General features: G+C 62.9%; 39 protein-coding genes. 26 read left to right on the top strand and 13 right to left on the bottom strand.

What is annotated here, in order from left to right; genetic code table 11:
- The first annotated feature begins 185 nt into the window (after nucleotides 1-185).
- From E8A46_RS05150 to E8A46_RS05135, 4 genes are read left to right on the top strand one after another with little or no spacing between them, the layout of a single operon-like run.
- Complete coding sequence (locus E8A46_RS05150) at nucleotides 186-1103, top strand: branched-chain amino acid ABC transporter permease (protein WP_291558332.1); 918 nt, start codon at nucleotides 186-188, stop codon at nucleotides 1101-1103.
- On the top strand, nucleotides 1100-2047 hold the full coding sequence (locus tag E8A46_RS05145; RefSeq protein WP_291558330.1) for a branched-chain amino acid ABC transporter permease: 948 nt from the start codon (nucleotides 1100-1102) through the stop codon (nucleotides 2045-2047). The genes E8A46_RS05150 and E8A46_RS05145 overlap by 4 nt, the downstream gene beginning before the upstream one ends.
- Nucleotides 2040-2807, top strand: a complete 768-nt coding sequence (locus E8A46_RS05140; RefSeq protein WP_291558328.1) for an ABC transporter ATP-binding protein — start codon at nucleotides 2040-2042, stop codon at nucleotides 2805-2807. Before E8A46_RS05145 ends, E8A46_RS05140 begins: the two co-directional genes overlap by 8 nt.
- On the top strand, nucleotides 2800-3519 hold the full coding sequence (locus E8A46_RS05135) for an ABC transporter ATP-binding protein (RefSeq protein WP_291558326.1): 720 nt from the start codon (nucleotides 2800-2802) through the stop codon (nucleotides 3517-3519). The genes E8A46_RS05140 and E8A46_RS05135 overlap by 8 nt, the downstream gene beginning before the upstream one ends.
- A gap of 25 nt (nucleotides 3520-3544) precedes the next feature.
- On the opposite strand, the gene E8A46_RS05130 is transcribed toward E8A46_RS05135, so the two are convergent.
- The 5 genes from E8A46_RS05130 to E8A46_RS05110 form a co-directional block, all read right to left on the bottom strand.
- Nucleotides 3545-3760 carry a hypothetical protein gene (locus E8A46_RS05130; RefSeq protein ID WP_291558325.1) on the bottom strand — a complete coding sequence of 72 codons (216 nt, stop codon included), beginning with the start codon at nucleotides 3758-3760 and terminating at the stop codon, nucleotides 3545-3547.
- 210 nt (nucleotides 3761-3970) lie between these two features.
- Nucleotides 3971-5407 (bottom strand): glutamine synthetase family protein, encoded by a 1437-nt coding sequence (locus E8A46_RS05125; RefSeq protein ID WP_291558323.1) that lies wholly within the window; start codon nucleotides 5405-5407, stop codon nucleotides 3971-3973.
- A gap of 150 nt (nucleotides 5408-5557) precedes the next feature.
- Nucleotides 5558-6916, bottom strand: a complete 1359-nt coding sequence (locus E8A46_RS05120) for an aromatic ring-hydroxylating dioxygenase subunit alpha (RefSeq protein WP_291558321.1) — start codon at nucleotides 6914-6916, stop codon at nucleotides 5558-5560.
- A 103-nt stretch (nucleotides 6917-7019) separates the two neighbouring features.
- Nucleotides 7020-7547, bottom strand: coding sequence for a hypothetical protein (locus E8A46_RS05115; RefSeq protein WP_291558319.1), 528 nt, complete (start codon nucleotides 7545-7547; stop codon nucleotides 7020-7022).
- A gap of 77 nt (nucleotides 7548-7624) precedes the next feature.
- The gene (locus tag E8A46_RS05110; protein WP_291558316.1) at nucleotides 7625-8521 is read right to left on the bottom strand and encodes a helix-turn-helix transcriptional regulator; all 897 of its coding nucleotides are present in this window, start codon (nucleotides 8519-8521) and stop codon (nucleotides 7625-7627) included.
- Between the two features lie 259 nt (nucleotides 8522-8780).
- Between E8A46_RS05110 and E8A46_RS05105 the strand changes: the two genes are divergently transcribed.
- The 5 genes from E8A46_RS05105 (at nucleotide 8781) to boxB (ending at nucleotide 15290) form a co-directional block, all read left to right on the top strand.
- On the top strand, nucleotides 8781-10325 hold the full coding sequence (locus E8A46_RS05105) for a benzoate-CoA ligase family protein (RefSeq protein ID WP_291558314.1): 1545 nt from the start codon (nucleotides 8781-8783) through the stop codon (nucleotides 10323-10325).
- A 207-nt stretch (nucleotides 10326-10532) separates the two neighbouring features.
- Complete coding sequence (locus tag E8A46_RS05100; protein WP_291558312.1) at nucleotides 10533-11351, top strand: alpha/beta hydrolase; 819 nt, start codon at nucleotides 10533-10535, stop codon at nucleotides 11349-11351.
- A gap of 24 nt (nucleotides 11352-11375) precedes the next feature.
- Nucleotides 11376-11900 carry a DUF309 domain-containing protein gene (locus E8A46_RS05095; protein WP_291558310.1) on the top strand — a complete coding sequence of 175 codons (525 nt, stop codon included), beginning with the start codon at nucleotides 11376-11378 and terminating at the stop codon, nucleotides 11898-11900.
- Nucleotides 11901-12006: 106 nt separating this feature from the next.
- A complete protein-coding gene (gene boxC, locus E8A46_RS05090; RefSeq protein WP_291558308.1) occupies nucleotides 12007-13695 on the top strand; it encodes a 2,3-epoxybenzoyl-CoA dihydrolase in 1689 nt (562 codons plus the stop codon).
- A 143-nt stretch (nucleotides 13696-13838) separates the two neighbouring features.
- A complete protein-coding gene (boxB, locus tag E8A46_RS05085; protein ID WP_291558307.1) occupies nucleotides 13839-15290 on the top strand; it encodes a benzoyl-CoA 2,3-epoxidase subunit BoxB in 1452 nt (483 codons plus the stop codon).
- Nucleotides 15291-15452: 162 nt separating this feature from the next.
- Here the strand turns inward: boxB and E8A46_RS05080 are convergent, their stop codons facing one another.
- Together E8A46_RS05080 and E8A46_RS05075 are read right to left on the bottom strand one after the other, a co-directional pair.
- Complete coding sequence (locus E8A46_RS05080; protein WP_291558305.1) at nucleotides 15453-16259, bottom strand: SDR family oxidoreductase; 807 nt, start codon at nucleotides 16257-16259, stop codon at nucleotides 15453-15455.
- Nucleotides 16260-16459: 200 nt separating this feature from the next.
- A complete protein-coding gene (locus E8A46_RS05075; RefSeq protein ID WP_291558303.1) occupies nucleotides 16460-17518 on the bottom strand; it encodes a polysaccharide deacetylase family protein in 1059 nt (352 codons plus the stop codon).
- A 318-nt stretch (nucleotides 17519-17836) separates the two neighbouring features.
- Between E8A46_RS05075 and E8A46_RS05070 the strand changes: the two genes are divergently transcribed.
- The 6 genes from E8A46_RS05070 to E8A46_RS05045 all read left to right on the top strand — a co-directional run bounded on the left by E8A46_RS05070 (nucleotide 17837) and on the right by E8A46_RS05045 (nucleotide 25977).
- The gene (locus tag E8A46_RS05070; protein ID WP_291558301.1) at nucleotides 17837-19234 is read left to right on the top strand and encodes an OmpA family protein; all 1398 of its coding nucleotides are present in this window, start codon (nucleotides 17837-17839) and stop codon (nucleotides 19232-19234) included.
- A gap of 2 nt (nucleotides 19235-19236) precedes the next feature.
- Nucleotides 19237-19533 (top strand): hypothetical protein, encoded by a 297-nt coding sequence (locus tag E8A46_RS05065; RefSeq protein ID WP_291558299.1) that lies wholly within the window; start codon nucleotides 19237-19239, stop codon nucleotides 19531-19533.
- A gap of 28 nt (nucleotides 19534-19561) precedes the next feature.
- Entirely contained in the window at nucleotides 19562-20083 is a 522-nt protein-coding gene (locus tag E8A46_RS05060) for a DinB family protein (protein WP_291558297.1), read from the top strand.
- A 254-nt stretch (nucleotides 20084-20337) separates the two neighbouring features.
- A complete protein-coding gene (locus E8A46_RS05055; protein WP_291558295.1) occupies nucleotides 20338-21393 on the top strand; it encodes a lysylphosphatidylglycerol synthase domain-containing protein in 1056 nt (351 codons plus the stop codon).
- A 34-nt stretch (nucleotides 21394-21427) separates the two neighbouring features.
- On the top strand, nucleotides 21428-22726 hold the full coding sequence (locus E8A46_RS05050; protein WP_291558293.1) for an ATP-binding protein: 1299 nt from the start codon (nucleotides 21428-21430) through the stop codon (nucleotides 22724-22726).
- Nucleotides 22727-22836: 110 nt separating this feature from the next.
- Nucleotides 22837-25977 carry an EAL domain-containing protein gene (locus E8A46_RS05045; protein ID WP_291558291.1) on the top strand — a complete coding sequence of 1047 codons (3141 nt, stop codon included), beginning with the start codon at nucleotides 22837-22839 and terminating at the stop codon, nucleotides 25975-25977.
- Between the two features lie 87 nt (nucleotides 25978-26064).
- Here E8A46_RS05045 and E8A46_RS05040 read toward each other — a convergent pair whose 3' ends face one another.
- Nucleotides 26065-26295, bottom strand: coding sequence for a hypothetical protein (locus tag E8A46_RS05040; protein ID WP_291558289.1), 231 nt, complete (start codon nucleotides 26293-26295; stop codon nucleotides 26065-26067).
- 441 nt (nucleotides 26296-26736) lie between these two features.
- Between E8A46_RS05040 and E8A46_RS05035 the strand changes: the two genes are divergently transcribed.
- The 7 genes from E8A46_RS05035 (at nucleotide 26737) to phoB (ending at nucleotide 34329) form a co-directional block, all read left to right on the top strand.
- Complete coding sequence (locus E8A46_RS05035) at nucleotides 26737-28704, top strand: HAMP domain-containing methyl-accepting chemotaxis protein (RefSeq protein ID WP_291558286.1); 1968 nt, start codon at nucleotides 26737-26739, stop codon at nucleotides 28702-28704.
- Nucleotides 28705-29055: 351 nt separating this feature from the next.
- A complete protein-coding gene (pstS, locus tag E8A46_RS05030) occupies nucleotides 29056-30102 on the top strand; it encodes a phosphate ABC transporter substrate-binding protein PstS (RefSeq protein WP_291558283.1) in 1047 nt (348 codons plus the stop codon).
- Nucleotides 30103-30220: 118 nt separating this feature from the next.
- Nucleotides 30221-31204, top strand: coding sequence for a phosphate ABC transporter permease subunit PstC (gene pstC, locus E8A46_RS05025; protein ID WP_291558334.1), 984 nt, complete (start codon nucleotides 30221-30223; stop codon nucleotides 31202-31204).
- Complete coding sequence (pstA, locus tag E8A46_RS05020; protein ID WP_291558280.1) at nucleotides 31204-32049, top strand: phosphate ABC transporter permease PstA; 846 nt, start codon at nucleotides 31204-31206, stop codon at nucleotides 32047-32049. Before pstC ends, pstA begins: the two co-directional genes overlap by 1 nt.
- Entirely contained in the window at nucleotides 32046-32864 is an 819-nt protein-coding gene (pstB, locus tag E8A46_RS05015) for a phosphate ABC transporter ATP-binding protein PstB (RefSeq protein ID WP_291558277.1), read from the top strand. The genes pstA and pstB overlap by 4 nt, the downstream gene beginning before the upstream one ends.
- A 24-nt stretch (nucleotides 32865-32888) precedes the next feature.
- The gene (phoU, locus tag E8A46_RS05010; RefSeq protein ID WP_291558274.1) at nucleotides 32889-33605 is read left to right on the top strand and encodes a phosphate signaling complex protein PhoU; all 717 of its coding nucleotides are present in this window, start codon (nucleotides 32889-32891) and stop codon (nucleotides 33603-33605) included.
- A gap of 22 nt (nucleotides 33606-33627) precedes the next feature.
- A complete protein-coding gene (gene phoB, locus E8A46_RS05005; RefSeq protein ID WP_213740010.1) occupies nucleotides 33628-34329 on the top strand; it encodes a phosphate regulon transcriptional regulator PhoB in 702 nt (233 codons plus the stop codon).
- 176 nt (nucleotides 34330-34505) lie between these two features.
- On the opposite strand, the gene E8A46_RS05000 is transcribed toward phoB, so the two are convergent.
- Nucleotides 34506-35015, bottom strand: a complete 510-nt coding sequence (locus E8A46_RS05000; protein WP_291558269.1) for a GcrA family cell cycle regulator — start codon at nucleotides 35013-35015, stop codon at nucleotides 34506-34508.
- 454 nt (nucleotides 35016-35469) lie between these two features.
- Between E8A46_RS05000 and E8A46_RS04995 the strand changes: the two genes are divergently transcribed.
- The 3 genes from E8A46_RS04995 to E8A46_RS04985 all read left to right on the top strand — a co-directional run bounded on the left by E8A46_RS04995 (nucleotide 35470) and on the right by E8A46_RS04985 (nucleotide 38840).
- A complete protein-coding gene (locus tag E8A46_RS04995; RefSeq protein ID WP_291558266.1) occupies nucleotides 35470-36681 on the top strand; it encodes an aspartate aminotransferase family protein in 1212 nt (403 codons plus the stop codon).
- Nucleotides 36678-37616, top strand: a complete 939-nt coding sequence (argF, locus tag E8A46_RS04990; protein WP_291558263.1) for an ornithine carbamoyltransferase — start codon at nucleotides 36678-36680, stop codon at nucleotides 37614-37616. The genes E8A46_RS04995 and argF overlap by 4 nt, the downstream gene beginning before the upstream one ends.
- Nucleotides 37617-37826: 210 nt before the next feature.
- A complete protein-coding gene (locus E8A46_RS04985) occupies nucleotides 37827-38840 on the top strand; it encodes an Hsp33 family molecular chaperone (RefSeq protein WP_291558261.1) in 1014 nt (337 codons plus the stop codon).
- Here the strand turns inward: E8A46_RS04985 and E8A46_RS04980 are convergent, their stop codons facing one another.
- The 3 genes from E8A46_RS04980 to E8A46_RS04970 all read right to left on the bottom strand — a co-directional run bounded on the left by E8A46_RS04980 (nucleotide 38841) and on the right by E8A46_RS04970 (nucleotide 42012).
- Entirely contained in the window at nucleotides 38841-39701 is an 861-nt protein-coding gene (locus tag E8A46_RS04980; RefSeq protein ID WP_291558258.1) for a sugar phosphate isomerase/epimerase, read from the bottom strand.
- 3 nt (nucleotides 39702-39704) lie between these two features.
- Nucleotides 39705-41054: an MFS transporter gene (locus E8A46_RS04975; protein WP_291558255.1), complete on the bottom strand. Its 1350-nt coding sequence runs from the start codon at nucleotides 41052-41054 to the stop codon at nucleotides 39705-39707.
- An 88-nt stretch (nucleotides 41055-41142) separates the two neighbouring features.
- On the bottom strand, nucleotides 41143-42012 hold the full coding sequence (locus E8A46_RS04970) for a phytanoyl-CoA dioxygenase family protein (protein WP_291558252.1): 870 nt from the start codon (nucleotides 42010-42012) through the stop codon (nucleotides 41143-41145).
- 202 nt (nucleotides 42013-42214) lie between these two features.
- Between E8A46_RS04970 and E8A46_RS04965 the strand changes: the two genes are divergently transcribed.
- A complete protein-coding gene (locus E8A46_RS04965) occupies nucleotides 42215-43213 on the top strand; it encodes a LacI family DNA-binding transcriptional regulator (RefSeq protein WP_291558249.1) in 999 nt (332 codons plus the stop codon).
- A gap of 125 nt (nucleotides 43214-43338) precedes the next feature.
- Here the strand turns inward: E8A46_RS04965 and E8A46_RS04960 are convergent, their stop codons facing one another.
- Entirely contained in the window at nucleotides 43339-44373 is a 1035-nt protein-coding gene (locus tag E8A46_RS04960) for a tripartite tricarboxylate transporter substrate binding protein (protein ID WP_291558246.1), read from the bottom strand.
- Nucleotides 44374-44942 lie beyond the last annotated feature (569 nt).

The following is a 44942-nucleotide window of genomic DNA, read 5'->3' as shown; positions in this document are numbered from 1 at the left end:
TTCAGTGATGATTTCAGAACGGTGGCTTCATCCTTCGCAACGCATCGCGGTACGATGCTCCCCACGGATGAGGTCCTGCAGATCCTCGTGGTGAGGAGCGCGGCGTAGCCCCGCGTCTCGAACCATGAGGCGCCTTGGATGCCCGATGATGATGTGTCTCAACCGAAAGGCGATCTAGAGTACCCATGCTGCTTGTCGTCGAACAATTCCTGAACGGGCTGCAGTTTGGCCTGCTGCTGTTTCTGCTGGCGGCGGGGTTGACGCTGGTGTTCGGCATCATGGACCTCGTCAACCTCGCGCACGGCTCGCTGTACATGATGGGCGCCTATTTCGCGGCGACCTTCGTCGCCTGGACCGGGAATTTCATCATCGGCGTGCTGCTGGCGCTTGGCGCGACGCTTGTGCTCGGCATCGTGCTGGAACTGGTGGCGCTGCGGCATCTCTATGGCCGCGATCATCTCGACCACGTGCTGGCGACGTTCGGCTTGATCCTGTTTTTCAACGACGCGGTGCGCTTGATCTGGGGCCCGGCCGGTCTGGCGCTGCCGCTGCCCGGCTGGCTCACGGTGCCGATCCAGATCGTGCCCGGCGTATTCTATCCCGCGTACCGGCTCGCGATCATCGTGGTTGCGCTCGCGGTCGCGCTGATGCTCTACATCGTCGTGATGCGAACCCGCATCGGCATGCTGATCCGCGCCGGCGCATCCAACCGGGAGATGATCGGGGCGCTCGGCATCAATATCAAGCTGCTCTACACGCTGGTATTCGGGCTTGGGGCAGCCCTTGCCGGTCTCGCCGGGCTGATGCAGGCGCCGATCCTGACGGTTCAGATCGGGATGGGCGAGAACATCCTCATTCTCGCCTTCGTCATCATCGTGATCGGCGGGATCGGCTCGATCCGCGGCGCGTTCGTGGCCGCGATCCTGGTCGGGATGATCGACACGCTCGGTCGGGCCTTCCTGCCCGATTTGCTGCGGCAGATCCTGAGTTCGGCCGCGGCCTCGACCGCGGCGCCCGCGCTCTCCTCGATGCTGATCTATCTGCTGATGGCGATTGTGCTGGTGGTCAGGCCAGAGGGGCTGTTTCCGGCCAACCGTCGATGACCGCTTCATTCAATTCCCGCAACGCGATCGCGGTGCTGATTATCGCCGGGCTTTTGTTGCTTCCGGTCTATTCCCAGCTCAGCGGCAACGTCTTCGTGCTGACGCTGTTCACCCGCATCGTCATCTTCGCGCTCGCCGCGGTCAGCCTCAATCTCATCATGGGCTATGGCGGGATGATGAGTTTTGGGCATGCCGCCTATCTCGGGATCGGCGGCTACGCTGTCGGCATTCTAGCCGCTGAGGGCATCGGCTCCGGTTTCGTTCAATGGCCAGTGGCGATTGCCTGCTCTGCGCTGTTCGCGCTGGTGATCGGGGCGCTGTCGTTACGGACCCGCGGCGTCTATTTCATCATGATTACGCTGGCGTTTGCCCAGATGGCCTATTACGTCGCCTCGGGACTGGCACGCTACGGCGGCGACGACGGGTTGACGATCTACAAGCGCAGCAATTTCGGCGGCCTGATCAACCTGTCGAGCCGCGTGCAGTTTTATTATCTCTGCCTCGGCTGCCTGTTCGGCGGAATCTATCTGGTGTCGCGCATCGTCAATTCGCGTTTCGGCCTGGTGGTTCAGGGGCTGCGCTCCAACGAGCAGCGCATGCAGGCGATCGGATTTCCGGTTAACCGGTACCGGCTGGTTTGCTTTGTCATCGCCGGCATGCTGTGCGGCCTCGCCGGTGCACTGCTCGCCAACAATACCGACTTCATCAGCCCGGCCGTGATGTACTGGACCCGCTCCGGCGATCTGATGGTGATGGTCATCCTCGGCGGCATGGGCTCGCTGTTCGGTCCGGTGCTGGGCGCGATCGTCTATCTGGTGCTGGAAGAATTCCTGTCGCAGGTCACGGAATACTGGGCGCTCATCATGGGCCCGCTGTTGTTGCTGATCGTGTTGTTCGGGCGCGGCGGCATCATGGGGCTGGTCGGGAGGCTTACCCGTGGCTGAACCATTGCTTCGCGTTGAAAATCTGGTGCGGCGGTTCGGCGGGATCGTCGCGACCGACAAGCTCTCGCTCGATGTCAGCCGCGGCGAATTGCACGCCATCATCGGGCCGAACGGCGCCGGCAAGACCACACTGATCAGCCAGTTGACGGGACAATTGCGTCCGAGCGCCGGCACCATCGGTTTTGCCGGTCAGGACATCACCCAACTGCCGGCGTGGCGGCGCAGCCAGCTCGGGCTGGCGCGCTCGTTCCAGATCACCTCACTGCTGCCGGACTTCACTGCTTCCGACAATGTCGCGCTGGCGGCGCAGGCCCGCGACGGTCACTCGTTTCGGTTCTGGGGCAATGCCCGCAAGGAAAAGCACCTCCGCGAGGCGGCGCGCTCCGCGCTCGCCAGGGTCAGGCTCGAACATCGCGCCGATGTCGTGGTGTCGAAATTGAGTCATGGCGAACAGCGCGAGCTTGAACTCGCGGTCGCGCTTGCGACGAAGCCGCAATTGCTGCTGCTCGACGAACCGATGGCTGGCCTTGGCGCCACGGAATCGGCGCGCATGGTGAAGCTGCTTTCGGAGCTGCGCCGGGAGGTCACCATCATCCTGGTCGAGCATGATATGGACGCGGTGTTCGCGCTGGCCGACCGCATCACTGTCCTGGTCTATGGACGTGTCATCGCCTCCGACGTGCCGGCGGCGATCCGCAGCAATGAAGAGGTCAGGCGCGCCTATCTCGGCGACCAGCACGTGGTGACCCGCCATGGCTGAAGCCGCGCCTTTGCTCGAAGTCGAGGGTATAGAGACCTGCTATGGCCTGAGCCAGGTGCTGTTCGGCCTATCGCTGCAGATTCTTCCGGGCGAGATGGTGGCCCTGATGGGCCGCAACGGCATGGGAAAAACCACGACTATCCGCTCCATCCTGGGATTGACGCCGGCGCGATCAGGCACGATCCGCTTCAGCGGACATGACGTGCGCGGGCTTGCCTCGTTTCGGATTGCGCAACTTGGCATTGGCCTCGTCCCCGAGGGCCGCCAGATTTTTCCAAACCTCACCGTGCGCGAAAATCTGGTCGCGGCCTCCGCCAACCGGCTGGGCAGCGCCGATCCGTGGACGCTGGACAAGATCCACGCGCTGTTCCCGCGGCTCGCCGAGCGCGGCAACAACATGGGTAACCAGCTTTCCGGCGGCGAGCAGCAGATGCTGGCGGTGGGGCGCGCGCTGATGACCAACCCGCGGCTATTGATCCTGGACGAGGCCACCGAGGGGCTGGCGCCGCTGATCCGCGAGGAAATCTGGAACTGCCTGTCGATGCTCAAGGCACGCGGCCAGTCGGTGCTGGTGATCGACAAGAACGTGGAAAATCTCACCCGCATTGCCGACCGGCACTACATCATCGAGCGGGGCAGGGCGGTGTGGAGCGGCACGTCGGCGCAGCTGATCGCCGAGCCCGATCTGCAGCATCGGTATCTGGGGATTTGACGGCGTTGGGCGAATCCCGACGAGCTTATCGGTCCGCAGCCGGAAGGTGCCGCATCGTGAATTCGATCTGACCGTCGGGAAGCTGTCGCCAGTTTTCGACCACAGCCATGTACCCGGCCTGCGGAAATCGACCGAGGATTTCGCGGGCTTTCAGGCGAGCTGCTTCAACAGGCAGCGTGAAGGTCTTCGGCTGCGGAGCGGCAAACATCCGGTCCGCCAAATCTCGGGGGCGTGCGAACATGTCTGACCTCGGTAAGGACTGATCCTCCTGATCTCACTAATCGCTCAACACCTGAACGTGAATTGGAGGCGCGGCCCGCGGTACACTTATCCCCGCTAGTCACCGCATGCTGCACCGCCCACGCGTGCTGTTCGCGAGGGCCGGAGCGCTTCTCTTCGCTATTGCGAAGGCGTCATTGGCACCGCCGCAGAATGACGGGAATCATAACTCTCAAAACATCTCGAAATATTCGCGCTGCTCCCAGTCCGACACTTCGGCCTGGAAGCGCTCGATCTCGGCGTTCTTGATGTGGGTGTAATAGTCGACAAAGCCGGCGCCGAGCGCGTCGCGGAAGAACTGGTCGTCCTTCAGCGCATCGACCGCTTCGCGCAGCGTCTTCGGCAGCAGCGCAGCCTGCGTCTCATACGGCGTGTCCGCGGAGGGGCCGGGATCGAGCGCGCGGTCGACGCCGTCAAGGCCCGACAGAATCTGCGAGGCCATGTACAGATAGGGGTTGGCGGCGGGCTCGCCGATGCGGTTTTCCAGCCTTGTCGCGGGATCGTCGGGCGCGCCGAGCACGCGCACCATCACGCCGCGATTATCCTTACCCCAGATCGCGCGGTCCGGCGCCAGCGAATAGGACCGATAGCGCTTGTAACCGTTGATGGTCGGAGTCGTGAACACGGCCGAAGCGCGAGCGTGCTGCAGCAGGCCTGCGAGATAATGACGGCCGAACGCGCTCAACACCTCGTTGCCACCCTTGTTCATGAACGCGTTCTCGCCGCCGGCGCGCGCGACGATCGATTGATGCAGATGCCAGCCGGACGCGAACGCGTTCGGCAGCTTGGGGCGGCACATGAAGGTCGCGTGATAGCCGTGGCGCTGGCAGATCTGCTTCACCGCGCTGCGGAACAGCACCATGGTGTCGGCGGGCTCAAGCCCCTTGGTCGGCTTGAACGTGAATTCGCACTGGCTCGGGCCGAACTCGACCTCGATCGATCGCAGCGGCAGGCCGAGCGCCAGGATATCTCGGCGCACGATCTCCAGCACCGGCTCCATCTGGTCATAGCGCTGTTCGGTCAGATATTGATAGCCGTGCGACAGCAGGCTGACGTCGGGAGGCTGGCCCGGTTGGCCGGCGTCCTCGGGCGACATTTTTGCATCTTCGAGTTTGAAGATGTGGAATTCAACCTCTAACCCGGCGACGAAATCGTAGCCGCGCTGCTCAAGCTTCGTGAGCACGGACTTGTAGAGATGGCGGGTTGCGAACGGCACCGGCCGCCCGTCGGCAAAATACACATCGCAGAGCAGCCAGCCGGTGGCGGGCGCCCATGGCAGCACGCGAAAGCTTGTGGGGTCCGGCACCATCAGCACATCGGCGGCGCCCTCCATCTCCCGCATCCCGAAACCGCCGCCGGAGGTGAAGACCGGAAATACCGTGCGATGCGCGGTATCCTTGGCGAACATCGTGGTGGTGATGGTGCAGCCGCTTTCCAATGAGGCCAGCGCCTCTCCCGCCACCAGCGTCTTGCCGCGCAGGATGCCGTGCTGATCGGGAAACGACAGCCGGATGACTTCGAGCTTCTGTTCCTCGACGATGCGCGCAAGACGAACTGCGGCTTCCTTCTGCTGGTCGGACCAGAGACCGTGACGCCTGACAAAACTCAACGCGTCACTCCCTCGGAGCTGCCGTCATTCCGGGATGGTGCGTCAGCACCAGACCCGGAATCTCGAGATTCCGGGTTCGATGCTGCGCATCGCCCCGGAATGACAGACGATGGATTGCTTCGCTGCGCTCGCAATGACGAAGAGATGCGATCACTTGACCGCTCTCAGATGAGGCATCTTGTCGGCGATCTCCTGCGGCACAGGTGCGGCCCACGGCGCGCCGCGGCGGCGCTTGACGTCGACTTCCATCCAAAAGGTTTCCCAACCCCGCGTCGGCCCGATACCATCCATCGCCGCCGGCCCCTGGATGCTCTTGGCATGCGCGGCGTCGAGGAACATGAACGGCTTCTGGCCGCCTGCGACCTTTTCGATTTCCTGCCGCAGCAGGCGGCGATACTGCACGATCGCCTTGTCGGCGGTGCCGAGGTGCTCGCGGGTGCGGTCCTGGATCGCACCCATCGATTCCACCGCCCACTGGTCGTGCACGTTGATGTCATTGCCCATGCCGGTATAGGTCGAACTCGCCTGCTCGTGCGGATCGAACCCGTAATCGTTGGCCTTGTTCTTGCGCGAGCGATAATCCGGCAGCTCGTAGAGTTCGAGGCGCTGGTCGCGCATCTTGTTCTTGTCGACCGGCGTCGAATAGGAGGTGAAGATCGCGTACCAGTAGCAGTTCTCGTCATCGATCGGCACGTGCCACTGCGTGATCGTCATCTCCGTGCTCATGGGGATGACGAAGCCATGCGGGAACAATTGATTGGTCACGCGCACATGGGTGCGCTCGTCGTCGATCTCGCGCAGCGCGACCAGCCGCAACCCGTATTCGGTGTGCTCGACATTGATGATGGGCCGGTCATATTCGCGCAGGATCTTTGTCATCGGCAAATCCGTGCCGGCCGACGCACCACGGAACTGGCGGCCGTACCCGCCTGAGGTATCCTCGTCCTCGAAGAAGCGATGCAGGAACGAAGCATGCGACGGGTCGATGCCGACCTCGAGCGCCTGCAGCCAGTTGCAGTTGATGTGGCCCTTGAAGGCGAAGGTGTGGCTGGCGGGCGCCACAAAACAATCGATCTCGGCAAAGGCCGGCGGCTCGCCCTCGCCGAGATACGCCCAGAGGATCCCGCTTCTTTCCACCACGGGATAGGCGCGCTGCCTGACGCCCTTGCAGAGTTGCGAATCCTTCGGCTCGGCCGGGGTTTCCAGGCATTGGCCCGAGGCGTCGAACAGCCAGCCATGGAAGGCGCAGCGCAGGCCGCCGTTTTCCAGCCGCCCGAACGCAAGGTCGGCGCCGCGATGCGCGCAGTGCCGCTCGATCAGGCCGTAATGTCCCGCTTCGTCGCGAAACAGCACCAGATCTTCGCCGAGCAATTTGACCGGTCGCACCGGCCGCGTCCCCCCCAGTTCGTCGACCAGCGCCGCCGGCTGCCAGTACATCCGCATCAATTTCCCGCACGCGTCTTTGGGTCCCGTGCGGGTGATCAGGTCGTTTTGTTCCTGGCTCATCATGGCGGTCGCGTCCTCTCGCGGTGGCGCGCTCAAAAGTTATTTGAAATCAAATTACTAGGCTGGCGGTTCAGGGCAAGCGGATTCCTTGCCGGCCGCTTGGGCGCTATAGGCCAAAGTGGCTGACGATCTCGCGCGCGGTCGCTTCCGCCGATCTCACTTCGGTATCCAGCCTGAGGCAGTCGGCCCGCGGCAGCGGCGAAAGGTTGTAAAGCTCGAGGTCTCTGAGCAGGGCTTCCGCCGACGTCATCTTCCGGCGCTCGACGCGGTCGGGATTGCCGATCCTGCGAATGGCCTCCTCGCGGGAGCAGTGCAGGAACACCGGCAGCAATTCGCCGCCGCGCCGTCGCATGATCGCTTCGAAATCCTCATATTGCGGGCGATCGTCCGGCTCCGCATAGCAGAAGGTGGTGACCACAAGCGAAACGCCGTGCGCCGCGGCGGCGTCGAGCGCCGCGCACCTGACGTTATGCACCAGCATCCAGAACCCGGGCGCGCCGAAGTCAAACACCGTGCGTGCCAGGTCGATCGCCGCATGATTGTCGAACAGCCGCCCCGGCACCGTTCCGAGCACGGCTTTGGCGACCGTCAGTTTGCCGGCCGCCGGCGCGCCATGCAGGAACAGCAGTTTCATGGCTGAGGAGTATCGCGAATAGCAAAAAAGCGCGAGGTGCAGAAATCAGGAAATCCGAAAATCAGCGGATCCCAGGCTCAGCCCCGCGCGAACATCCGCGACTCGTTTTGCAGCACCGGCGCCACCGCGTCGATCAGGCGTGCGGCTGCTGCATCCACGCTGAGCCCCGCGGTGTCGACCACGGCGGCGGCGCGGGCGTAGAGCGGCTCGCGGCTCTTCAGGATGGTGCGCAATTCCGCCATCGCCGAGCGGTCGTCGGCCATCGGGCGCAGATCGCCCTGGCGGCGCACCCGCGCCATATGTTCTTCCGGTTCGGCCTTCAGCCAGATCGTGTAGAACGAGGATAAAATCAGGTCGAAGGTCAAGGGCTCGGAGACGATGCCGCCGCCGGTGGCCAGCACCGTCAATTCCTTGCGCGCCAGCAATTGTCCGAGCGCGGCCTGCTCCATGCGCCGGAAACCTTCCTGGCCATAGAGCGCGATGATCTCGGCGACCGACAGGCCGTTCTGCGCCTCGATTTCCTTGTTGAGTTCGACGAAACTCCAGCCGATTTTTTTGGCGAGCATCTTGCCGAGCGTCGACTTGCCGGCGCCGCGCAAGCCGATCAGGGCGATGCCGGCAAACGATATGCCGCGCCGCGCCGCGCCGCCCTGACCGGCGAGAATATCCTTGGCCTGCGCGATCTGGTTCGGCGAGGCTTTCCGCAGGAGATCGCGGATCACGGCCCAGTCCGGCGCCGGCTCGGTGGCGGGGATGAGGTCCTCGAGATGCGCGCCCATCGCGTTCGAGACCCGGCGCAGCAGTACGATCGAGACGTTGCCCTTGCCGCTTTCAAGTTGCGCGATATAGCGTTCGGAAATGCCGGAGACCTTGGCGAGCACCTTGCGCGACATGCCGCGCAGCGCGCGCATGGTGCGGACACGTTGGCCGAGCTGTTCGAGAAAGCCGGTTTCGGGATCGCTATCCTGGGTCATGATCCTCGTGCGAAGCGCGCGCGCCTAGATAGCGTTTTCGAGCCAAGCATGCCCTCGGACTTGATCCGGGGGCGGGCGCCGGTTCGCGGGAAGAAAACGCGTCAAACAAAGACTGGAAGCCAACTCTAGGAATCATAATGCCGAAGAGGATTGACAGCAAGCGCGCATGGTGCCTTTCTATGAATTATAATTCTTAAAAAATCAGGGAGAAGCGTCGTGGCGTGCTTATGCTTAAGAGACTGGGCTTGAGGGACGTGGCGTGAGCGACACCGGTTCCTACAATGCCGTGACCTGGCTGCTCGACCGCAATGTCGATGAGGGCCGGGCCAGCAAACTGGCCTTCACCGATACCGTCTCCGAGCTGACCTATGGCGATCTGCAGAAGCAGAGCCGCCGCGTCGCCAACATGCTGCGCCGCCTCGGCGTCCGCCGCGAGGAGCGCGTCGCGATGATCATGCTCGACACGACGGATTTTCCGGCGGTGTTCCTGGGCGCGATCCGCGCCGGCATCGTGCCGGTGCCGCTCAATACGCTTTTGACTTCGGATCAATACGCCTATGTGCTGGCGGATTGCCGCGCACGGGTGCTGTTCATTTCCGAGGCGCTGCTGCCGGTGGTCAAGGACATGGTCGGGCGGTTGTCCGACCTCGATCATGTCGTCGTTTGCGGCAACGACGCGCATGGCTTCAAGAAATTGTCCGATGAACTCGCCGGCGAGAGCGACAGCTTCGTGACCGTGCCGACCCATGCCGACGAGCCGGCGTTCTGGCTGTATTCGTCAGGCTCGACCGGCATGCCCAAGGGGGTGCGGCATCTGCATTCCAATCTCGCCGCGACCGCGGAGACCTATGCCAGCCAAGTGCTCGGGATTCGCGAGGACGACGTTTGCCTCTCGGCCGCGAAACTGTTTTTCGCCTACGGCCTCGGCAATGCGCTGACGTTTCCGATGTCGGTCGGCGCCACCACCGTGCTCAATTCGGAGCGTCCGACGCCGGCGACCATGTTCGCGCTGATGAACAAGTACAATCCCAGCATTTTCTTCGGCGTGCCGACGCTATTCTCGGCGATGCTGCACGATGAGGCGCTCAAGCACGAGCGCGGCGGCACACGGCTGCGGATCTGCACCTCGGCGGGCGAAGCGTTGCCGGAGTCGGTCGGCAATGCCTGGAAGGCGCGCTTCGGCGTCGATATTCTCGACGGCGTCGGCTCGACCGAGTTGTTGCATATCTTTCTGTCGAATTCGCCTGATGATATCAAATACGGCACATCCGGCCGCCCGGTGCCGGGCTACAAGGTGCGGCTGGTCAACGAGGCCGGCGCCGAGGTGTCCGATGGCGAGGTCGGCGAACTGCTGGTCGATGCGCCCTCGGCCGGCGAAGGCTACTGGAACCAGCGCAGCAAGAGCCGCCGCACCTTCGAGGGCCACTGGACCCGGACCGGCGACAAATACGTTCGCGATGCCGAAGGACGCTATACCTTCTGCGGCCGCAGCGACGACATGTTCAAGGTGTCCGGCATCTGGGTATCGCCGTTCGAGGTCGAGAGCGCGCTGATCACCCATCCGGCGGTGCTGGAAGCCGCCGTGGTGCCCGAAGCCGATCCGGAAGGACTTTTGAAGCCCAAGGCGTTCGTGGTGTTGCGCGCGGATGCGAAAACCCAGGGCTTGCAGGAAGCGCTGAAAGAGCACGTCCAGCAGAAGATCGGGGTCTGGAAATATCCGCGCTGGATCGAGGTCGTCGATGCCTTGCCGAAAACCGCGACCGGAAAGATCCAAAGGTTCAAACTGCGGGATGGAGCGCGGTAGATACGTGGTTGCTACGAACATTCTCGCTCGTATCATTTCATCCATCGTCCGCTGGACGGCGTTCTTTCGTTCCCTCCCCCCTTGCGGGGGAGGGTTAGGGAGGGGGGTAAGCCGCAACGACGGTGCTCGTGGCTACCCCCCTCTCCAGCTCTCCCCCGCAAGGGGGGAGAGGGCCGAGTGCGTCGTGCCGCAAGGAGCGCGGCCTACATGACCGCCCTAAACCCCTCCGGCACCTTGCGGATCGGCGCCGCCGATCTCGAATACCGTATGATCGGGCCCACGCCCGCTGACGCGCCGACCATCGTCATGCTGCATGAAGGCCTGGGCTCGGCGGCGCTGTGGGGGGATTTTCCGGACCGGTTGCAGCAAGCGACCGGCGCGGGCGTCTTCGTCTATTCACGTGCGGGCTATGGCGCCTCGAGTCCCGCAGCACTGCCGCGTCCGCTCGACTATATGAGCATCGAGGCGCTCGAAATCCTGCCCGATCTGCTCGACAAGATCGGCTTCCGTCGCGGGCTCCTGCTCGGGCATTCGGACGGCGCCTCGATCGCGGCGATTTACGCCGGTGGTGCCGCCGATCACCGCGTGCGCGGCGTGGTGATGATCGCGCCGCATTTCATCGTCGAAGACATGGGGATTGCCGCGATCGCGGACACCAGGAAAGCCTATGAGACCGCAGGTCTCAAGCCAAAGCTCGCGCGCTGGCACAGTAATGTCGACAACACGTTCTACGGCTGGAGCGATGCCTGGCTCGATCCGAAATTTCGCAACTGGGATATTTCCGAATATCTCGCCTATATTCGCGTGCCGGTGGCCATCCTGCAGGACGCCGACGACCAGTATGGGACAATTCGCCAGATCGAGATCGCCGGGGAAGAGTGCTACTGTCCGGTTGATGTGACGATCATTCCGGGGGCCGGACATTCGCCGCATCGCGACGCACCGGAGACGACGCTTCATTTGATTACGGAATTTGCTGAACGAATTTTGTATTTCCATGAAGGCTCGGCAGGCCGAGCCGCCTAAATTATTGGTCGTGGCATTGCGCCAATGAGCATTTCTTCTTCCAGCGCGGTCAACCTGCCGCTGCCCGGCTGGGCCTATGTGCCCGGCGAAACCGCCGACGCTGAAGCCGATCACGAGACGCTGTGGCAGGCCAAGGCCCTGGTGCCGTCGCGCTTTCGCGACTTCGTTCCCGCGCGGCATCCGGCGCTGCGTTACGGGATTGCGCTCAACGACGCCGGATATTTCTGGGAATCGCAGGAGGTGCTGCAAGCGGTGTGGGCGGCGGCGCCGCAGGGCGGGCGCGAACGGATCCTGCTGCGGGCCTGCATCCAGATCGCCAGCGCCAATTTGAAGCTCCGGATGCAAAAGCCCCGCGCCGCCACGCGGCTGCTGGGCGAGGCGCTGGCAGAGGTCGATGCGCTGGGCGCGCGCAAGGCGACCGCTGCCGGCGACGGGTTTGCCGATAGCTTCCCGACGGCCGCGCTCGCCGCACTCTTGCAGGCTAAACTGGCGCAGACGACGTTGTCCAAGGCCGACTGGGTGGCGATCGGCTCGATTGGCCGAGCATGAAGCAAAATGCAGATTCTGTGGTCCAAAAGCCTCTGGACCTCGGTCAAAACATGCATTATTGTGCATATCAGACAGGTGAACCCAAAACCTCGCACAGGGATGGTCCATGGCCGGTGAAGATCGCATTCTCGCTGGCGGCGCCAGCTTCATCGATTTTCAGACCGATCCGTCGCGCTACCGGCATTGGAAGCTGGATGTCGAGGGCGACGTCGCGACGCTGACGATGGACGTCGATGAGAATGGCGGGCTGTTCGAGGGCTATCAGCTCAAGCTGAACTCCTACGATCTCGGCGTCGACATCGAGCTTGCGGACGCGGTGCAGCGGCTGCGCTTCGAGCATCCCGGCGTGAAGGTGGTGGTGGTGCGATCGGCCAAGAACCGCGTGTTCTGCGCCGGCGCCAACATCCGCATGCTGGCGGGGGCGACCCACGCCCACAAGGTCAATTTCTGCAAATTCACCAACGAGACCCGCAATGGCCTGGAGGATTCATCCGAGAATTCCGGGCAGCGTTTTATCACGGTCGTCAACGGCACCGCGGCCGGCGGCGGCTACGAACTCGCATTGGCCACCGATCACATCATCCTGGCCGACGATGGCGCAGCCTCGGTGGCGCTGCCGGAAGTGCCGCTGCTGGCCGTGTTGCCGGGCACCGGCGGACTGACCCGCGTGGTCGACAAGCGCAAGGTTCGCCGCGACCACGCCGATTTTTTCTGCACCATCGAGGAAGGCATCAAGGGCAAGCGGGCTGTCGCATGGCGTCTGGTCGACGAGATCGTGCCGAACAGCAAATTGGAGGCAAGGGTCGCCGAGTGCTCAAAAGAATTCGCCGCCGCCTCGAAACGCAACGGCAGCGGCAAGGGCATTGCGCTGGCGCCGCTGAACCGCACCATCGACGACAGCGGCATCCGCTACGGCCTGGTCGGCGTCGATATCGACCGACCGGCGCGCATCGCCACCATTTCGATCAAGGCGCCGGACGCGCCGCCGCCCGCCGATATCGACGGCATGATCGCGCAAGGTGCCTCGTTCTGGCCGCTGCGGGTGGCGCGCGAACTCGACGACGCCATCCTGCACTTGCGCATCAACGAGCTCGAAACCGCGATGCTGGTGTTCAAGTCGCATGGCGAACGCGCCAATGTGCTGGCCTGCGACGCCTTTCTGGAAGCCAACAAGGCGCATTGGCTGGTCAACGAGATCAGGCAGTACTGGAAGCGGGTGCTCAAGCGCATCGACGTCACCTCGCGCACGCTGGTGGCGCTGGTCGAGCCGGGCTCGTGCTTTGCCGGCACGCTGGCCGAGCTGGTATTCGCGGCCGACCGGTCCTACATGCTGATCGGCTCGCGGCAGGGCGACAACCGCAGCCCCCCGACGATCGAGTTGTCCGCGCTGAATTTCGGACCCTATCCGATGAGCCACGGCTTGACGCGATTGCAATCGCGCTTTCAGGCAGAGCCCGAAGATGTCGCGCGCGCGCAGCGGAGGATCGGCGACGCCCTCGATGCCGAGGAAGCCGAGGCGCTTGGCCTCATCACCTTCGCGCTCGACGATATCGACTGGGACGACGAGATCAGGGTGTTCTTCGAGGAGCGCTGTAGCTTCTCGCCCGACAGCCTCACTGGCATGGAAGCCAATCTGCGCTTCGTCGGACCGGAGACCATGGAATCGAAAATCTTCTCCCGCCTTACCGCGTGGCAGAACTGGATTTTCCAGCGCCCCAACGCGGTCGGCGAGGAGGGCGCGCTGCGCCGCTACGGCACCGGCCAGAAGGCGCAGTTCGATATGACGCGGGTTTGAACGTGTCCCGGGCGCTGCGCGGCACGCTTGTGACGCGCTGCAGAACCGGGACCGGTACCAATCACTGAAGCGATCCCGGCTCTGCGGCGCACCGCTTTGCGCTGTACCGCGTCCGGGAAACGAGACCGACAAAGGAGCACGCCATGAACGTGAACATCATGAATGTCGATTACTCGACCAAGATTCCCAACAACGTGAATCTCAGCGAGGATCGGCAGGTGCTCAAGGCACTGGAAGGATGGCACCCCGGTTACATGAACTGGTGGGGCGACATGGGGCCGGAGGGTTTCCAGCAATCGCTGGTTTACCTGCGCACCGCCTATTCGGTCGATCCGCGCGGCTGGGCCAAGTTCGACTATGTGAAGATGCCGGACTATCGCTGGGGCATCCTGCTCGCTCCACAGGAGGAGAACCGCGTCATCCCGTTCGGCGAGAATTTAGGCAAGCCGGCCTGGCAGGAAGTGCCGGGCGAACATCGCGCCATGCTGCGCCGCCTGATCGTAATCCAGGGCGATACCGAGCCCGCTTCGGTCGAGCAGCAGCGCCATCTCGGCAAGACCGCGCCCTCACTCTATGATTTGCGCAACTTGTTCCAGGTCAATGTCGAGGAAGGCCGCCATCTCTGGGCGATGGTCTACCTGCTGCAGAAATATTTCGGTCGCGACGGCCGCGAGGAGGCCGATGAACTGTTGCGCCGCCGCTCCGGCGATGCCGACAGCCCCCGTATGCTGGGCGCGTTCAACGAGGCGACGCCGGATTGGCTGTCGTTCTTCATGTTCACCTACTTCACCGACCGCGACGGCAAGATGCAATTGCACTCACTCGCGCAATCCGGCTTCGATCCCTTGTCGCGCACCTGCCGCTTCATGCTGACGGAAGAAGCGCACCACATGTTCGTCGGCGAAACCGGCATCAGCCGCGTGGTGCAGCGAACCTGCGAGGCGATGCGCGCCGCCGGGATCAGCGATCCCTCGGATGTCGCAAAGGTCCGTGCACTCGGCGTGATCGACCTTCCGACCATCCAGAAGAAGCTGAACCTGCATTACACCCTGTCGCTCGACCTGTTCGGCTCGGAAGTCTCGACCAACGCCGCGAACGCCTTCAATGCCGGCGTCAAGGGCCGCTACCACGAGACCCAGATCAAGGACGATCACCGCCTGCAGAACGACACCTATCCGGTGCTCAAGCTGGTGGACGGGCAGATCAAGCGGGTCGACGAGCCGGCGCTGACCGCCCTCAACATGCGGCTGCGCGACGATTACACCCAGGATTGCGTCAAGGGGTTGTTGCGCTGGAACAAGATCATCTCGACGGCCGGCTACGACTTCAAGCTGACGCTGCCCAATGTCGCGTTCCACCGCGCGATCGGCGAGTTCAAGGATATCCACGCCACCCCGGATGGCGTGCTGATCGACGATGCGACCTGGAACAGGCGCCGCAATGAATGGTTGCCGTCGGTCGATGACGGCGATTTCATTGCGTCGCTGATGACGCCGGTGACCGAAGCCGGCGAATTCGCGCCGTGGATTTCACCGCCCAAGGTCGGGATCGACAACAAGCCGGGCGACTTCGAATATGTGAAGATCGAAACGTGAGGCACGCTCAATGCGTTCCCTCCCCCTTGTGGGGGAGGGTTAGGGAGGGGGGTAGGCCGCATACGCCGGAGTTCGTGGTACCCCCTCTCCAACTCTCCCCCGCAAGGGGGGAGAGAGCCCACCGCCCGAGCCGTGAGGGTGCTGGAAAAAACGCCGATTGCTCTATTCCCACCCGTCGCCCGCAATGCCGGGATTGGCATAGACGATGCCGCCATCGACCGCGATGGTCGCGCCGACCACGTAATCTCCGGCGCGTGAGGCAAGATAGATCGCGGCCCCCGCCATGTCCTCATCGGTGCCGATGCGTCCCGACGGCACGCGCGTCGCGACTTCATCGGCGTTGTCGCGCGCCGCCTTGTTCATGTCCGACTTGAACGGTCCCGGCGCGATCGCCGACACCACGACGTGGTCGCGGATCAGTTTCGCGGCCATCCGGCGTGTCAGGTGAATGAGTCCCGATTTGCTCGCGGCGTAGGAGTAGGTCTCCAGCGGGTTGACGAAGATGCCGTCGATGGAGGCGATGTTGATCACTTTCGAGGGTCTCTCGGCGGAGGCGGCGGCGCGCAAGGACGCGGCCAGCGCCTTGGTGAGGAAAAATGGCGTCTTGAGGTTGAGGTTCACGACCTTGTCCCAGCCGCTTTCCGGGAATTCGTCGAAATCCGCGCCCCACGCAGCCCCTGCATTGTTGACGAGAATATCGAGCCGCGGTTCGCGTTTTTTGATCTCGGCTGCCAGCATCTCGATGCCGGTCATGGTGGAAATATCGATCGGCAGTGCGATGCATTCGCCGTCATATTCGGCCGTGAGTTCTTTCGCGGTGGCTTCGCAAGGCGCCGCCTTGCGCGCCGTGATGTAGACCCTGGCCGCGCCCTGGCTGAGAAATCCCGCAGCGATCATTTTTCCGATGCCGCGTGATCCGCCGGTCACCAGTGCAATGCGGCCTTGCAGCGAAAACAGATCCTTGAACATGCGGTGCTCCCTGATTTTGCCCATGGTTCTGGGCGCGGGAATTCGATGAGTCAAGGAAGGGAACTTAGACCCGCCCTCATCCTGAGGAGGCGCGAAGCGCCGTCTCGAAGGACGAGGCGGCCCATCCTTCGAGACGCGCACAAGAGTGCGCTCCTCAGGATGAGGTTTGTGAATGCCGAAAGAGATACGAAGAATAAAACCTACGCCGCGTCGACGCGCCTGAAGCCGTTCCACATCGCGGTCGCAGCCCCCGAGGTCAGCACCGGCAGGATACGCTCGTCCTGATAGTTGCCGTTGAGCGAGACCCGCGGTAGCGCGGTCAGGTGTTCCGCGCTTTCGGGAAACAGCATGCCCGGCCGCGTCGTCACCGCGGTGTTGAATCCGGCCGTCTTCGCCAGCGCGAATTCGCGGTGGCCTGCCGCGATCCTGTCGCCATAGGGATAGGCCAGATGGACGACGGGACGCTGCAGCACATCTTCAATCCGCTTGCGGCTCATCGCCATCTCCTGGCCGGCGACTTCCGCAGGCTGGCTGGCAAGATTGCAATGCGTGACGGAATGCGCGCCGATACCGATCAGGGGATCATCCGCGAACCGCTTCAGCTCATCGAAGGACATGCACAGCTCGCGGCAGATCGCGGCTTCGTCGACGCCATGACGCGTGCACAACGCGCCGATTTCGCGGGCAAGATCATGCCGGCCCGGCAAGGCGCGCAGCCAGTCGTGCAAACGGTCGAACGCGGCCTGCTTGGCGGCCGGCGTAGAGGTGTCGAGGCGGGTGGCAACGCCGCCGATCTCGGTTTCGACCGAGGAAGCCCTGGCGATCACCATTTCCAGCGCGATCCACCACAGATGACCGACGCCTTGCGCAAAATCGCTGGCGACATACACCGTGAACGGCGCCTCGAACTCCCGCATCACCGGAAGCGCGAAATCCCTGTTGTTGCGATAACCATCGTCGAAGGTGAAGCAGGCAAAGCGCCGCGAAAAGTCGCGTTCGGTCAGCCGCCGGTGCAACTCGTCCATGGTGATGATGTCGACGCCGCGCGAGCGCAGATGCGACAGCATCGCGCGCAGGAATTCCGGCGCCACCTCGAGATGACGATTGGGCTGGAATTCGCCGTCGCGGCGCGGACGGACATGGTGCAGCATGAAGATGGCGCCGATGCCGGCGAAGATCGGACGGAGCAGATGATGTGCGCCGGTAAGGTAAAGCGCTCCCAGTCCGGCGCGGATGACGTGGTTGCGTAACTGCTTCATCGGGACTGGTCGACCGGTTTGGACGGGTTTTTTGAAGCTAGTGGGAGACCCCTGAACAAACGGTTAGTCGGGCCGTATAGTCCGCTTGACCATTTCCTATCATTTCGGGTTTGACAGCCCCGCAAGGGTTTGTTTTCTCTCTGTTTCCAGTGCTGCACGGATGGGCTTTCGCGAATTCGCGTCAGGAGCGCAAATCCGAAAATCAGCACCGGATCATAGTGTTGCCAGTTCCCTTTGTTTTCCGAAGTTCGTGTCAGGGGACGCCACGAGAGTTCACGAACTTCGGAAAACGGGGCGCAAGGTCCCGCGGGACAGCGAATGCACGGATTTTTCAGGTGGAGCAGCAAATGGTGGCCGGGCGTGATTCCGCTGGTTGTGTTTTGGGCGATTGCGGCGTGGACGAGTACCGGGCCCCTGGAATCCGACCTTGCGGCCCGAAGTACCGCCGCCCTTAAGGATACCGTGCTCGACAAGAGCAGAGTAGCGGTCGCCGGCCGCGACGTCACGTTTGCGGCGGATGCGTTCTCCGAAGAGGGGCGTCGCAGCGCGGTAGCCGCGGTCGAAGCCGTGCCGGGCGTGCGGCTGGTCAACGATGAAACCCGCCTGGTCCCCGAGGCCAAGCCGTTCGTCTGGTCGGCCGAGCGGGACGTGGTCAGGGTCACGCTGTCGGGCAGTTCGCCCTTGCCGGCGAGCAAGGGCAAGCTCTTGGAGGCGGCCCGCGCAGCTCTCGGTGGCGTCGAGGTGGTCGATCAGATGAACCTGTCGCGTGGCGCGCCACCCCGTTTCGACAATGCGGCGCTGTTGCTGCTTGACCAGGTCGGGAAACTGAAGGACGGCAAGATCACGATTTCGGACACCAAGGTTAGCCTTTCCGGGATGGCGCGCGATCTCGGCGGCAGGGAAGCGATCGCGGCCGCCCTGAAAAATCTCCCCGAGGGGTTTTCGGTGGCCGCCAATGAGATCAAGGCGCCGCCTTATATATTCCAGGCCTACAAGGACCCGGTCGCGGTGACGCTGACGCTGACCGGCTACGTCCCCGACAACAGCGTCCACGCGGCGATCGTGGCGGCAGCCGCGCGCAAGTTCTTCAGCGAGAAGGTGGTCGACAATCTCAAGGCCAGCGTCGGGGCGCCATCCGGATTCGCCGCCGCCGTGGTGCCGGCGCTGGGCGCGTTGTCGCGGCTGTCGACCGGTACGCTGGTGGTGTCTGACCGCGAGGTGAAGCTCTCGGGCGACGCATTGTATGAAACGGCGCCGGCTCAGATCCGCAGCAACCTGGTCAAGGATTTCCAGCAAGGCTGGCAGCTCAAGGCGGAAATTTCGGTGAAGCCTGCGGCAGCCCCCGTGGATGCCACCGTGTGTCAGCAGCTGTTTTCGGAATTGCTCGGGAAGGCAACCATCCGGTTCGTGTCCGGGCGCGCCAACCTTGACCCGGATTCCGCCGGCCTGCTCGATCGCCTGATCGAAACCGCGCTGCGCTGCCCGACCGCCAATATCGAGATCGGGGGGCACTCCGACGGCGACGGCGAGAATGCCTTCAACCAGACGCTGTCCGAAAAGCGGGCACAGGCGGTGATGGAGTATCTGGTGAAGGCCGGATTGCCCGCGGGCAGGTTCACCGCGATCGGCTATGGCAGCGCGCGGCCGGTCGCGACCAATGATACCGACGAAGGCAAGGCGCAGAACCGCCGCATCGAATTCGTGGTGAAGGAATAGCGATGACATATCTGGCGACATTTCATTGGGGCTGGTTGCTGGCGTCGCTGTTGCTGGGGTTCGCGATGGGCTGGATCGCCGTGGTTCATCGCGGCCAGGGCGTGTCGAAGCCGCTTGCGCGGTGGCTGGCGGTGCTGGCGGCGGCACTCGTCGCCGCGGCGCTTGCCCGCGTGGTTCCCGGCCGCGCCGGTTATTGGCTCGACCTCGGCCTCATCATGTTCGCCCTCTATTTGGCCGGTTGCGCGGTGGGATCGTGGCTGCGCGACCGGGTGCTTTCCGGCCATGCGAAGGCGGCCTGAGCCTTCCAGTGCCCCGGGGTTAACCGAGATGCCCATAAGCCCCGTAGCTCATTATCGGATGTTCGGTCACTACAATGCCTGGGCCAATGGCCGACTTTATGCGGCCGCAGCCCGGCTCTCCCCGGAGCAATACCGCGCCGACCGCGGCGCCTTCTTCAAATCGGTCCACGGTACCTTGAACCATCTGCTGGTGACCGACCGGATCTGGATGCAGCGGTTCACCGGGGTGGGCGACGCACCCGGCCGGCTGGATGCGATCCTGTTCGAGACGTTCGACGAACTTCTTGCGGCGCGCGAGGTCGAGGATCGCCGGATCGTCGATTTTGTCGATGGCCTCGATGACGCACGCATCGCGAGGACGATCAAATACCGCCGCGTCTCCTCGCCCGAGCCATTCGAGCAGCAACTGGCCCCGGCGCTGGCGCATTGGTTCAATCACCAAACCCACCACCGCGGGCAGGTCCATGCGGTGTTGACCGGGCTGGTCGGTGAGGCGCCGGAACTCGATCTGTTGTTTTTTCAGCGGCTGCCGGCAAGACCGGCCGCCTGAAATCACGAAAACTTCACCCCTCGCGCGCAGGCTTGCGCGTGGGGATTTCGGCGCTGTCGGAGCGAATGCAGCAAAACCACGGATTCCGCCGCCAGCGATCCCCTAATATATTGAAGGAACGCGTTTTATTCGCATCAAGCGAATTCCACTCCGGCCCAAAACAAGCTACCACATGACGCCGGGGAGCAAGTATGGCGCGGTGGCGGCAAGGTCCGCATAGCGCTATCGTCGTGGGATCGTAGTTCGAGGTCTAGATGCTGGAAGCAATACGCAGGGCGATCTCGGTTCTGCGCCAGAGGCAAATCCTGCACAAGTTAGGCGTTGCGATCAGCGTCACGGTCATCGGGATCGCGTGCTACGTGCTGTATCACATGCTCCGAGGCATCGATGTCGGCGAGGTCATCGAGGCCATCAAGGGGACCGAGCCCCGTTCGATCGCGCTGGCGGCGCTGTTCGTGGCCGCGGGCTATTTCACATTGACCTTCTATGATCTGTTCGCGGTGCGCGCGATCGGCCGAAACGACATCCCCTATCGCATCAACGCGCTCGCAGCCTTCAGCAGCTATTCGATCGGGCACAATGTCGGCGCCAGCGTCTTTACCGGCGGCGCGGTACGCTATCGCATCTATTCGGCCTGGGGGCTGAACGCGATCGACGTCGCCAAGATCTGTTTTCTCGCTGGCCTGACGTTCTGGCTCGGCAATGCCGCGGTGCTGGGGCTGGGAATCGCCTATCATCCGGAAGCCGCCGCGGCGATCGATCAGCTGCCGCCCTGGTTCAATCGCTTGGCCGCCTTCGCCATCATCATCGCCCTGGTGGCGTATGTGGTCTGGGTATGGACGCGACCGCGCAACGTTGGCCGCGGGCCATGGACGGTGGGGCTGCCTGGCGGACCGCTGACGCTGCTGCAGATCGCGATTGGAATCGTCGATCTGGGCTTCTGTGCCCTGGCGATGTACGAACTGGTGCCGGACGAACCCAATTTGGGCTTCGTCGTTGTGGCGGTGATTTTCGTTTCGGCGACGCTATTGGGCTTCGCCAGCCACTCCCCTGGCGGGCTCGGCGTCTTCGACGCCGCCATGCTGGTCGGTCTGTGGCAGATGGACCGGGAAGACCTGCTTGCGGGAATGCTGCTGTTCCGCCTCCTCTACTATCTTGCTCCATTCGTCATATCTGTAATCTTACTGACGTTTCGGGAGGTTATCCTCAGTGCGCGGCTGAAACGCCTGCCGCGGGTGACGCCAGGCGCTGGCGCCGAGCCGAAGCGCGAAGCCGTTTACGTGCGAGAGCGTGGGGATACCGGCTCCTGACGATACGGACCCGAATGGGATGGGAGCCGGCCTGATGGCTATAGACGATTCTCCTTCTTCCTTCTTTTCGCCGTGGCCGGATCGGTTGAGGCATTCGGCGATCATCCTGCTCGCCGCCGGTCTGGCTCTGACGGTGCTGGTCGCGTTCGGCGGATTGTCACCGCTGCGCGCCACCGCCGTTTTTGCCTGTATCGCCGCGGCGGCGCTGGTGCCGTGGCGACTACACAATGCCGCTGCGTCCCGCGAAGATGTCCGCGGGGTCAACCCGGTTGAAACCGCTGCCGTCAGCGCCATCGTCGCCGGCATGCCGGATCCGGCCGTCTTGCTGGACCGCGCCGGCCGCGTCATCCACCTCAATGCGGCCGCCGCACAGCTGGCGCCGGCGCTGCGCAGGAATGAGCTCGCCCAATTTGCGTTGCGTTCGCCCGAGATCATCACCGCGCTCCGCGAAGCCATCGCGACGACGGAAGCCCGTCGCGCGACCTATCTCGATCACGTGCCGGTGGATCGCTGGATGGAACTGATCATCACCCCGGTCCCGGTCCCGACGCTGTTCGGCGGCACCGATAAATGCATGCTGATGACGTTCCACGACCAAACGCCGCTGCGTCGGGTCGAGGAGATGCGCGCCGATTTCGTGGCCAATGCCAGCCATGAATTGCGTACCCCCCTGGCGGCACTGTCGGGCTTCATCGATACGCTGCAGGGGCCGGCCAAGGACGACGCCAAGGCGCGCGAACGTTTTCTCGGCATCATGCATACCCAGGCGACGCGGATGGCACGGCTGATCGACGATCTGCTGTCGCTGTCGCGGGTCGAACTCTCGGCCCACGTCCGCCCGGATACGCTGGTGGATATCGTTCCGATCATCCGGCAGGTCGCCGACGGGCTGGAGCCGCTGGCGCGCGAACGCCAGGTCGTCATCGACATCGATCTGCCGGATGCGCCGGTTTCGATCGCCGGCGATCGCGAGGAGTTGCTGCGGCTGTTCGAGAACCTGATCGAAAACGCGCTGAAATATGGCGCGTCCGGCGGCAAGGTCATCGTCTCCCTCACCTCGGCGATGTCCGGCGAGGGCGCTCCGGAGGTACGGGTCATCGTGCGCGATTTCGGCCCAGGCATCGCGCCCGAGCACCTGCCGCGGCTCACCGAACGGTTCTATCGGGTGGATGTCGGCGACAGCCGCGCCCAGGGTGGAACCGGGCTTGGTCTGTCGCTGGTCAAACATATTGTTAACCGTCATCGCGGCCGGCTTTTGATCGAGAGCGTGCTGAAACACGGCGCCACTTTTACCGCCTGCTTTCCCCAGGCCAAGATCCCGGATTCGACCTGAATCGCGCCTCGCGCTGCCCGGAAAGGCTCCGGATTAACATCTAGCTAACCCATATTGCTAACGCGACCTCTACCCACGGACTGTATTGAAGTCTGCCGGGGAGAGCGAAAATGCAGAAGCCGCTTCCAGATATCAGCCCTGCGCGCCGCGAAGCCGTGGCTGGAACAGCCGATTTCAGCGACGGTGAATTGCCGGGCCGACGCGATCCAATTCGCTGGCTTGTCGGTTGCGGCATCCTGCTGATCGCGGCAATCGCGATCGGGACCGTGATCATGGTCGGCAATTTCCGCGATCAGGCGCTTGAAAGCAGCAAACGCGAGCTGGAAAATACCGTTTGGCTGCTCGCTCATCATTTCGATCAGCAACTCGGCGATGCCGAAGTTCCCTTGAACGACATCATTGCACAGGTACATCAGGCCGGAATCGCGTCTGCAGACGAATTCAAGCGCCAGATGTCCGCGAGCGAAATGCACCTGCTGTTGAAGGCCAGGGTTGGTGATTCCCATAAAATCGCTGGTTTCAATATCTATGACTCCGCGGGAGACCTGATCAATTCGTCGGAAGTGTCGGTCGTCCCGGCCGTCAACATCGCCGATCGCGCGTATTTCAAGGCTCTCAAATCAAGCTCGGAGGCGACACAGCCCCAGATCGAACTGGTGCGGAGCCGGTTTTCCGGGGGCTGGAGAACGCTCATCACCCGCAAGGTGAGCGGGCCGAGCGGTGAGTTTCTGGGCGTCGTTTCGCGGGCCGTTGCACCGGCCAAATTTGAAGAATTTTTTTCCTCGGTGGCGCTGGGAAAAGATGCCACGATTTCCATGTTCCATCATGATGGAGCGAGACTGGCGCGCTATCCCCACGTCGAAGAGACGATCGGCAAGAATTTCAGGACGGTGCCCGCGGCAGCGGCTTTGCTGGATCTGGATCACGGCACCAGGCGGCTGATCAGTCCCGTCGATGGCCAGGATCGACTGGCCGCCGTTCAGAGCTTAAGTCGATTTCCACTGTCTGTTATAGCGACGACGACGGTGGCTTCCGCACTTGCCGATTGGCGGGCGCAAACCAAATTCATGGTTGTCGCCGCCGGTCTTTCCGCGATCATCGTCGCCGTCCTCCTGGTTCTGATCGTTCGGCGGCTGTCGTGGCAGCACCAATCAGCCCAGCGTCGACTGGCGTTGGAAAAGCAGCGTCTCGACACTGCCGTCGACAATATGACGCAGGGCCTGACGCTGTTCGATCAATCCAACCGGCTCGTCGTTTGCAACCGGCGATATATCGAGATGTACGGTCTGTCGCCCGACACGGCGAAGCCGGGTTGCGATTTTCGCGATCTGGTGGCGCATCGAAAGCAAACGGGATCGTTGCTGGGCGATATCGATGAACATTGTTCCCAACTCCTGGAGCGTGCGGTGCGCGGGGAATCCATCACCATTAGCGCTGGGGGCGGACGTTCAATTCAAATCACCAGCCGTCTGCTTTCGGATGGCGGATGGGTAGCCACCCATGAGGATACCACCGAACGGCTACGCCGCGAGACCGATATCTTTCGGCAGGCCACCGAACTGTCGCGCATCAACATGCAATTCGACGCGGCTTTGAGCAATATGACGCAGGGGCTTTGCATGTTCGACGGCCAGAAGCGGCTCGTGGTCTGGAATGAACGTTATGCGCGGCTGTATCAAATATCGCCGGATTTGCTGAAGGTCGGCACGCCCCACGACGCGATCATCGCCGATCGCATCTCCCGCGGCATTCTCAAGGGCGAGACAAGCGATTCTGCCACCCAGGCCAAGATTGCCTCACTCAGTCAGATTCCGAAAGACGCGACAACAAGCAGGGTCGACGAGTTTGCCGATGGGCGCTTCATGCTCATCACCCGACAGCCAATGGCTGACGGCGGGTGGCTCGCGACGCACGAGGACATCACCGATCGGCGGCGGGCGGAAGCCGAGATCATTCACCTGGCGCGGCACGACGTGCTGACCGGCCTTGCAAACCGCGCAGAATTCAATGCCAGGCTCGAAGAAGCATGCAAGCGCCTCAAGCGGAATGGTGGTGCGGTCACCGTGATGATGCTCGACCTCGATGAATTCAAGGAGGTCAACGACACGCTGGGACATCCCGCCGGAGACCAATTGCTCGTCGAGGTAGGCAGACGTCTGCAGTCCACGATTCGGGAAACCGACGTGCTGGCGAGGTTGGGCGGCGACGAATTTGCGATCATCCAGGAGGGTGAATCCGATCAGCACGAGGGGGCTACTGCGCTCGCGCTGAGAATCATCAGCGCCGTTACCCAGCCATTTGATCTCAACGGCAATCAGGCCAGCGTAGGAGCCTGTATTGGCATTGTGCTGGCCCCGGAACATGAGATTGACCCCGAGGGGCTGCTGAAGAGAGCGGATCTTGCACTCTATGACGCCAAAGCCAGTGGAAGAAACGATTTCCGGGTATTCCGGCCTGAAATGCTCGAGGCTGCCAATACGCAGAAATTGGCGGAAAGCGAACTGCGGAGCGCGATCGCGCGAGATGAATTCGAGCTTCACTACCAGCCGGTGGTGGACGCCAAGACGCGATTGCTTTGCGGCGTTGAGGCGCTGGTTCGCTGGAAGCACCCGATCGAGGGTCTTGTTGCGCCGGACCGGTTCATCCCCCTTGCGGAATCAACGGGCCTGATAGCGCCGCTCGGGGAATGGATTCTGCGGCAGGCCTGTACGGATGCGACGTCGTGGCCTGCGAACGTCAAGGTCGCCGTCAATATCTCGGCGGTCCAGTTCAAAAAGGGAAACCTGTTCGACGTCGTGTTGCGCACCCTGCTGGAGACCGGTCTTGCGCCCGGACGGCTGGAACTGGAGGTCACGGAAACCGCCCTTCTTGAAAACCAGGAAGCGCATCTGACGACGATACGGCAGCTGAAGAACCTCGGGGTCTCCGTGGCGCTCGATGATTTCGGCACCGGATATTCTTCCGTGAGCTATCTGACCAATTTTCCCTTCGACAAGATCAAGATCGACAAGTCGTTCACACAGGGCGTTCTCAGCCGCCGTGATTGCAAGGCCGTGGTGGCCTCGACGCTCGCCCTGGCCCAGGGTCTCGGCACCGTTACCACGGCCGAGGGGGTCGAGACCGAGGAACAGTTCGAATACATGCGTGGGGCTGGGGTAGACCTGGTGCAGGGCTATCTGTTTGGCCGGCCCGTTCCAATCGCCAAGCTCGACCTGCAAAATATATTTCTGCCCAAACAAAGAGTGGCGTAGCCACACCGCCGAATGTGAAACGATCCGCCTTTGGCGGCGTGCCAACGCATCCGCGCGCCCCCGCGCTGATTGTCACGCCCGAAATGGCTAAGACTTACTCTTCATGCATCGGCGAATAAAACCGCGGCGTTTGAAAAACGTCAATTTCTGCCGCTTGGCCTCAAGTCGGCAGCCCTCCTGTTTCTCCGCCATCAGCCGGCTGGCGACTGCAATTTCCCCGGGAGATTTTGCCGATGCACGAGGCAATGACTCCGCATTTGCTGCCGATAGGCCAACCGAGACTACAGCGACCGCCGAAAGAACGATGATGCGAAGCATATGATTCCTATCTCACGCGTGGGTGCATGCCAGAGTTCGCCCCACTAGCACGGGCGAAAGAAAAGTAAAACATCGCGCGAATTTCCGGCGAAAGATCGCGATGATTTGCGCGCTTGATGGTTTGCTGTCGCAGGTGCAGGATTTTGCAGCAGTCAGCAGCCGGGATTGCGCTGGCCGTCGCGATGGCGGCTGCGCCGGTCATGGCCTCGGGCACGCAGCCGCGACAAATCCCGGTCCATTCATGCTGCCGCGACCCCGTTGTCCAATCCATCGAGCTTTCGAGGCCGTTATGTTTGTGCCGGACCTGACGACAAATATTGCCGCTCGGTGACGCTGGTATGAAGGCGGGTCTGCCCGGTCCGGCCAGATCGCCTTTGTTAAGGTTTGGTGTCTAATCTGGGTCTGTTTTGACAGAAGTTTTTTTTAACGAAGGTTAATTAGATGGCCTCCTCTCTTCGGTCGCTCAAGGTACAGGCCGGCGCCGCCGCCGCCGTGATGTTCACCGCCGGGGTGATTACGGCTGGCGCCCTGTCCTATGACGCCATGAGCAAGACGCTCGATCAGGGCCACAGGGACGTCTTGAAGGCTGCGGCAGACGATGGTCTTGCAGCCCTGGGGGCCGTCGGCGACCGCATGAAGGTGTACTCAGACATTCTCGGCCGTCATCCCGATATCGTCGGTGCATTGCAAAAACGCGACGCCAAAGAACTCGAAGCCGTGACCCTGCGCGAATTCAAGGCCATCCATGGCGCCGATCCCGCCCTGGCCGCACTGGAGCTGACGGATGACAAAGGTATCGTCCTGCAACGCGGGCATAACCCGGCAAAGCGGGGCGACGACAAGTCCTCCCAGCCCCAGATTCGGATGGCGCTGTCAGGCAAACCCGCCGGCGGCCTGACGGTATCGCCGACATCGGGCGAGGCGGCTGAAGACAGCGTCCGGCCCATCATTTCCGGGGACCGCGTCATCGGGACCGTGAAGGTTGGCTCGTATTTCAACGAGGCATCCGCCGAAGAATTAAAGAAGCGAACCGGCATGGAGGTCGTCTTCGTTTCCCACGCCAAGGTGACGGCATCGACCTTCGGCAAGGGTATTCCGATCGTCCTGCCGCCTCAGGCACTCCAGACCGCCTCGAACGGTTCGCCAACCACCGTCGATTTCGCCGTCGGCGACACGCCCTCTCAGGCTCGCGTGGTTTATCTGCCGAGCGACGTCGGGGAAGGAATGACGGTGGCCTTTGTCTCCAGCCTGAAGGAGATCGAAGCGGCGAAGCTCGCATTCGCCTGGTCGCTTGCGCTCAAGGCGCTCTTGGCCCTTGTCGTCGTTTTGCCGCTGGCCTTCTTCGGCGCTCGTCTGGCGACCCGGCAGCTGCTGCGGCTTGCCGAGGCGATGCGCGAGCTTGCGACCGGACGGCTGGATGTCGTGCTGCCGGGGATCGACCGTCTGGATGAAATCGGCGACATCGCCAAGGCGGTCGAAAATTTCAAGGTGATGGCGGTAGAGAAGGCCAAGGCCGAACAGGATGAAAAGCGTCTTGCCGATGAGCAGGCTGGCGCCGAGCGCAAACTGACGATGCAACGGCTTGCCGACGAATTCGAGACGACATTGGGCGCCATCATCCAGGCGGTGTCCTCGAACGCGACAATGCTCGAAAGCGCCGCGCATGCGTTGACGACGACGGCGGAAAACACCCGGCGCCTTTCGGCGACGGTCGCCGCGTCTTCCGAGGAAGCCTCGACAAACGTTCAATCGGTGGCAATTTCGGCGTCCGAGCTGAGGTCCTCGGTCCAGAATATCGCGGTACGGGTCGGCGAATCGCGCAAGATCGCTGACGAAGCCGTCATGCGCGCAGGAAAAGCGGATGCACGCATCGCGGACCTTACCCAGGCTGCGGCTCGCATCGGCGACGTCGTGCAGTTGATTTCGTCGGTCGCGGAGCAGACCAATCTGCTGGCCCTGAATGCAACGATCGAAGCCGCGCGCGCGGGTGAAGCCGGCCGCGGTTTTGCTGTCGTGGCGCAGGAGGTGAAGGCGCTTGCGGCCCAGACCGCCAAGGCGACCGAGGAAATCGAATCCCAGATCACCGGGATGCAGGCGGCAACCACCGACTCTGTGGGGGCGATCCAGGACGTCAGTACCACGATCGGTCAGATTTCGACGATCGCGACCGAAATTTCCGAGGCGGTGGAAGCGCAAGCTGAGATGACCCGTGAAATTGCGCACAGCGTCGGTGAGGCCGCAAAGGGAACGGCCGACGTGGCGTCCATTGTCACGAATGTAAACACCGGGGCGGTCGAGACCGGCTCGGCGTCGACCCAGGTGCTGCAGGCGGCGCGGTCGCTTTCGACCGAAAGCAATCATCTGAAATCCGCGGTCGAGGGCTTCCTGTCGAACGTGCGGGCGGCTTGATCTCATTTTGCGCCCGGATCGGCTACCGGACCATACCCCTGCAACCTGCACCCGCCCGGAATGCCGTCCCCGGACGGGGAGGCGGGACCCTTCCGCTCCGCCGCCGTTTCGGTGGGTCATCCATCGCAAGCCGAAAAAATGCGCCGATCCGGTTCCAAACCGGTGAAATTTCGCTATTTCCGGTGCTTTTCGAGGCCCAAATCACATAAACGCCCGGCAAAAGCGTGGCCGAGTTCCCGTCACATGACTGTCATGTAACTGCAATATTAGGTCTACGACGCCCCTCTATAGAAGCGGCCTCGGAGCGCGACCGGTCCCCACAGCGCGCCCCGCTCAACATGGAGAAAGCCCGTGAATTTCCTCAAAAGCCTTGTTGCTGCCGGCCTTGTGGCCGCTTCGACATTACCCGTCCGCGCGCTGGATATCTCCGGCGCGGGCGCCACGTTCCCCTACCCGATCTACGCCAAATGGGCCGATGCCTATAAGAAGGAAACCGGCAACGGCATGAACTATCAGTCGATCGGTTCGGGCGGCGGGATCAAGCAAATCCAGTCCAAGACCGTGACCTTCGGCGCGTCCGACATGCCGCTGAAGCCGGAGGACCTGACCAAATCGGGACTCGTTCAGTTTCCGACGGTCGTTGGCGGAGACGTGCCGGTGGTCAACCTCGAAGGCGTCAAGCCCGGCGATCTCAAGCTCGACGGTGTGACGCTGGCGAAGATTTTCCTGGGCGACATCAAGTCGTGGGATGATGAGGCGATTGCCAAGTTGAATCCCTCCGCGAAGCTTCCCAAGCACGCGATTGTCGTCGTCCATCGCTCGGACGGCTCCGGCACCACTTTCATCTGGACCGACTACCTTTCGAAGGTCAGCGCGGACTGGAAATCGAAGGTCGGCGCGAACACTTCGGTTGAATGGCCGGCCGGCATTGGCGCCAAGGGCAATGAGGGCGTGGCCAACAACGTCGCCAACACCAAGGGCGCCATCGGCTACGTCGAATATGCCTACGCCAAGCAAAACAAGATGACCTCGGTCAGCATGATCAACAAGGACGGCAAGGCCGTCGAGCCCAGTGCAGCGGCGTTCCAGGCTGCCGCGGCGAACGCGGATTGGGAAAAGGCTGACCATTACTACGTCATTCTGACGGATCAGCCGGGCGCCACATCCTGGCCGATCGCCGGCGCTACGTTCATTCTGATCCATACCCAGCCGCAAGATCCAGCCGCCGCCACCGAGGCGCTGAAGTTCTTCGCCTGGGCCTACAAGAAGGGCTCCAAGATGGCCGAGGAACTGGACTACGTTCCGATGCCGGACAAGGTGGTGACGGCCATCCAGAAGATGTGGACGGCCGAAATCAAGGACGGCAGTGGCAAGCCGCTGTTCTCCGCCTCCAACTGAAGTCAACGAGAGCGGGGACGCGATGCCTCCCCGCTCTCACATTCGGAAAGCCGCTTCGGTTCGGCTTGCCCGGGTTCCTGATTTTCAGTGAGTGCATGGGAGGTGCAACGTGGTCGATGTGGCTTGGCAGGAGACCGGGGTGGACGTGCAGGATGTGGCTGAGCGGGCCAGGGTACTCAACAGGCTCCGGATCGGTGACATCGTTTTCCATCGCATTACCAAGACCGCAGCTTTATTGGTGCTGATGGTCCTTGGCGGCGTGATCGTGTCGCTGTTTCTGGGCGCGCTGCCGGCGCTGCAGGAATTTGGATTTGGTTTCCTCACGACACAGAGCTGGAACCCGGTTACCGACAAATTCGGAGCTCTGGCGCCGATCTACGGCACGATCGTTACCTCGTTGATCGCCATGCTGATCGCGGTGCCGTTTGGGCTGATGATCGCCATGTTCCTCACCGAGCTTTGTCCGATGTGGCTGCGTCGTCCCATCGGCATCGCCATCGAATTGCTGGCGGGCATCCCGAGCATCATCTACGGGATCTGGGGCCTGTTCGTATTCGCACCCTTCCTGCAGCAATATGTCCAGCCGCCAATAATTGCGGCCTTTGAAAATATACCGGTCCTTTCCACTCTGTTCGCAGGGCCGCCTTTCGGCATCGGAATTCTGACAGCGAGCCTGATCCTCGCGATCATGGTATTGCCCTTTATCACGTCGATCTCACGTGACGTCTTCGACGCGGTTCCGCCGGTTCTGAAGGAAGCCGCATACGGGCTGGGCTGGACCCAGTGGGAGGTCTGGCGCTATGTCGTGCTGCCGTTCACCCGCATCGGCGTCATTGGCGGCGTGATGCTGGGGCTGGGTCGGGCGCTCGGCGAAACCATGGCGGTCACTTTCGTGATCGGAAACGCCCACAAGATCTCGACGTCCCTGCTTGCGCCCGGCACCACGATCTCGGCGTCGATAGCCAACGAATTCACCGAGGCGGTCGGCGATCTCTATACGTCGTCGCTGATCGCTCTCGGTCTCATTCTTTTCATCATCACCTTCATCGTTCTGGCGATCGCGCGCTACCTGCTGCTCCGGATCAATCGGAGGATCGGCTGATGGACGCCTCGCTTTACGCGTCGCGGCGCCGCCGCAACGTGCTCGCCGCCGTTGCGTCCTATGCCGCGACGTTCGTTGGTCTGACCTGGCTGGCGCTCATTCTCGGGGTGCTGTTTTGGCATGGGTTTGGCGGACTATCGCTTCGCGTCTTCACCGAAATGACGCCCCCGCCGGGAGCGGTGGGCGGACTGCTCAACGCCATCGTCGGCAGCCTGATCATGACGGGATTGGCGCTTCTGATCGGCGCTCCGATCGGCATCCTCGCCGGAACCTACATGGCCGAATATGGCCGCCATACCTACCTCACCAGCCTGGTTCGGTTCATCAACGATATCCTGCTCAGCGCGCCGTCGATCGTGGTCGGCCTGTTCATTTATTACGTCATGGTTCGTCCGATGGGCCATTTTTCGGGAATAGCCGGCGCCGTTGTGCTGTCGGTGCTCGTGGTCCCGGTGATGGTTCGAACCACCGAGGACATGCTGACGCTGGTCCCCGATACGCTGCGGGAAGCGGCGGCTTCGATCGGCTTGCCGCGGTCGCTCATGATCAGGCAGATCGCCTATCGGGCGGCGAGATCCGGAATCATCACAGGGCTGCTGCTCGCGATTGCCCGCATCAGCGGTGAAACCGCGCCGCTGCTGTTTACCGCCCTCAACAACCAGTTTTACAGCACGAATCTGAATGCGCCGATGGCGAGTTTGCCGTCTGTCATATTTCAGTTCGCGCTGAGCCCCTACAAGGACTGGCAGGATCTGGCCTGGACCGGAGCGCTGATCATCACGCTCGCGGTGCTGGCAATGAGCATCGTGGCGCGCTCGCTGACAGGAACGAGGAAAGCATCATGAACGTCGCAACCGCCAAAACCGCGCCTGTCGCCGCGCCACACCCGGGGGACGGTTCCGTGCTTAAGGAAAAGATCGCGATCCGAAACCTGAATTTCTATTACGGGGAGACGAAGGCACTCAAGGGTGTCAGTCTTCCGCTTTATGCGAACAAGGCCACCGCCTTTATCGGCCCGTCGGGCTGCGGCAAGTCAACGCTGCTTCGCGTTCTCAACCGGATGTATGATCTATATCCCGGCCAGCGTGCCGAAGGTCAGGTCCTGTTCGAGGGCAAGGACATCCTCGAGCCCGGGCTGGATCTGAATTTGCTGAGGGCCAGGATAGGAATGGTGTTCCAGAAGCCGACGCCATTTCCGATGTCGATCTACGAGAACATCGCCTTTGGAATCCGGCTGTACGAGAAACTGCCCAAATCCGAATTGGACGGCCGCGTTGAACAGGCCCTGCAGCGAGGGGCGTTGTGGAGCGAGGTCAAGGACAAACTCAGCGCCAACGGCCTCAGCCTCTCCGGCGGCCAGCAGCAGCGGCTGTGCATCGCCCGTACCGTCGCGGTGCGCCCGGAAGTGATCCTGTTCGACGAGCCGTGCTCCGCGCTCGACCCGATTTCAACGGCCAAGATCGAGGAACTGATCGACGAGTTGAAGACCGACTACACCATCGTGATTGTCACCCACAACATGCAGCAGGCGGCCCGCGTGTCGGACCGCACCGCCTTCATGTATCTCGGTGAGCTCATTGAATTCGACGAAACCAACAAGATATTCACCTCGCCGAACGATCGGCGCACGCAGGACTACATCACCGGCCGGTTCGGCTGACGCGCAAATCGCGGGAGAATTGGAATGCAATCAGACCATACCGCCAAGGCGTTTGACAGCGACCTGCAGGAATTGACCCGGCTGGTCGCGGAAATGGGCGGTCTTGCCGAGCGTATGATCGTCGAATCCGTCGATGCGTTGATCCGCCGCGACGTCGCGCTCGGCCAGCGTGTCGTCGCCGCCGACGCCGAAATCGACAATCTGCAGCGCGTGATCGAGGAGCGCGCGGTATCGACCATCGCGCGGCGCCAGCCGATGGCGGTGGATTTGCGCGAGATCGTCGGCGCGATGCGGGTCGCAACCGATCTCGAGCGGATCGGCGACCTCGCCAAGAACATGGGCAAGCGGGTCGCGGCGCTGGAGAGCGATTTTCAGCCGCTGAAGCTGATCCGCGGCCTCGAGCACATGACCGATCTCGTGCAGTCGCAGGTGAAATCCGTGCTCGACGCCTACGCCGCGCACGATCTGCCCGCGGCGATGACGGTCTGGAAGGGCGACGAGGAGGTCGACGCCATCTGCACCTCGCTATTCCGCGAACTTCTGACCTATATGATGGAAGATCCGCGCAACATCAGTTTCTGCATCCATCTGATGTTCTGCGCCAAGAACATCGAGCGGATCGGCGATCACGCCACCAATATCGCGGAAACCGTGTTCTACATGATCGAAGGCCAGCAGATACTCGACAAGCGCCCGAAGGGCGACATGACAACCTTTGCCACGACTGTTCCCGGAAATTGAAACACGAGAGAAGGCTACGCACATGAGCGCGCGCATTCTGGTGGTGGAAGACGAGGAAGCGCTTACCACGCTGCTGCGTTACAACCTCGACGCCGAAGGCTATGACGTCGAAACGGTCGGGCGCGGCGATGACGCCGACACCCGTCTGAAGGAGCGCGTTCCCGATCTGATCGTACTCGACTGGATGCTGCCCGGCCTGTCGGGGATCGAGCTGTGCCGGCGCTTGCGGGCGCGCCCGGAGACCCGGCAGCTTCCCATCATCATGCTGACCGCGCGGGGCGAGGAAAGCGAGCGGGTCAGGGGGCTTGCCACCGGGGCCGACGATTACATCGTCAAGCCGTTCTCGGTGCCGGAATTGCTGGCGCGGGTGCGCGGCCTGCTGCGCCGCGCCAGTCCCGAGCGCCTTGCAACCGTGCTCACCTATGGTGACATCGAACTCGATCGCGAGAAGCGCCGCGTCGCCCGCTCGGGCCGTCCGGTCGATCTCGGTCCGACCGAATACCGGCTGCTGGAGTTCTTCCTCGAGCATCCCGGCCGCGTGTTCAGCCGCGAGCAGTTGCTCGACAGCGTCTGGGGTCGCGATATCTATATCGACGAGCGCACCGTGGATGTGCATATCGGCCGTTTGCGCAAACTGCTCAACCCGGGCCGCGAGCAGGATCCGATCCGCACCGTGCGCGGCGCCGGCTATGCGCTCGACGATCGCTTCGCCAAGGTGGAATAGTCCAGGGGGGATTGCTTCAGCCGTCGTCATTGCGAGCGCAGCGAAGCAATCCATTGCACGGCATAGCGGAAAGCTGGATTGCTTCGTCGCTTACGCTCCTCGCAATGACGGAAAACCACCTTTCGGTTTTCGGCGGTTTTCTTGCCTCTCCCCGCAGGAGCGGGGTGAGGGAATATCTACCTGGTCGGCTTCGGCATCTGGCGGCGACGGTCGCTGGCCGGCTGATAGGCGATGCGCGAGTGATGCGCGCAATAGGGCAGGCTGGTCAGCGCCTTGCCGCCGCAGAAGAAGAATTCCGAACTGGAGGGGTCGCCGATCGGCCAGTGGCAGGTGGCCTCGTTCAGTTCCAGCAGCGACAGCCGCTGACTCATCGGCACGACGTTGTCATAGGCGACCGGATCCGGCTCCAGTTCGACTTCGAAGGCATGGGCCAGCGCGGTATTGCCGCGCGAGACCGGGCGCGACACCCGCATCATGTGCTGGGCCGGACGGGCCTTGCGCTGGCGCGGCGCCGCCGAGGACGGACTCTTGGCGCGGCCGGAAAGGCCGAGCCGGTGGACTTTGCCGATCACGGCATTTCGGGTCACATTTCCGAGTTCTGCGGCAATCTGACTCGCCGACAGCCCGGCTTCCCAGAGTTTCTTCAGTTGCTCGACGCGATCGTCGGACCAGGTCAATACCGTCATCGCATTCTTTCCTTCGCTCGCGCCGGCCGATTTCGGGGTAGCGCTGCGATGCCAAAGCTCTAAAAAATCCCTGCCAGCAGAATCCCTTAGCCCTCGTCGGGCGCGGAAAGCGCGCCCGAACGTTTACGCCTAACATTTGAGACTTAGAGGAATAGCACTACCGCACGAGATGTCGTACCCGACAGGGAAGAAGCTACAATATGGCGTGACTCCCGCGCAAGAGTAGGCGTGGGTGCGTCCACATGTTCCGTCACTTAAGGCTTGCAATGCGATCTTTCCGCGACACCGGGTGTTTACGGGCCGGGCACCGACCGGTTGACAGTTATCGCCGTGCGCATAGAATAGTTCCACGTGCCGCCCCTAAAAGGCGGCACGTTTTGTTTTCCGGGACGGGTTGTCGATGCGATGGCGCCAATGCGCGCATTGCGGCCGGTCCTAACCCTCAGTGATTGTCATGACCAAGAGCGCGACGTCGCATCTGCTTCCGGTATTCGCCAGGGTCGATCTCGGTTTCGAGCGCGGCGAAGGGGCGTGGCTGATCGCGACCAACGGCGAGCGCTACCTCGATTTCACCTCCGGCGTCGCGGTGAACGCGCTGGGCCACTGCCATCCGCATCTGGTCGCGGCTCTGCAGGAGCAGGCGACCAAGCTGTGGCACATGTCGAACCTGTTCAAGAGTCCCGACGGCGAGCGGCTCGCGGCGCGGCTGTGCGAGGTGAGCTTCGCCGACTTGGTGTTTTTCGCCAATTCCGGCGCCGAGGCGATGGAATGCGCGATCAAGATCACGCGCAAATATCACGCCGCCAAGGGCAACCCGGAGCGCTACCGGATCATCACCTTCGAGGGCGCGTTCCACGGGCGAACGCTGGCGACGCTGGCGGCCACCGGCTCGGCCAAATACCTCGAGGGCTTCGGCCCGCCGATGGATGGTTTCGATCAGGTGCCGCTCGGCGATCTCGATGCCGTCAAGAAAGCCATCGGCCCGCACACCGCCGGCATATTGATCGAGCCGCTGCAGGGCGAGGGCGGCGTGCGCGCGGCCCCTCATGCCTTCTTCAAGGCGCTGCGCCAGCTCTGCGACGACAAGGGCCTGCTGTTGATCTTCGACGAGGTGCAGACCGGCATGGGCCGCACCGGCGAGCTGTTTGCCCATAAGCGCCTCGGCGTCACGCCGGACGTGATGCCGCTGGCGAAAGCGCTCGGCGGCGGCTTTCCGATCGGCGCGTGTCTGGCGACCGCCGATGCCGCGGCCGGCATGACGCCGGGTTCGCACGGCTCGACCTTCGGCGGCAACCCGCTCGCGGTCGCCGTGGCCAATGCCGTGCTGGACGTCATGCTGAAGCCGGGTTTCTTCGAGCACGTGCAGAAGATGTCGCTGCTGCTCAAGCAGAAGCTCGCTTCCGTGATTGATCGTCACCCGGACGTGCTGGCGGAAGTCCGCGGCGAGGGGCTGCTGATCGGCCTGAAGGCGGTGGTGCCGTCGGCCGATCTGGTGACGGCGCTGCGCGCGCAAAACCTGCTCACGGTCGGCGCCGGTGAAAACGTGGTGCGGTTCCTGCCGCCGCTGATCGTCACCGAGACCGAGATCGAGGAAGCGGTGCAGCGGCTCGATCGCGCCTGCACGGCGCTGTCCGGCGATCAGTTGAAACGGGCGGCGGGGCGATGAGCAAGGCATTGCGTCATTTTCTGGATTTGAACGAGCTCCCGACCAAGGAGTTGCGCAACATGCTCGCGGCCAGCGTCGCCATGAAGGCGAAGCTGAAGGCGTCGAAGAGCCAGGGCGAGAAGCCGAAACGGCCGCTCGAGGGCAAGACCCTGGCCATGATCTTCGAAAAGCCGTCGACCCGCACCAGGGTGTCGTTCGACGTCGGCATGCGCCAGCTCGGCGGCGAGGCGATCATGCTGACGGGGGCGGAAATGCAGCTCGGCCGCGGCGAGACCATCGCCGATACCGCGCGCGTGCTGTCGCGCTACGTCGACGCCATCATGATCCGGATTCTCAACCATGATGCGCTGCTCGAGCTTGCCGCCCACGCCACCGTGCCCGTGATCAACGGGCTGACCCGGCGCTCGCATCCCTGCCAGGTGATGGCCGACCTGATGACCTTCGAGGAGCATCGCGGTCCGATCGAGGGCCGCACCGTGGCGTGGACCGGCGACGACAACAATGTGCTGGCGTCATGGGCGCACGCGGCGGAGCGGTTCAAGTTCAAACTCAACGTCGCGACTCCGCCCGAGCTCGCGCCGAACAAGGCGATGCGGGACTGGATCAAGGCGACGGCCGCGCCGATCGTGCTCGGCAGCGATCCGGAAGCCGCGGTACGCGGCGCCGATTGCGTGGTCACCGATACCTGGTTCTCGATGGGTGACAAGGACGGCGAGCACCGCCACAATCTGCTGAAGCCCTATCAGGTCAACGCCAGGCTGATGGCGCTGGCGAAACGTGACGCGCTGTTCATGCATTGCCTGCCCGCCCATCGCGGCGACGAAGTCACCGACGAGGTGATCGACGGCCCGCAATCGGTGGTGTTCGACGAGGCCGAAAATCGCCTGCACGTGCAAAAGGGCATCCTGGCGTGGTGTTTCGAGGCGGTGGGGTAGGCACCGCGCAAAGATACCATCGTCGTCCCCGCGAACGCGGGGACCCATAGCCACAAGCGTCTATTATAGCAACAGCTGGAGCCGCGGCTTGATGCAGCAACTGCCATCGGTGGTTATGGGTCCCTGCGTTCGCAGGGACGACTCGCGGAGATATTTTCACGCCTCCCAGGCCCCTTTCGTTTCGCGACCGCCGACCCCAGATAAAGCGCCATGACCTCACAATTCCCTGTCATGAAAAACCTGCCTCAAGCCCCGATCCGGGCGCCGTCGGCGGTTCCGGTCGACGACGCGGTGCTGCCGTTCGAGGTTGCCGAACTCGATCTCCGCGGCCGCTTGACCCGGCTCGGTCCCGGGCTCGACGATCTCCTGGCCAAGCACGATTATCCGCCCCCGGTCGGCCGGCTGCTCGGCGAGGCGATCGTGCTGACGACGCTGCTCGGCTCATCGCTGAAATTCGACGGCCGCTTCATCCTGCAGACCCAGACCGACGGTCCGGTGTCGTTTCTGATCGTCGACTTCCAGGCCCCGGATCGCCTGCGCGCCTATGCGCGCTTCGATGCCGGACGGCTCAAGGACGGTCAGGATTCCGGCGCGCTGCTCGGCAAGGGTCATCTTGCCATGACCATCGACCAAGGGCCGGACATGAGCCGCTACCAGGGCCTGGTGGCGCTGGAGGGCGGCAGCCTGGAGGACGCCGCCCATGAATATTTCCTGCGCTCGGAACAGATCCCGACGCGGGTGCGGCTGGCGGTCGGCGAGGAGTGGCGCGGCGGCGACGGCGGCCCCAGACATCGCTGGCGCGCCGGCGGCCTGCTGCTGCAATTTCTTCCCAAGGCGCCGGAGCGCGCCCGGCAGCCCGATTTGCATCCGGGCGATGCGCCGGAGGGCGTTGTTGCCCACACGGTCGCGGAAGACGATGCCTGGATCGAAGGTCAGTCGCTGATCTCCACGGTCGAGGATGTCGAACTGATCGATCCCGATCTGTCGGGTGAGCGGCTGCTGTACCGGCTGTTTCACGAGCGCGGCGTTCGGGTATTTGCACCGCTACCCTTGCGCGCGCAATGTTCCTGCTCGCGCGACGCGGTGTCGGCGATGCTCAAGAACTTCGCGCCCGATGACCGCGCCGCCATGGTCAAGGACGGCAAGGTGGTGGTGACCTGCGAGTTCTGCTCGTCGGTCTACCAATTCACGCCGCACGAAGCGGGCGTCGAGCAGGATACCTGATCAGGCGGTTGGCTTGGGACCGGCTTCATCAGCGATGCGTTGCCAGAGCGAGCGCACCATGTCCTTCATGACCAGCGCATCCTGCCAGCGGTCCGACAGTTCGCTGCCATCGGGCCCGGTGATGGCATAAGGCGGCGGACCGAGTTCGCACAGGAAGGTCAGCACCGCGTCCGGCTTCGCCCGTTTCCGCCACGAGCGGATGGCGTATTCCCACCAGTCCATGAACAGCGCGACCCAGCCCTGGTGCTGCGGAAAGCCCAGCGAGATCTGCACCTGCTCGCGGCTCGCGATCCGCCCATGAATGCCCCAGGAATTGTCCAGGATGCGATGGATCAAGGCGTGATCGACTTCGTCGATGGGCCAGGCGAATTCGCGCCCGACCAGATAATGCGAAACGTCCGCCGTGAGTCTCAGGTCGGGAAAGCAGTCCAGCAATTGCAAGGTGAAGAACAGGTCGGTGGTCATGCGGTCGCGGTGGGTTTCCACATGCAGCGCGATGCCGGCCTCGTCGGCGAGCCGCCGCCAGCCGTCGAGCAGCGGAATGCATGGCTCGAGCCGCTGTGGCCGGACATTCGGCTGCAGGTTGACGTGGTCGGCGCCGAGCTTGGCCACCAGTTCGAGCACCGGTTTCAAGTCATCGATGCAGGTCGGATAGCATTGCGCCTGCCAGATCATGCCGTGCTGGCGCAGGAAGCAGGTCACCTTGGTGGCGAAGGCCGGATCAATGAACCGGACGCCGGCGCCGTCGAAGCCGGCATCGCGGATCATCGCAAGCTGTGTCTGCAGCGGCCACTCGATTCCATCGGCTCGCCGCCGCTCCATCGCCCAGAGCGACTGCAGGACGCGCAATTGTTGCGCCATGGCCTAAGCCTGGATCGGCACAGCCACGGCCTGGAGCCTGCCATCCACAGTATTATCGACCGTGATGCTTTCCTGATAGGTCTCAGGCCCTGCCCAGATCGCAAGTGCGGTTAGTGCGGACAGGATGGCGGCGTAGCACGCCACCGGCCACCAGGTTCCGGACCATGCCACCAGCGCGGTGGCCACGAAAGGCGCCGGACCGCCGGCCAGCAGCGAGCCCAGTTCGCGGGCGAAAGCAAACCCGGCGAAGCGCCGCTGCGGTGGGAACAGTTCGGCGAAATACGCCGCCTGCGGGCCGAACATCGCCGCGGTCACCACCGCCCGCGCGACGACGAAGGCGACCGCGATCCAGATCCACTCCTTGGTTCCGACCAGCAGGAAGAAGGGGTAAGCAAACACGACACCCGCCAGGGCGCCGAACATGTAGACCGGACGCCGTCCGATGCGATCGGAGAGCGTGGCAAATCCCACGATGGTGAACAGCTCGACGACGAAGGCGAGCATCAGCGCGCTCAGCGCGTCGGCCCTCGGCACGCCCAGGGTATTGACGACATAGTTCAGGCCGAACACGGGAAACAGGTAGCCCAGGCCGTTTTCGGCCAGTCGCGCCCCGAGCACGACCATGAAATTCCGCGGATGGCGGCGCAGCGCTTCCATCGCAGGGTTGCGTTCGACCTTGCCGCGCGCGAGAACCGCCTCGGTAAAGACCGGGGTTTCCGCCACCCTCAGCCGGACAAAAATGCCGATCAGGATGAGCAGGAAGCTCGCGAGGAATGGCAGACGCCAGCCCCAAGCCATCAGGTCGTCGCGCGGCAGCAAGGTGACCAGCGCGAAAGCCCCGGCCGCGAGCAGATTGCCGACCGACACGCCGAGCGGCGCAAAACTGCCCCAGAAGCCGCGATGCTTCGGCGGCGCATTCTCGACGAGGTAAATCACCGCCCCGCCATACTCGGCGCCGGCACCGAGCCCCTGTACGACACGCAATGCGACCAGCGCCAGCGGCGCCCAGTAGCCGATCTGGGCGAAGGTCGGCAACAAACCGATCGCGGTGGTGCCGATGCCGATCATCAGCAGTGTTGCCACCAGCACCGGCTTGCGGCCGAACCGGTCGCCCATGATGCCGAACAGGATGCCGCCGATCGGCCGCACCACGAAGCCGACGCCGAAGGTCAGGAAGGCGAGCATGGTGCCGACGATCGGGTCGCTCTTCGGAAAGAAGAGATCGCCGAACACCAGCGCCGCGGCGGTGCCGTAGAGGAAGAAGTCGTACCATTCGAGCGCGGACCCGATACTGGCCGCCAGGATAACGCGCAGCCGCGCGCGGGTCGCACTATCGGCCTTGATCTCCGTCATCGTTTCCCCCGTTTTGCTTTTTTGTCATTTTGTTTTCTTTGATCGAAGCCGTCGGCGTCCGCGCGTGGCGCGGAAGCTCTGGCGAAGATTACGCCGCGCGGGTGAAGTAGGATTTCTTGGCCGCCGACTGCGTTTCGTAGATCGATCCCTGCCGCTTGGCAGGCGGCAACGGCATCCGCACCGGAACGTCGGTCAGGCGCGGCGTCACGACGACGTCGCCGGACAGCAGGCGGCTGTTGAACTCGTCGAAATCCTTGACCCCCATCAGCGGCCAGGCGTCGCTGGCGGCGACTTCATAGAGCAGGAGATTGCGCGAGCGATCCGAGGTGTTGAGCGCCGATCCGTGCAGCGCCCGCACATGGTGGAACGACATGCTGCCGGCCCGTCCCATGCAGGGCACCGCACGCTCGATCTCGTTCCTGATCGTGTCGGGGTCGATTAACCCTGCGAAACAGCCGTCGTCGCCGTGGTGATTCCAGACCTCGCCGGTATGGGTGCGGGGCGTAACCAGCATCGGCCCGTTGGACAAATCGGTATCGTCCAGCAGCACGCCAATCGCCAGAATGTCGTCATTGGTGTGCGGATAGAACGCCCAGTCCTGGTGCCATTCCACCGGCGATCCGTAATGCGCCGACTTCATGTTCAGCTTGGAGCCGTGCAGCCTCAAGCCGGGGCCGATCAGCTTGGTCAGGATGTCGAGTACGGCGGGTGAGCGCACGATCTCGTCGAATATCGGGTGCACCTTTTGCGGCGCCTTGATGCGGCGGACTTTTGGATTTTCGGCGGTGTGGCCCGGCTCGAGATCGTAGACGTCGGTGTGCTCCAGCGTTGCGGCCGAGCCTGCGACCAGCTCCGCGATCACCTTGCGCACCTCGGCAAGTGTCGCCGCGCCCAGAACGTCGGGGACGATGACCACGCCGTCGCGCTTGTAGGCCTGCACATCCTGTTCCGAAATCATCGTGGGCGTCTCCTTGCCTCGCGGGGGCTGCTGCCTGGTGGGGTCTGGCACCCCCCCGATTTTCTTCCTTTAGGCCGCTGGAAATGATAGCGTTGTCATTGAGCATAATGGCTCGATTTCGGGCAATGTTAGCGCTGTCATTGATCTAGCGCAAGGCGCGCTCATTTTTTTTCCCCATGGGGATTTCGGTAGACTGACAACAATGAACCCCGCCGAACCCAGCGAATCCCGTTCCGCCCCGACCCTCTCCGCCGTCGCCAAATTGGCCGGCGTATCGTCGATTACCGTCAGCCGCGTGGTGCGGCTGCCAGACCTCGTCGCGCCGCAGACCCGGGGACGGGTCGAGGCGGCGATGCGGCAATTGGGCTATGTGCCCAATCTCGTGGCCGGGTCGCTGGCGAGCAGCCGTACCAGCTCGGTCGGCGTGCTGGTGCCGACGATCGCGAATTCGATCTTCGCCGATACCGTGCAGGGCCTGTCCGACGAGCTGGAGCCGCTCGGCTACGCCGTGATCCTGGCGCAGTCGCGCTATGACGATGCGAGGGAAGATCACATGCTGGCGGCGTTGCTGTCGCGCCGCCCCGAGGCGATCATCATGGTGGGTTCGCCCGCAACAGAAGATGGCACGCGGTTGCTGCAGCGCGCGGGCATTCCGGTGGTGGAGACCTGGGATCTTCCGGCGACGCCGATCGATGCGGTCGCCGGATTTAGCAACTATGCGGCCGGTGCTGCGGTCGCGCGGCATCTGGTGGCGCAGGGCCGCCAGAACCTGGCTTTCATCGGCGGCGACGATCCGCGTGGCACGCGCCGCTGGCTTGGATTCAGGGACGCGGCCATGGAGGCCGGAGCGAAATGTCCGCGCCGCCTGATCCTGGAGCGCAACGCGTCGGGCAGCGTGGCCGCGCTCGCGGAGCTGCCGGGGGTCGACGCCGTGTTCGCGGCCAACGACGCCCACGCCATCGGGTTCATGTCCGGGCTGCGAAGGGCCGGATTGCAGCGCCCTGGTTCCGCCGTCGACCAGCCCGTCGCCGTCATCGGCCTCGGCGATCTGGAGATGGGCCGGCTGATCGAGCCAAGCCTGAGCACCATCCGCGTGCACGGCGACGCCATCGGGCGCACCGCCGCGAAGCTTATCCTCACGCGCACCGGGCCGCGCCACATCGACCTCGGCTTCGAGCTCGTGCTGCGAGACAGTGGCTGACGGTGTCGCTTCCAGCGTGGGCCGCGATAGGGTGACGGCCTAAACCAGTTCGGGAATCCGAAAAATTCGAACCGCAAATATTTCGTTCCGTCGCGGACACTGATTGAGCACGCGCACCGAGCGGATTATTCCACCTGGATGCCGGTTTCGTCGATAACCGCTTTCCATTCGCGCGCCTGCTCGGCGAGCGCTGCGGAAAACTCCTCTGCGCTTCCAATTCTCGCTTCCACGCCGACGGCATCCAGGCTGGAACGGAGCTCTGCTGACTGTAGTCCTTCGTTGGTGGCGCGGCTAAGTAGCTGGATGATTGCCGCAGGTGTTTTTGCCGGAGCGAGCAACCCGAATAGGACTTCTGACGGGAAGCCGAAGATTCCTACCTCGTTCATGGTCGGGGTCTGCGGCAGCTCCGGCCAACGGGCACGGCTGGTCACGGCCAGCGCCTTCAGTTTTCCGTCCTTGAGGTACGTCAACAGGTTCGACTTGTTGTTGACCACCATCTCGATGTTCCCGCCCAGCACATCGGTAACCGCCGGCGCGCCTCCTTTGTAGGGCACGAACAGGATGTCGGTACCGGTCTTGAGCTTGAAGAACTCGCCGGCAAAGTGAGTGTATATGCCCGGAGAGGCGCCGTACTTCAGCTTTCCGGGATTGGCCTTCGCGTACTGGACAAACTCGCCGAACGTCTGCGCGGGCACGCGGGGCGATATCGCCAGGACCAGGGAGTCGACGCAGATGGCTGCGATCGGAACGAAGGATTCGATCGGGTCAAAGCCGATATCCCGATAGATTGCTCCGGTGATCGCGTTGACGTTGGTTCCGCCGAGCAACAACGTGTAGCCATCCGGTGTCGCGGTAGCGACGACCTTGGCACCGATCCTTCCACCGGCGCCGGGGTGATTTTCGACAATGACGCCTTTGCCAAGTTTGGAGGAAAGCGATTGAGCAATTAATCGAGCGACAACATCGGTGGGCCCGCCGGCGGGGAAAGGAACGACGATCTTGAGCGTTCTTTCGGGATACCCTTCAGCACGGCTCGCTTGGATAGACCCCGCAGCGAAGAGAACCGCAAGCAGGGCAAGGAGCCAATCTGCGCCCCGCATCGGACGATGGCGCGTCATCCGGTTCGCCGCAAAGGCCAGTCGAACGATGGTCTTCACCATTCCTGCCTCCTCTGCGCGATGCTCACGATCAACGGCGACTGAAGCCGCAGAGAGGTCGAACAAATAGCGCTGGTGTCGAACCGCGTCAAATTTGAAGGTGCTGCGCGGCACTTGTCGTCGGCGCACGAAGCGCCCGATCCACGCCAGCACGCTCGTCCGACCGAAGAGCCGCCCAGCGGTTAATGGTTGCTACCGGCTTCGAGGTTGCGGCGGAAGGGGGGACCAATTTGCCCGACGGGCAAATCACCTGAAAAGCTGTCCAGTCCTGTTGCGAAAAATATTCTGCTTTCGCCGTCGGGCAAATCATCTTTACAAACTCGCCCCGTCCCGCTCCTCAGAGGGGCGTTGCGCAACGTCACGGACGCGGAGCGGGATGCGGTGGACGTGGATGCGCTCTTGACGAATGGCGCTGAAGCGGACGGCGAAGTCGTGTGGTCCTGACGCCTCGGTGCTGGCGTCAAATTGGCGGAGGTCACTTCGCCAGTGACGGTGTCAACAAGCCGATCACCGGGGAGAGCACGAAGGAAACCGTAAAACCATTGCGCGGGGAATGCCGGGTGATTCCGGTG

Source organism: Bradyrhizobium sp. (genome assembly GCF_004799445.1).
GTDB lineage: Bacteria > Pseudomonadota > Alphaproteobacteria > Rhizobiales > Xanthobacteraceae > Bradyrhizobium.
Note: the sequence above shows the minus strand (reverse complement) of the source record. Positions and strands in the feature narration are given on the sequence as shown.

What these genes read in the sequence shown, in the direction of transcription:
- E8A46_RS05150 (WP_291558332.1), top strand. Translation starts at nt 186, where the DNA reads ATGCTGCTTGTCGTCGAACAATTCCTGAACGGGCTGCAGTTTGGCCTG.
- E8A46_RS05145 (WP_291558330.1), top strand. Translation starts at nt 1,100, where the DNA reads ATGACCGCTTCATTCAATTCCCGCAACGCGATCGCGGTGCTGATTATC.
- E8A46_RS05135 (WP_291558326.1), top strand. Translation starts at nt 2,800, where the DNA reads ATGGCTGAAGCCGCGCCTTTGCTCGAAGTCGAGGGTATAGAGACCTGC.
- E8A46_RS05130 (WP_291558325.1), bottom strand. Translation starts at nt 3,760, where the DNA reads ATGTTCGCACGCCCCCGAGATTTGGCGGACCGGATGTTTGCCGCTCCG.
- E8A46_RS05120 (WP_291558321.1), bottom strand. Translation starts at nt 6,916, where the DNA reads ATGATGAGCCAGGAACAAAACGACCTGATCACCCGCACGGGACCCAAA.
- E8A46_RS05115 (WP_291558319.1), bottom strand. Translation starts at nt 7,547, where the DNA reads ATGAAACTGCTGTTCCTGCATGGCGCGCCGGCGGCCGGCAAACTGACG.
- E8A46_RS05110 (WP_291558316.1), bottom strand. Translation starts at nt 8,521, where the DNA reads ATGACCCAGGATAGCGATCCCGAAACCGGCTTTCTCGAACAGCTCGGC.
- E8A46_RS05100 (WP_291558312.1), top strand. Translation starts at nt 10,533, where the DNA reads ATGACCGCCCTAAACCCCTCCGGCACCTTGCGGATCGGCGCCGCCGAT.
- E8A46_RS05095 (WP_291558310.1), top strand. Translation starts at nt 11,376, where the DNA reads ATGAGCATTTCTTCTTCCAGCGCGGTCAACCTGCCGCTGCCCGGCTGG.
- boxC (WP_291558308.1), top strand. Translation starts at nt 12,007, where the DNA reads ATGGCCGGTGAAGATCGCATTCTCGCTGGCGGCGCCAGCTTCATCGAT.
- boxB (WP_291558307.1), top strand. Translation starts at nt 13,839, where the DNA reads ATGAACGTGAACATCATGAATGTCGATTACTCGACCAAGATTCCCAAC.
- E8A46_RS05080 (WP_291558305.1), bottom strand. Translation starts at nt 16,259, where the DNA reads ATGTTCAAGGATCTGTTTTCGCTGCAAGGCCGCATTGCACTGGTGACC.
- E8A46_RS05075 (WP_291558303.1), bottom strand. Translation starts at nt 17,518, where the DNA reads ATGAAGCAGTTACGCAACCACGTCATCCGCGCCGGACTGGGAGCGCTT.
- E8A46_RS05070 (WP_291558301.1), top strand. Translation starts at nt 17,837, where the DNA reads ATGCACGGATTTTTCAGGTGGAGCAGCAAATGGTGGCCGGGCGTGATT.
- E8A46_RS05065 (WP_291558299.1), top strand. Translation starts at nt 19,237, where the DNA reads ATGACATATCTGGCGACATTTCATTGGGGCTGGTTGCTGGCGTCGCTG.
- E8A46_RS05060 (WP_291558297.1), top strand. Translation starts at nt 19,562, where the DNA reads ATGCCCATAAGCCCCGTAGCTCATTATCGGATGTTCGGTCACTACAAT.
- E8A46_RS05055 (WP_291558295.1), top strand. Translation starts at nt 20,338, where the DNA reads ATGCTGGAAGCAATACGCAGGGCGATCTCGGTTCTGCGCCAGAGGCAA.
- E8A46_RS05050 (WP_291558293.1), top strand. Translation starts at nt 21,428, where the DNA reads ATGGCTATAGACGATTCTCCTTCTTCCTTCTTTTCGCCGTGGCCGGAT.
- E8A46_RS05045 (WP_291558291.1), top strand. Translation starts at nt 22,837, where the DNA reads ATGCAGAAGCCGCTTCCAGATATCAGCCCTGCGCGCCGCGAAGCCGTG.
- E8A46_RS05040 (WP_291558289.1), bottom strand. Translation starts at nt 26,295, where the DNA reads ATGCTTCGCATCATCGTTCTTTCGGCGGTCGCTGTAGTCTCGGTTGGC.
- E8A46_RS05035 (WP_291558286.1), top strand. Translation starts at nt 26,737, where the DNA reads ATGGCCTCCTCTCTTCGGTCGCTCAAGGTACAGGCCGGCGCCGCCGCC.
- pstA (WP_291558280.1), top strand. Translation starts at nt 31,204, where the DNA reads ATGGACGCCTCGCTTTACGCGTCGCGGCGCCGCCGCAACGTGCTCGCC.
- pstB (WP_291558277.1), top strand. Translation starts at nt 32,046, where the DNA reads ATGAACGTCGCAACCGCCAAAACCGCGCCTGTCGCCGCGCCACACCCG.
- phoU (WP_291558274.1), top strand. Translation starts at nt 32,889, where the DNA reads ATGCAATCAGACCATACCGCCAAGGCGTTTGACAGCGACCTGCAGGAA.
- phoB (WP_213740010.1), top strand. Translation starts at nt 33,628, where the DNA reads ATGAGCGCGCGCATTCTGGTGGTGGAAGACGAGGAAGCGCTTACCACG.
- E8A46_RS05000 (WP_291558269.1), bottom strand. Translation starts at nt 35,015, where the DNA reads ATGACGGTATTGACCTGGTCCGACGATCGCGTCGAGCAACTGAAGAAA.
- E8A46_RS04995 (WP_291558266.1), top strand. Translation starts at nt 35,470, where the DNA reads ATGACCAAGAGCGCGACGTCGCATCTGCTTCCGGTATTCGCCAGGGTC.
- argF (WP_291558263.1), top strand. Translation starts at nt 36,678, where the DNA reads ATGAGCAAGGCATTGCGTCATTTTCTGGATTTGAACGAGCTCCCGACC.
- E8A46_RS04985 (WP_291558261.1), top strand. Translation starts at nt 37,827, where the DNA reads ATGACCTCACAATTCCCTGTCATGAAAAACCTGCCTCAAGCCCCGATC.
- E8A46_RS04980 (WP_291558258.1), bottom strand. Translation starts at nt 39,701, where the DNA reads ATGGCGCAACAATTGCGCGTCCTGCAGTCGCTCTGGGCGATGGAGCGG.
- E8A46_RS04975 (WP_291558255.1), bottom strand. Translation starts at nt 41,054, where the DNA reads ATGACGGAGATCAAGGCCGATAGTGCGACCCGCGCGCGGCTGCGCGTT.
- E8A46_RS04970 (WP_291558252.1), bottom strand. Translation starts at nt 42,012, where the DNA reads ATGATTTCGGAACAGGATGTGCAGGCCTACAAGCGCGACGGCGTGGTC.
- E8A46_RS04965 (WP_291558249.1), top strand. Translation starts at nt 42,215, where the DNA reads ATGAACCCCGCCGAACCCAGCGAATCCCGTTCCGCCCCGACCCTCTCC.
- E8A46_RS04960 (WP_291558246.1), bottom strand. Translation starts at nt 44,373, where the DNA reads ATGGTGAAGACCATCGTTCGACTGGCCTTTGCGGCGAACCGGATGACG.